Annotated in this window: 50 protein-coding genes and 1 tRNA gene (2 of these 51 only partly in view); 31 read left to right on the forward strand and 20 right to left on the reverse strand. The window is 39.8% G+C overall.

Going from position 1 to position 57671, the window contains the following annotated elements:
* Positions 1-474, reverse strand: the 5' portion of a protein-coding gene (locus tag EHR07_RS04460) for a crotonase/enoyl-CoA hydratase family protein (RefSeq protein WP_135743970.1). It extends 357 nt beyond the left edge of the window; the window shows 474 of its 831 coding nt (coding positions 1-474); its start codon is at positions 472-474; the stop codon falls past the left edge of the window.
* Entirely contained in the window at positions 471-1397 is a 927-nt protein-coding gene (locus EHR07_RS04465) for a prolipoprotein diacylglyceryl transferase (protein WP_135743971.1), read from the reverse strand. Before EHR07_RS04465 ends, EHR07_RS04460 begins: the two co-directional genes overlap by 4 nt.
* A gap of 137 nt (positions 1398-1534) precedes the next feature.
* Between EHR07_RS04465 and EHR07_RS04470 the strand changes: the two genes are divergently transcribed.
* Complete coding sequence (locus EHR07_RS04470; RefSeq protein ID WP_135743972.1) at positions 1535-1981, forward strand: DoxX family protein; 447 nt, start codon at positions 1535-1537, stop codon at positions 1979-1981.
* A gap of 73 nt (positions 1982-2054) precedes the next feature.
* Here the strand turns inward: EHR07_RS04470 and EHR07_RS04475 are convergent, their stop codons facing one another.
* Positions 2055-3056 (reverse strand): M23 family metallopeptidase, encoded by a 1002-nt coding sequence (locus EHR07_RS04475; protein WP_135743973.1) that lies wholly within the window; start codon positions 3054-3056, stop codon positions 2055-2057.
* A gap of 67 nt (positions 3057-3123) precedes the next feature.
* Here EHR07_RS04475 and pcnB point away from each other — a divergent pair, with 67 nt between their 5' ends.
* Complete coding sequence (gene pcnB / locus EHR07_RS04480) at positions 3124-4605, forward strand: polynucleotide adenylyltransferase PcnB (RefSeq protein ID WP_135743974.1); 1482 nt, start codon at positions 3124-3126, stop codon at positions 4603-4605.
* A 63-nt stretch (positions 4606-4668) separates the two neighbouring features.
* On the forward strand, positions 4669-5943 hold the full coding sequence (locus EHR07_RS04485) for a response regulator (RefSeq protein WP_135743975.1): 1275 nt from the start codon (positions 4669-4671) through the stop codon (positions 5941-5943).
* On the opposite strand, the gene thiL is transcribed toward EHR07_RS04485, so the two are convergent.
* Positions 5922-6830 (reverse strand): thiamine-phosphate kinase, encoded by a 909-nt coding sequence (thiL, locus tag EHR07_RS04490; RefSeq protein ID WP_135743976.1) that lies wholly within the window; start codon positions 6828-6830, stop codon positions 5922-5924. The two genes, EHR07_RS04485 and thiL, sit on opposite strands and share 22 nt — an antisense overlap.
* Positions 6831-6907: 77 nt before the next feature.
* On the opposite strand from thiL, the gene rplM reads away from it, so the two are divergent.
* From rplM to EHR07_RS04575, 17 genes are all read left to right on the forward strand, one after another.
* Positions 6908-7360: a 50S ribosomal protein L13 gene (rplM, locus tag EHR07_RS04495; protein WP_002973943.1), complete on the forward strand. Its 453-nt coding sequence runs from the start codon at positions 6908-6910 to the stop codon at positions 7358-7360.
* 1 nt (position 7361) lies between these two features.
* Positions 7362-7757, forward strand: coding sequence for a 30S ribosomal protein S9 (gene rpsI / locus EHR07_RS04500; protein WP_015675896.1), 396 nt, complete (start codon positions 7362-7364; stop codon positions 7755-7757).
* A 70-nt stretch (positions 7758-7827) separates the two neighbouring features.
* Positions 7828-9033, forward strand: coding sequence for an MFS transporter (locus EHR07_RS04505; protein WP_135743977.1), 1206 nt, complete (start codon positions 7828-7830; stop codon positions 9031-9033).
* 49 nt (positions 9034-9082) lie between these two features.
* On the forward strand, positions 9083-11842 hold the full coding sequence (alaS, locus tag EHR07_RS04510) for an alanine--tRNA ligase (RefSeq protein WP_167483350.1): 2760 nt from the start codon (positions 9083-9085) through the stop codon (positions 11840-11842).
* A 29-nt stretch (positions 11843-11871) separates the two neighbouring features.
* The gene (locus EHR07_RS04515) at positions 11872-12369 is read left to right on the forward strand and encodes a YajQ family cyclic di-GMP-binding protein (protein WP_135743978.1); all 498 of its coding nucleotides are present in this window, start codon (positions 11872-11874) and stop codon (positions 12367-12369) included.
* A 76-nt stretch (positions 12370-12445) separates the two neighbouring features.
* The gene (locus tag EHR07_RS04520; protein ID WP_135743979.1) at positions 12446-15370 is read left to right on the forward strand and encodes a DNA translocase FtsK; all 2925 of its coding nucleotides are present in this window, start codon (positions 12446-12448) and stop codon (positions 15368-15370) included.
* Positions 15371-15410: 40 nt separating this feature from the next.
* A complete protein-coding gene (locus EHR07_RS04525) occupies positions 15411-16112 on the forward strand; it encodes a LolA family protein (RefSeq protein ID WP_135743980.1) in 702 nt (233 codons plus the stop codon).
* An 18-nt stretch (positions 16113-16130) separates the two neighbouring features.
* Positions 16131-17231, forward strand: coding sequence for a helix-turn-helix domain-containing protein (locus EHR07_RS04530; protein WP_135743981.1), 1101 nt, complete (start codon positions 16131-16133; stop codon positions 17229-17231).
* Positions 17231-18577, forward strand: a complete 1347-nt coding sequence (locus EHR07_RS04535) for a MiaB/RimO family radical SAM methylthiotransferase (protein WP_135743982.1) — start codon at positions 17231-17233, stop codon at positions 18575-18577. Before EHR07_RS04530 ends, EHR07_RS04535 begins: the two co-directional genes overlap by 1 nt.
* Positions 18543-19325, forward strand: coding sequence for a CDP-diacylglycerol--glycerol-3-phosphate 3-phosphatidyltransferase (pgsA, locus tag EHR07_RS04540; protein ID WP_208739697.1), 783 nt, complete (start codon positions 18543-18545; stop codon positions 19323-19325). The genes EHR07_RS04535 and pgsA overlap by 35 nt, the downstream gene beginning before the upstream one ends.
* A complete protein-coding gene (trpD, locus tag EHR07_RS04545) occupies positions 19306-20334 on the forward strand; it encodes an anthranilate phosphoribosyltransferase (protein ID WP_135743983.1) in 1029 nt (342 codons plus the stop codon). Before pgsA ends, trpD begins: the two co-directional genes overlap by 20 nt.
* A gap of 26 nt (positions 20335-20360) precedes the next feature.
* On the forward strand, positions 20361-20684 hold the full coding sequence (gene yajC, locus EHR07_RS04550; RefSeq protein WP_135743984.1) for a preprotein translocase subunit YajC: 324 nt from the start codon (positions 20361-20363) through the stop codon (positions 20682-20684).
* 1 nt (position 20685) lies between these two features.
* Entirely contained in the window at positions 20686-21318 is a 633-nt protein-coding gene (locus EHR07_RS04555) for an SRP-less Sec system protein (protein WP_135743985.1), read from the forward strand.
* Between the two features lie 21 nt (positions 21319-21339).
* Entirely contained in the window at positions 21340-23274 is a 1935-nt protein-coding gene (gene secD, locus EHR07_RS04560; protein WP_135743986.1) for a protein translocase subunit SecD, read from the forward strand.
* On the forward strand, positions 23267-24205 hold the full coding sequence (gene secF, locus EHR07_RS04565) for a protein translocase subunit SecF (protein ID WP_135743987.1): 939 nt from the start codon (positions 23267-23269) through the stop codon (positions 24203-24205). Before secD ends, secF begins: the two co-directional genes overlap by 8 nt.
* A gap of 10 nt (positions 24206-24215) precedes the next feature.
* Positions 24216-25457: a bifunctional diaminohydroxyphosphoribosylaminopyrimidine deaminase/5-amino-6-(5-phosphoribosylamino)uracil reductase gene (locus EHR07_RS04570; protein WP_135743988.1), complete on the forward strand. Its 1242-nt coding sequence runs from the start codon at positions 24216-24218 to the stop codon at positions 25455-25457.
* A 3-nt stretch (positions 25458-25460) separates the two neighbouring features.
* A complete protein-coding gene (locus tag EHR07_RS04575; RefSeq protein ID WP_135743989.1) occupies positions 25461-26069 on the forward strand; it encodes a riboflavin synthase in 609 nt (202 codons plus the stop codon).
* Here EHR07_RS04575 and EHR07_RS04580 read toward each other — a convergent pair.
* On the reverse strand, positions 26066-26446 hold the full coding sequence (locus EHR07_RS04580; protein ID WP_135743990.1) for an STAS domain-containing protein: 381 nt from the start codon (positions 26444-26446) through the stop codon (positions 26066-26068). The two genes, EHR07_RS04575 and EHR07_RS04580, sit on opposite strands and share 4 nt — an antisense overlap.
* Positions 26447-26564: 118 nt before the next feature.
* Between EHR07_RS04580 and EHR07_RS04585 the strand changes: the two genes are divergently transcribed.
* The gene (locus tag EHR07_RS04585; RefSeq protein ID WP_135743991.1) at positions 26565-27773 is read left to right on the forward strand and encodes a bifunctional 3,4-dihydroxy-2-butanone-4-phosphate synthase/GTP cyclohydrolase II; all 1209 of its coding nucleotides are present in this window, start codon (positions 26565-26567) and stop codon (positions 27771-27773) included.
* A gap of 158 nt (positions 27774-27931) precedes the next feature.
* Here EHR07_RS04585 and pdxH read toward each other — a convergent pair whose 3' ends face one another.
* Genes pdxH through EHR07_RS04600 form a run of 3 tightly spaced genes read right to left on the reverse strand, consistent with a single transcriptional unit; the run spans position 27932 to position 30552 of the window.
* Positions 27932-28570: a pyridoxamine 5'-phosphate oxidase gene (gene pdxH, locus EHR07_RS04590; protein WP_208739720.1), complete on the reverse strand. Its 639-nt coding sequence runs from the start codon at positions 28568-28570 to the stop codon at positions 27932-27934.
* Positions 28563-29411 carry a prepilin peptidase gene (locus EHR07_RS04595; RefSeq protein WP_135743992.1) on the reverse strand — a complete coding sequence of 283 codons (849 nt, stop codon included), beginning with the start codon at positions 29409-29411 and terminating at the stop codon, positions 28563-28565. Before EHR07_RS04595 ends, pdxH begins: the two co-directional genes overlap by 8 nt.
* A 43-nt stretch (positions 29412-29454) precedes the next feature.
* Positions 29455-30552: a pyridoxal phosphate-dependent aminotransferase gene (locus EHR07_RS04600; protein WP_208739699.1), complete on the reverse strand. Its 1098-nt coding sequence runs from the start codon at positions 30550-30552 to the stop codon at positions 29455-29457.
* Positions 30553-30633: 81 nt separating this feature from the next.
* On the opposite strand from EHR07_RS04600, the gene EHR07_RS04605 reads away from it, so the two are divergent.
* The 5 genes from EHR07_RS04605 to EHR07_RS04625 are packed head-to-tail and all read left to right on the forward strand — an operon-like array spanning position 30634 to position 36730.
* Positions 30634-33651 (forward strand): AAA family ATPase, encoded by a 3018-nt coding sequence (locus EHR07_RS04605; RefSeq protein WP_135743993.1) that lies wholly within the window; start codon positions 30634-30636, stop codon positions 33649-33651.
* Between the two features lie 5 nt (positions 33652-33656).
* Entirely contained in the window at positions 33657-34145 is a 489-nt protein-coding gene (gene smpB, locus EHR07_RS04610; protein WP_002974168.1) for an SsrA-binding protein SmpB, read from the forward strand.
* Complete coding sequence (der, locus tag EHR07_RS04615) at positions 34142-35494, forward strand: ribosome biogenesis GTPase Der (protein ID WP_135743994.1); 1353 nt, start codon at positions 34142-34144, stop codon at positions 35492-35494. The genes smpB and der overlap by 4 nt, the downstream gene beginning before the upstream one ends.
* On the forward strand, positions 35491-36111 hold the full coding sequence (gene plsY / locus EHR07_RS04620) for a glycerol-3-phosphate 1-O-acyltransferase PlsY (RefSeq protein ID WP_135743995.1): 621 nt from the start codon (positions 35491-35493) through the stop codon (positions 36109-36111). The genes der and plsY overlap by 4 nt, the downstream gene beginning before the upstream one ends.
* Positions 36101-36730 carry a hypothetical protein gene (locus EHR07_RS04625; RefSeq protein ID WP_135743996.1) on the forward strand — a complete coding sequence of 210 codons (630 nt, stop codon included), beginning with the start codon at positions 36101-36103 and terminating at the stop codon, positions 36728-36730. The genes plsY and EHR07_RS04625 overlap by 11 nt, the downstream gene beginning before the upstream one ends.
* On the opposite strand, the gene EHR07_RS04630 is transcribed toward EHR07_RS04625, so the two are convergent.
* Entirely contained in the window at positions 36694-38634 is a 1941-nt protein-coding gene (locus EHR07_RS04630; RefSeq protein ID WP_135743997.1) for a motility associated factor glycosyltransferase family protein, read from the reverse strand. The two genes, EHR07_RS04625 and EHR07_RS04630, sit on opposite strands and share 37 nt — an antisense overlap.
* A gap of 78 nt (positions 38635-38712) precedes the next feature.
* Between EHR07_RS04630 and EHR07_RS04635 the strand changes: the two genes are divergently transcribed.
* Complete coding sequence (locus EHR07_RS04635) at positions 38713-41496, forward strand: chromosome segregation SMC family protein (protein WP_135743998.1); 2784 nt, start codon at positions 38713-38715, stop codon at positions 41494-41496.
* Between the two features lie 125 nt (positions 41497-41621).
* On the opposite strand, the gene EHR07_RS04640 is transcribed toward EHR07_RS04635, so the two are convergent.
* From EHR07_RS04640 to glnA, 3 genes are all read right to left on the reverse strand, one after another.
* Complete coding sequence (locus EHR07_RS04640) at positions 41622-41912, reverse strand: Cys-rich protein (protein WP_135743999.1); 291 nt, start codon at positions 41910-41912, stop codon at positions 41622-41624.
* 19 nt (positions 41913-41931) lie between these two features.
* Positions 41932-42008, reverse strand: a tRNA-Met gene (locus EHR07_RS04645).
* A gap of 112 nt (positions 42009-42120) precedes the next feature.
* Positions 42121-43581 (reverse strand): type I glutamate--ammonia ligase, encoded by a 1461-nt coding sequence (glnA, locus tag EHR07_RS04650; RefSeq protein WP_135744000.1) that lies wholly within the window; start codon positions 43579-43581, stop codon positions 42121-42123.
* Positions 43582-43942: 361 nt separating this feature from the next.
* Between glnA and EHR07_RS04655 the strand changes: the two genes are divergently transcribed.
* Entirely contained in the window at positions 43943-45682 is a 1740-nt protein-coding gene (locus EHR07_RS04655) for a PP2C family protein-serine/threonine phosphatase (RefSeq protein ID WP_135744001.1), read from the forward strand.
* Here the strand turns inward: EHR07_RS04655 and EHR07_RS04660 are convergent.
* The 3 genes from EHR07_RS04660 to EHR07_RS04670 all read right to left on the reverse strand — a co-directional run bounded on the left by EHR07_RS04660 (position 45679) and on the right by EHR07_RS04670 (position 47998).
* On the reverse strand, positions 45679-46392 hold the full coding sequence (locus tag EHR07_RS04660) for a hypothetical protein (RefSeq protein WP_244288921.1): 714 nt from the start codon (positions 46390-46392) through the stop codon (positions 45679-45681). The genes EHR07_RS04655 and EHR07_RS04660 overlap by 4 nt on opposite strands.
* 62 nt (positions 46393-46454) lie before the next feature.
* Positions 46455-47138, reverse strand: a complete 684-nt coding sequence (locus EHR07_RS04665) for a response regulator transcription factor (RefSeq protein WP_135744003.1) — start codon at positions 47136-47138, stop codon at positions 46455-46457.
* Positions 47135-47998 carry a sensor histidine kinase gene (locus tag EHR07_RS04670; RefSeq protein WP_135744004.1) on the reverse strand — a complete coding sequence of 288 codons (864 nt, stop codon included), beginning with the start codon at positions 47996-47998 and terminating at the stop codon, positions 47135-47137. Before EHR07_RS04670 ends, EHR07_RS04665 begins: the two co-directional genes overlap by 4 nt.
* Positions 47999-48126: 128 nt before the next feature.
* Here EHR07_RS04670 and EHR07_RS04675 point away from each other — a divergent pair, with 128 nt between their 5' ends.
* From EHR07_RS04675 to EHR07_RS04685, 3 genes are all read left to right on the forward strand, one after another.
* Entirely contained in the window at positions 48127-49191 is a 1065-nt protein-coding gene (locus tag EHR07_RS04675; RefSeq protein ID WP_135744005.1) for a class I fructose-bisphosphate aldolase, read from the forward strand.
* 4 nt (positions 49192-49195) lie between these two features.
* Positions 49196-50920 carry a 4-alpha-glucanotransferase gene (locus EHR07_RS04680; protein ID WP_135744006.1) on the forward strand — a complete coding sequence of 575 codons (1725 nt, stop codon included), beginning with the start codon at positions 49196-49198 and terminating at the stop codon, positions 50918-50920.
* 80 nt (positions 50921-51000) lie between these two features.
* Positions 51001-51540, forward strand: coding sequence for an Mpo1 family 2-hydroxy fatty acid dioxygenase (locus EHR07_RS04685; protein ID WP_135744007.1), 540 nt, complete (start codon positions 51001-51003; stop codon positions 51538-51540).
* A gap of 171 nt (positions 51541-51711) precedes the next feature.
* Here EHR07_RS04685 and EHR07_RS04690 read toward each other — a convergent pair whose 3' ends face one another.
* From EHR07_RS04690 to EHR07_RS04710, 5 genes are all read right to left on the reverse strand, one after another.
* Positions 51712-52485, reverse strand: coding sequence for a helix-turn-helix transcriptional regulator (locus EHR07_RS04690; protein WP_135744008.1), 774 nt, complete (start codon positions 52483-52485; stop codon positions 51712-51714).
* Between the two features lie 101 nt (positions 52486-52586).
* Positions 52587-53708 carry an alpha/beta hydrolase gene (locus tag EHR07_RS04695; protein ID WP_238839926.1) on the reverse strand — a complete coding sequence of 374 codons (1122 nt, stop codon included), beginning with the start codon at positions 53706-53708 and terminating at the stop codon, positions 52587-52589.
* Positions 53705-54829 carry a peptidoglycan DD-metalloendopeptidase family protein gene (locus EHR07_RS04700; RefSeq protein WP_167483351.1) on the reverse strand — a complete coding sequence of 375 codons (1125 nt, stop codon included), beginning with the start codon at positions 54827-54829 and terminating at the stop codon, positions 53705-53707. The genes EHR07_RS04695 and EHR07_RS04700 overlap by 4 nt, the downstream gene beginning before the upstream one ends.
* Positions 54830-54846: 17 nt before the next feature.
* Positions 54847-55251, reverse strand: coding sequence for a bactofilin family protein (locus EHR07_RS04705; RefSeq protein WP_015682465.1), 405 nt, complete (start codon positions 55249-55251; stop codon positions 54847-54849).
* Positions 55252-55310: 59 nt separating this feature from the next.
* Positions 55311-57671, reverse strand: partial view of a penicillin-binding protein 1A gene (locus EHR07_RS04710; RefSeq protein WP_135744010.1) — the 3' portion only. 192 nt of this gene lie beyond the right edge of the window; 2361 of the gene's 2553 nt are visible here — the last part of the coding sequence; its start codon lies off the right edge, out of view; its stop codon occupies positions 55311-55313.

The raw sequence follows: 57671 nt of genomic DNA on the forward strand, positions 1-57671 counted from the left end.
TTGCAGTGAACCCATGTCAGCGACAATGGCAACTTTGGATTCACGTAATGAGAAACTTGCATCCTTTGTCGCATAACGAATGTCACAAGCAGATACCAAATCAAGTCCCCCGCCAATACAATGTTTTTGAACCAGGGCAATGGATGGTTTTTTAGAATTGTAAACCGCATTGATTCCTTTTTGCATCGTGAGAATAAGTTGGTAGAGTTTTTCCCTACCATCTGCAAGTTCTCCTTGCACCACAGGTTTGAATTCTTGGAAAAATTCTTCTAAATCAAGACCTGTGGAGAAAGATTTTCCTTTGGCTGCGATCACAAAACAATGAATTTGTGGGTCTGCATTGATTTGATCCACCATATCGGGAAGGTCTCGCCAGAAAGGCCAATTCATAGCATTTCTTTTTTCGGGACGATTTAACCAAAGAATGGCTACGTTTTTTCTTTTTTCTATTTCAAAAAATGGAGAAGGGTTCATGCTTTTTTTTCTTCCTTTAACCAAAGTTTTTTGGAAAACATCAGATACACACCAAAGAGGATAAGAGCAATGGAGATATATTGGGACTGTGAAAATCCATGCCAGTAATAACCTGTGAGGAAAGTAGGGTTTCCATTCGCATCCGGAATGTTCACAAGAGTTGGAGGATCAATAAAAGGAATCACCGCTTTGTTCACACGTAAAAACTCGATGATGAGTCTTGCAAATCCGTGGATGATAAGAAACTGAGCACCAATACTCCATTTACGAAAGTTTTGGTATCTGGCCCAAAATTGGAAATAGGCAAAATATCCAAATGCCATGATTGATTCCATCACAGGAGTGTTCCATACGGGAACACCAGAAGGATGGGCACCGTGGAAATCAAAAACAAAAAAAGGAATCCGAGCATCAGTGGCAAAACCATAACATCCGTCTCCACTGACAAAACAACCTAGTCTACCGATCGCATAACCCATGCTAATTGCAGGGATGACCGCATCGTAATAAGCACCGATGTCTAGTTTGTGGTGTCGGAAGTAGAGAGTGATGAAAAGCCATCCAAAAAGTAATCCTCCAAAGAATACAAGCCCACCGCCGCTAAAAAGAGAGGACCAAAGTCCAGGGTGTCCAGGAAATCCGTTCCAATGAGTGAGTGGGTAAGAATACTTTCCATCATATCCAGGAACATCAATAAACACTTGGTCCCAAATTTCGAAGATAAAGAAAATTTTGGCACCCACTAGGGTACCTAAAATCCCAAGAAAAATCAACCAATCCGAGTGGCTCGGATCCAATTTCTTTCGTTCTAGCTCCTTTGGCAGAAGGTAGGAACCAACAAGAAAGGCTAACATCATAAGGAGGCTGAAAGTTGACAAACCTTCCCAGCCAAAGGGATTCGGAATCGGAATTCGATCTAACATAGGGGAAAGGGTAAAATTTAGGCTTAAAGGGGAAAGGAGAATTTCGAACTCAGGAAACCTGGAAATTTGGTAAAAAATTAACTTGACCCTAGATAGTTCAATATTAAACTACCTAGTATTGATATAAGGAGAACCAAATGTTCGATATCCTATTTTCTACTTCCGGGGACATCATTCCCCTCATCCTACGCATCACAGCTTTTGTTGTGATTTTCCCGCATGGTGCCCAAAAACTACTAGGTTGGTTTGGTGGTTACGGTTTCAAAGGAACTTACGGATTCTTTACAGGACAAATGAAGTTTCCTGGAATCTTGGCAGTTCTTATCATCCTTGGTGAATCCTTTGGCCCTGTTTTACTTCTTGTGGGATTTTTAACTAAGTTTGCTGCCGCATCGATTGCCATCATTATGATTGGTGCTGCTGTACTTGCTCATAGACATAACGGATTTTTTATCAACTGGAATGGAAACCAAAAAGGGGAAGGGTATGAATTTCATATCTTAGCCACTGGACTTCTTATTGCACTTGTTGTGGGTGGAGCTGGTGTGTATTCTATTGATTTTAATTTAATCGGAAAATTTTAAATAAAGAATTTATATTCGAACTGGTTCGGCCTTTGTCCCTGAAATACAATCAAACAAGGGTTCGAACCAATCTTTAATCTAAGTTAATGTATTCTTCCGGATCAAGTGGAGCATCAAGCCCAATCCGCACTTCATAATGAACGTGAGCTCCTGTCGCTTTTCCTGTTTGGCCCACAAGGGCAATTTTATCTCCCCGTTTGACTCGGTCTCCTGGATTCACTAAAATGAGAGAACAGTGGCCATAAAGAGTAAAAAATCCGTTTTCATGGTTGATTCTTACCGATTTTCCGAGGCCTCCCACAGCCGTATCCACAGCGATGATTCCAGGGCCTGTAGCATAAATCGGTGTTCCTTCACCGGCGGCAAAGTCAATTCCCGAATGGTATTCTCCTACAGGTAAAATTCCAAAAGGATCACTGCGGTATCCAAAGGTAGAAGTCACAACACCGATACCGGGTCTAAGTGGTCGTCCCCTTGGCATCGAATAAAAAATACTTTCTCTCATCGAAAGATAATCAATGGCATTTTGAAAATTGGGAACTAGGTTTCCGAGTCTGACACCAAACTGAGTGTAGGTGGTAACCACTTGTTGAAATAACAAAAGATTGGAATCGAGTTCACTTGCATCTTTACGAAACTCTTCTTTTAAGAGATAGTCTTGGGTGATCATTTCTTTTTCTGGGATTTCTTCCCAAGCAAGTAAATTGAGTGATTCGGTAGTGGACTCGAGTTCCTCCACGGAGTCTCGCAAGTCCTGAGAAAGTAGGTCATAAAACAAAAAAGATACTAACTGGGTTTCTGTTTTTTTCTCCAAAGAGAGGTCCCGGTCAAAGAGAAAAGAAAAATAAAAAAGAAGTCCAAAGGAAAGAAGGACCAGAGATAGGGAAAGTCCGAATAAAAACCCAAGCATTCCCACGGAAATTTCAATCTGAGCCAAAGGTTTTTCATCATTGGGGATGAGGACAAAACTTACTTTTTCCCTGCTACGGGAAATCCACTTCTGGAGGCGTTTTCTCCATCGTAAGTTTGCAATTTGAAGCCTTTCATAGGCGGTTGTGACGTAAGTTTCTGCCAATGTTCGTTATTCAGCCAATTTTTTCCTTGCCCATGCCATTTTTCAGGGGAAAGTGGATGAATCCAATATGTTTAAATTTCTCACTTCTCTTTTCAGAAAGAAAGCCGACTCTGTCGATTCCTTTTTGATGTACCCCGAGGGAAAGAGATACTATCGAGAATCCCATTCCATACGCAGGGCCAATATCGATGAAGATGCCATCAAAATCATCAATCGATTGAACAAGTTTCGTTACAAGGCCTATTTAGTCGGTGGTGGGGTCAGAGATCTGCTTATGGGCAAACGTCCAAAAGACTTTGATATAGTCACAAGTGCGACTCCAAATCAAATCAAAAGGATCTTCAATAACTGCCGAATCATCGGTAAACGATTTAAAATTGTACATATCATTTTTAAAGGCAAAATTATTGAAGTCTCGACGTTCCGATCATTACCGGAACATCGTTTGGAAAAACACAAAGCAGACAACGATTATCTCATCAAACGGGACAATTCCTTCGGTACAGCAAAGGAAGACGCGGCAAGACGCGACTTTACCATTAACTCCTTGTTTTACGATCCTAAAAACGATTCCATTTTGGATTACGTTGGTGGTTTCGAAGACATACAAAAGAAAATCGTTAGGGTCATTGGTGATCCAGATATTTCCTTCAAAGAAGATCCTGTTCGTATGTTGCGAGCTGTGAAGTTTTCTGTTTTACTTGGACTTGATATCGAGAAAAAAACCAAACTGGCAATCAAAAAGAACCGTTTGGAACTCGAAAAATCTTCCACAGCAAGACTACTAGAAGAATACAATAAAATGTTTCGCACTTGGAAAACTTCAATTATCTTTGAAGGCCTTGCGGAAAACCATTTGCTCGATGTTCTTTTCAAAGAACCAACTGATAAACTAAAAAAAACAGACCCAGAATGGCGTGAACATTTTATGGAAACGCCGCTTGGAAAAAGATTAGCAGTCACAGACAAACTCCTCTCTGCAAGAGAAGAGATGACTCCTGCTATCTTTTACTCGTTAATTTTTTATGATATCGTAAAAGATCTTTATGAAAATGATCGAGGTCACCTAGCGCATAACATCAAAGAAAGTTTGCAGCCTGTTTTTGAACGGATGGGAATTCCCAAACGAGAACAAGACAATCTGGTTAAGATTTTTATCAGCCAACCTCGTTTCCAAGTCACTGACGATGAAAAAGAAAGACAAAACTCCTTTTTCAAAAAGAAAGATTACTTCTACGATGCGTTTATGGTTTATAAAATCGTAGCCATTTCGGAAGGAAACGAATCTGCAGTGCAAACTGCATTCTTCTGGGAAATTTCTTTACGACAAAGACCGAAACCGGATAGCCACCAGTTCGGACAACAAAACCGTAAAAAAGAGCAAAATAAAAAAAGACCTCCCCGAAAGAAACACAGGGACAGAAGAGGTGGTGGTTCACAGAACCAAAACCAGAACAATGGTACAGAGGAAAATCAGTTTGAGAAAAATGACCAACCTCGATCCAATGTAGATTCTTTGAATTCTGAATCAGAATCAGAAAATACTTAGTAAACAAAAAGGTAAGGACCCCAAATCCTTGCCTTTTTTTCTATTCTTTCGTCAAATGTTAGGATGGGAAAACAGAAACCTTTAACAAAAGTTTTACTCCTCGAAGACGATCCTACTATATCTTTACTCTATAGTGGTATTCTCCAAAAACATGGAATGGAGGTGACAAGTTTTACTGAGATCAAAACGGCCTTAGAATACTTAGCAGAAAACCACCTTCATACCGAAAACATAGTTTTAACTGACCTTCAATTACCAGATGGAAATGGTTTGGAGTTCGTTCGTGAAATCCGAAAAATCAATAAACATATCCCAATCGTTGTGATTACATCAACGGAGGATCCTAAACTCATTATCGAAGTGATGAAGGAACATGTTCAGGAATATATCATTAAACCGGTGATTCCTGATGAACTCATATCTAGAATCAAATACCAACTTTCAAACAAAGAAAACGATTATGAATACTCGGAATATGAACGCGAAAAAATTTTATCTCTCGAGAAACTTTTAGATTGGTATGCTTATAAAAATAGTCGGATCAAAAAGGGAGATTTAAATTCCCAAGAAATGCACAAAAATTTGTTTTATGGATTGCGAACTAGTTTGGCACAAGGTGCAGGCTTTGGAGTCCTCACGCAACTCATTGATGTAATCAAAGCGATGCCAAAAGCGGAAGGAGGAGGTGTCATTTTAGATGCTGATATCCTAAGCATTTTGGAAGAAAATGCCTTGTATTCAAAAAAAGTATTAGATCGTTTTACTGAGATTGAAGACGTAATTTTTGATAGAATTGAACTGCAACTTGTTTCTCCCTTTGTAATATTTAATGAAATGTTGAGTTTGAAAGATGAGTTGAAATCGATTTTAGCATTAAGAGACCAAACATTATTGGTACCAGAATATAAATTCAAAGAACTTGGATCGCAAAAAATATTACTGAACAAAGTTTTTTTTCGCAAAGTTATACACGAACTTTTGTTAAATGCGATGCGTTTTTCGCAAAGCTCTAGTAAAATTTATGCCATGTTGAATTTGGATTCAGACGGAATTTATTTATCGATTGTGAATTCTCTTGGAGATGAACAGTTTGCAAAAAACGGAATTCCGAATGAGTATCTGGATTTGATATTTGAACCATTTTTTAGGTTAAACAAAAATATATATGAAAAACATGGTTCTTTGGATTTTGGAATTGGTTTGAGTTTTGTGATGCAGACCATCATCCGTTTTGGAGGTTCCATCTCTGCATTAAATTTAGTTGATCATACAAGTGATGTGAAGGAAACAAAAGTTGAATTTAAGATTTTCCTTCCTTATTCCTCTTCAGAAAAGTGAAGGAACCCTCTTGTTTTAGGGAGATAATGTTTCCCTTCTTTTTGAAAGGTAACTCCCGGTTTTCCCTTATCTAATTTCCCTATCATTGTCACAGGAACACCAGCAAGTTTGGTTGGTAATATTTCTGGTGATAAAAACAAAAGTTCCAATTCTTCTCCAGATCCCAAACAAAGATCGAGACCCAATTCTTTTAGGGCTAGAGGGTGGGTGGGGATGGATTCAATTTGTATTTTTAATTTTCCTTGGGAAGTTAGGGCCAAACGTTCTGAATCTTGGATAAGTCCATCTGTTACATCCATACAAGCATGGATTTTGAATTGTTTTAAATGGTCAAGGATCGCATAACGAGATTTAGGAGAGAGGTGGCGCTCCACAGCTTCTTTATAAACCTTTTTTTTAGATTTTTTTTTGAGAGTTTGGTATCCCAGTTGGCTTAGACCAATACTTCCTGTGAGATACAGGTAGTCCCCGAATTTACCGCCCGAACGTAACCAAGGTTTGTCCACTGTGCCAACAACAGTCAGTGCCAGTTGGGTTGCGGGTGAGGAAAAGGTGTCGCCTCCCGCTAGTTTCATTTCATATTGGTCTAAGGATTTTCGTAATTCTTTGGAAAACCCCCGAATCCATTCTTTTTTTCTTGAGAGTGGTGAGAGACCGAGGTTTAGAAAACATTCTTTGGGTTTTCCGCCTGAGGCAATGATGTCCGAAACATTGACTTCTACTAGTTTTTTGGCTAAAATTTGTGGGGAAGACCACTGGTGAAGGAAATGAGTACCTTCGGAGAGTGAGTCCGTGGTGACAAGACGGTTCGGGGCCAAGAAGTAACAATCGTCTTCAGGGGGAGGAGTGGTTCCAAATAGAGTTCGTATAATTTCGGATTCTTTCAAAGTTAAATCCCAATAAATTTGTTTGACCCGGTGTGAAAACCGAAAATCCTGACATAAAAGAGGAAAATCTCGTACTTATGGAACTATTGTCTAAAGCCCACAAGACCCCTTCTATTGCAAAAGAAGCCGTACAAAAACAGTGGTTTGTTGTGGACGCAACTGATAAGACTCTCGGAAGATTGGCAAGTCAAGTAGCTTCCCGACTTCGCGGAAAACACAAATCTACCTTCACTCCTAACCAGGACTGTGGTGATAATATCATTATCGTTAATGCATCTAAAGTGGCTGTCACAGGTCGCAAAAGAGAACAAAAAATTTACTACCACCACTCACGTTACCCAGGTGGTATGACTGCCATCGCTTTCCACAAACTCATCCAAGAGAATCCGGAAAGAGTGATTATGGAAGCAGTCAAAGGAATGTTGCCTAAATCGAAGTTAGGTGATCAAATGTTGAGAAATTGCCGCGTATTCGCTGGTAATGACCACAACTTGGGAGCTCAAAAGCCCCTAAAACTGGAGTTGAAATAATATGGCGCAAAAAGCAGTTTGGGCAGTAGGCCGACGCAAAACATCCGTTGCACGTGCGAAAATCGCATCTGGAACTGGAAAAATCACAGTAAACCACAAAGATGTGAAAGATTACATTAAAAACGGTGAACATTTAGTTCGTCGTGCACTTGAGCCTCTTCTGGTTTTAGAAGCTCGTGATAAGTATGATATCGCACTCAATGTTACTGGTGGTGGAGTGATCGGTCAAGTGGGAGCAATTCGTCACGCTGTGGCTCGTGCTCTTGTCGCTTTTAACGAATCATTAAAACCTACTTTGAAAAAAGAAGGATTTCTCACTCGAGATAGCCGTATGGTGGAACGTAAAAAATACGGTCTACACAAAGCTCGTCGAGGAACTCAGTTCTCGAAACGTTAATCGGAAAATCCTCTTTTTTCGATACAGAAGCCTCCTTTTACAAGGGGGCTTTTTTTTTGGTAGGTAACCATTGAACCAACTTATATTTTATTTTGCCTTCGCCATTGGTACCTTTGCCAGTAGTTGTTTTTTATATTCGATTGTTATCTTTTGCCAAACCTTAGATACAGTGAAAGGTTTCTCAGGGATTGTTTTCTTTTTTCTCTTTTTGCCTTTTCCCATTTTCTTTTTATACACAGGATACTTACTCGATCATTTTTCCAAAAAATGGGTAGTAGTTAGTTTTCAATTTTTCTTATTTATCTCTTCATTTTTCTTAGGTGCCTTTACTTTCCTTTTTCAGAATCATCCACTTTTACTTTTGCTCTTGGCTTTTGTAAATGGAATTGGGATGACAACGGTTCTTCCGGGCAGAATGGCTATTTTACGCGAGGTAATGGAGTCGCATCGTTTGGTATTTCATACCATTGCAGGAAACTTACTTTTGATCTTTGCTTTTGGAATGAGTCCACTTGCTGTGGGTTGGTTTCGGGAAGGATACGATTACCCCAATTTATTTTTGATTTTGGCTTCTTTGCATTTTCTTTCCATGATCGCCTTTAGCTTGTTACGATATGAGGTCAGGGTTCAGAAACAGGAACTAAATTCCCAAATTGTAAAACCAGATACGATTCCGTCTTTCTCAGCCAACTTAAAAGTGGTTATCGAATTTCTAAAGGTAGATTCGGTTTCAAGACAGGTGATGTATATGGCGATCCTAAGTATGTTAGCCCTTGGTCCCATTCAGGTCATCCTTCCCAAATATGTGCGAAATGAATTGGGACTCGGAGAACTTGCACGAGGGACCGTTCTTGTGTTTTTGGGACCTGGTTTATTTCTTGGTGGGATTCTTACCATCCTCTTTCATCACTTAGAAAGAAAGGGACTTGTGTTACTGATTGTTTTTAGCCTTTCTTCTATTTTCTTTTTAGGATTTGTTCCTTTTGGGAAACCAGAGGCCACCTCCTTTTTTCTATTTTGTTTTGGGGTTACTGGAGGAATTGTTTCGAGTCTTCTTCCTGCCATTTTGCAAAAACGCGCGCCGGATGGACTCCGGGGTAGAATCCTTTCCCTCTATACAGTTTGTTTCCAATTCACACCGGCAGTTTCTGGTTTTCTTTCGGCCTTCCTTGCTGATACCATTGGTTCGCAGGTGACTTTTGGAATTCTCGGCGGGGTATTTCTCTGTTTTGCCTTTGTTTCTTTTTTCCAATACAAGGAATTAAGGCAGAGTTAACCTCTAATTTCCTTGCCCTAGAAGGCAAATCCGATTTCGCTGTAAGTGTATGATGTCGAAAACCGTCCGCGAAATTGCAGAGTTGTATACAAGTTACTTCAAAGGGAAAGGCCACACCATTGTGCCTTCCTCAAGCCTCATCCCCAAAGGGGATCCTACTCTTTTATTCACAACCGCCGGGATGGTTCAGTTCAAACCTTTGTTTACAGGAGCAGTAGAGTTACCATACACCCGTGCCGCTTCGGTTCAAAAATGTGTGCGCACTACCGATTTAGAGGTAGTTGGAAAAACCGAAAGGCATTGTACCTTCTTTGAAATGCTTGGGAATTTTTCCTTTGGTGATTATTTTAAAAAAGAGGCCATCGAATACGCGTTAGATTTTTCTTTAAACCATCTCCATATTCCCAAAGAAAAAATCTGGGTTACCATTTACTTGGATGATGATGAAGCCAAAAAAATTTGGATGGAAGCTGGAATTCCCGAAGAACGAATTGTAAGGCTTGGAAAAAAAGATAATTTCTGGGGTCCTGCGGGAGACAGTGGAGCTTGTGGCCCATGTTCGGAATTGTATTTAGACCGTGGACCGGAAAAAGGTGGTCCTACTTGTGGTAACAACCCTAATTGCAAACCTGGATGTGACTGTGATCGTTATTTAGAATATTGGAATTTAGTATTTAATCAATTTAACCAAACCGTTTCCGGGGAACTCCTTCCTTTAAAACAAACAGGAATTGATACGGGTTCAGGCCTTGAGCGAGTGGCTATGTTACTCCAAGAAGTGGATTCTGTTTATGATACGGATGAATTAAAATCCATCATTGGTAAAATTGAAACACTTTCAGGGATTACTTATGACGAATCCACAAAACAATCCTTTCGGGTAATCACAGACCATTCCCGCTCTGTCTTTTTTTCGTTAGGGGATGGAATTTATCCTGACCGAACGGGACGTGGCTATGTGATCCGTAGGCTCATTCGTAGGGCTTCCCTTTTTGCAAGAAAACTGGGAATTTACGAACCGTTTTTATACAAACTTGTGGGAACACTTCGAGATTTATATTCGGTTCGTTATCCGGAACTAAAAGACAAAGCAAAGGATATTGAATCTATTTTAAAAAAGGAAGAAGAACTTTTTCTACATACCTTAGAAGTGGGTTTGGAAGAATTGGAATCACTCCTAACTCATTTAAAAGAAAATAACCAAACGGTTGTTACAGGAAAAGAAGGTTTTCGTTTGTATTCCACCTACGGATTCCCACGTGAGATGACAAAGGAACTTGTGGAAGACCGAGGTTTTGGTTTTGATGACAAAGGATTTGAAGCCGAACTGGAAAAAGACCGTGATCTTTCTCGTGCGAGTTGGAAAGGAAAAAAAATCCAATACCTAACAGGTCTTAGTGCCAGTCCCGAACTCAAAACAGAGTTTTTGGGTTATACAGAAACTAAATCTCAGTCAAAGGTTTTATATCTTTTTGTGGATGGAAAGTCCGTATCCGAGGCAAACCAAGGATCGGAAGCAGTTGTGGTTTTAGATAAAACTCCGTTTTATGCAGAAGGTGGCGGTCAGGTAGGAGACTGGGGGTACCTCAAAAAAGAGGGTTTCCAATTCCAAGTCCAAGACACTCAAAAAGAGAACGAAACCTTTTTACATCTGGGAATGATTCTCAAAGGTAAAATTTCTGTAGGGGAAACCATTGAAGCAGAGATTGATACCACTCGCCGCCAAAATTTAGCCAACCATCACTCCGGCACACACTTGTTAAATGGTGCCCTTCGTCGTATCTTAGGAACTCACGTGGCACAAAAAGGGTCAGTTGTTTCTTCTGATTATTTACGGTTTGATTTTTCGCATCCCAAAGCGCTCAGTGAGGAAGAAATTATCTCCATTGAAAAAGATGTGAATGAGGCAGTGAATGCTAAAATTCCAGTGAAAACGGAAGTATTGGATATTGATGCTGCTAAAAAGTCTGGCGCCTTATCTATGTTTGATGAAAAATATGGAAATTTGGTTCGTGTGATTTCTATGGGGGAAAAATCCAAAGAATTTTGTGGGGGAACCCATGTATCGAACACAAAAGAAATTGGATATTTTGCCATCATCAAAGAAGGAAGTCCTGGAGCAGGAAACCGAAGGGTAGAAGCCATCTGTGGGGATTCGGTCATTGAATACTTTTTAGTTCAGTTCCAAAATTTGGCAGCAAAAGTGGAAACTCATAACTTGTCGGCCAAAGAAACCTTTGGTGATTTGAAAGAATTTGGAATCACAACTGTAGTTCCGGCTCCTGAAGATTTACAAAGTCTATTTGTAAAAGAAGGAAATGTGGCCGTAGAACGTTTGCGAAAACTTCGGGAAAGTTTGGAGACCGAACTCGAAGAAAAGTCAGCAGCTCTTTTTAAAGCCAAGAAGAAAAAAGAACAATTAAGTTTCCAAATGAATCCAGAACTTGTGGATGGACTTCTAAAAAAAGCTCATTCTTTTTCCAAAGGAAAAGTGGTTACCGAAGTATTTGAAGCTGTGGATGCAAAATCTTTAAAGGATTTAGCCGATAGCCTCAAAGCCAAAGAACCAGAAATCCTCTGTTTGTTTGGAACAAGCGATGGAGAGGCCAGCACCCTCGTTTTTATGTGTAATAAGGTTTTGAATGAAAGAGGAATCCACTGCGGGGATTTATTAAAAGATACCTTAGTGATGTTAGATGGAAAGGGTGGGGGAAGACCCGATATGGCCCAAGGTGGTGGTAAAAAACCAGAAAGTCTTGGGGCCGCTTTGGAATTTGCTTTGGAACTTTCCAAAAAGAAATTAGGATAAAAGAGAAAAGGTTCAGTAAGGAGTAAAGTATGGCACAAGATCCATCATTTGACATTGTATCCAAAATCGAAAGACCGGAAATACAAAACGCCGTGGCCCAGGCCATGACAGAGATCCAAACTCGGTTTGATTTTAAAGGTTCCAACTCCGAAATCAAACTGACAGAAGACACTTTAGTTTTAACTTCCGAAAACGAAATCAAACTCAAACAAGTGATCGATGTCCTTACTACTAAAATGGCCAAACGAGGAATTAGTTTGAAGGCCTTTGATTTTGACTCCAAAATTGAACCAGCCACGGGCCAAACGGTCCGCCAAAAGGTGAAAATCCAAAACGGTTTGGACAAAGAACAAACCAAACAAATTACCACTCTCATCAAAGACCAAAAGCTAAAGGTGCAGGCGACCATCCAAGGAGATTCGGTTCGGGTTGTAGGCAAAAAGAAGGACGATTTGCAAGAGGTAATGGCTGCCATCCGTAACGCCAATTTCAATTTTGACGCTAATTTCACGAATTTTAAGGGATAGAATTTTGCTTTAAGGAAAGCCTTTCGGCTTCCATTTTTTTTCTATCTATGTCTCAAAACCGGCCGATATTTCCGGTATGGACCCTAAAAAATCCGTATGGGGATGGACTTTGCCTCGCAAAGACTTCCTTCCGTATCTATTAGTATTTTCCGGTGTGTTTTTACTTCTCTCTCTCTTTTCGTTTCAGGAAGGAGAGGACGGATCGTTATTCAATTGGTTTGGAAGGCTTGGGCATTACATTGCCTTCACATTATTATACATTTTAGGAAAGTCCTCTTTTTTACTCGCTGGATTTGTTTTAGTTTTGGGAGTTCTATCACTTCGAAATCCCGACTTTGATAGGCTCGGCAAAGCTCTTTTTTTCCCACTTTTTCTTGTGGCAACCACTGTGAGTTTGAACTTACTCGAAACACCACTGGGCCATGTGGGAGATAGCGGTGGGATCCTTGGTCAATTTTTCTCTTGGGTTTTTTCTTATCTCTTTGGGGAGACAGGGCGTATCCTTGTTGTTTTCTTTTTATATTTATACTTTGCCGTGATTTGGCTCGAAGATGGGGCTTGGTCTTTTACCTTTGCTGCCTTAAACAAATATTCCAATGGAATCTATAAAATGTTAGGTGGTAGAAATGAACTCCCTCATTTAAGACTTCCTTCCTTTTTAGAATCGGTGGTTTCTACACGAAGAGCACCCCTTGAGGAAATTCGAAACAAACAATGGTTTGCTGTCCAAACAGAAGAAGAATCGAAGGAAGACTTAGCCCATCATTTTTGGAATTTGGTGGCAGAGGAAAAAAAGTCCATAGGTAAGGAAGGTTCAGGGAATCGTATTCATAATATTCCTTCCTCGAAAAAAGTACCTTCGGTTCGTTATCGTAACACTTCTCATTTCGAAGGATTTTTTGATGAGTCAGGAAAGGTATTTCGTTTCCAAAAACAAGAATCCAAATTAGATTCTGTTGCTGAATTTGAAAAAAATGAAATTTTGATTTCAAAACTTAAACTAACTGATACCAGGCGACCACTGGCGGAATTAGAAGAAATCGAAAGTGTCAGAGAATCCAAAATCCTTTTCCAATTTCCAGAAGCGAAGTGGAAACCAAAATTAGATGAGAGTCTGGGACTCGAAAGTTTAGAGTTACCGAAACTAAATCCAATACTTCCTTCTTTTTCGGGCGAAAACAAAGATTCCAAACCTACCTCTCTTTCTACCTCCTTTGATTACGAAGAGGACGAGGAATCTACCTCTTGGGAAGAAGAGGAGGAAACATTTGAATCCACTTCACTGAGTGTAACAAAAGAAGAAGGTAAAGATCCATCGGAAGCCGTAGTGATTCCTGAATCGATTCGTTTGTCTCTTGTGGAAGAAACAGGTTGGGAAACTAACGATGAGGAAGAAGAGGATTCTTCGGAAATGGAAGAAGGTGGCGCAGTGTATGAAGAGGAAACTCTGGAAACTTTGGCCGTAGAAACAAACTCACCACTCGTCAAATCCAATCTCAGTTCGGGAAATTTTGGACGGAAAAAACAAGAACCTAAAGCAGAACAACAGGAACTCATGTTTGGTTCAATGGTTCCCAAACCAAAATTGAAAAAAGGGAAGTATTATATTTCTCCAAGGCTTCTTGCGTCTCACCAAGTTCCTGTGGCCAATATCATGAAAAATGATTCTGAACTCGATCTCATTGCTAAAAAAATCGAAGAGTCCACAGGCCACTTTGGAATCGAATCCAAGGTCATCACCAAAGAAAGGGGACCGATTATCACTCGTTATGAGATCACCATCCCGAATGGTATCAAACTGAACCGAATTGTTTCTCTTTCGGATGAAATTCGTGCTTACCTCGAAGTAAAAAACATTCGGATTGTAGCACCTATCCCTGGTAAGGCGTCCATTGGAATTGAAGTTCCAAACCGAATTCGGGAAGATGTATTTTTGTCAGAGATTTTAAAAGATACCATCCTCCAACACAAAGCCAAAGACTTATCTATTTGTATTGGAAAGGATATATCTGGAAAACTTGTGATGATTGATATCGCCAAACTTCCCCACTTACTTGTGGCAGGAACCACTGGTTCTGGTAAGTCGGTGAGTATCAATGCGATGATCACAAGCCTAATCTGTACTCGCTCCCCAGAAGAAGTGCGATTCATCATGATCGATCCGAAGATGGTGGAGATGACCCTTTATGAAGGAATCCCACACCTTCTTATGCCAGTGATCACGGATCCTAAAAAAGCAACGAAGGCACTCTCCTGGGCCATCCAAGAAATGGAGAGTCGTTACCAAATGATTTCCCAGTTGAAAAGTAGGGATTTCAAAAGTTTCAATGAAAAGGTAGATGAATATGCCCACGCCAAAGGATTTCAAAAATTACCGTACATTGTGATCTTTATCGACGAACTTGCCGACCTCATGATGGTTTCCGGAAAGGATTTGGAAGAACAAATCCAACGAATTTCCCAAAAAGCAAGGGCTGTTGGAATCCATCTCGTGATGGCAACCCAAAGGCCGTCAGTGGATGTGATCACTGGGGTCATCAAAGCGAACTGTCCGGCAAGGGTGGCCTTCCAAGTGGCACAAAAAACGGACTCAAGAACCATTCTGGATACAAGTGGGGCCGAGACCCTTCTTGGAAAAGGGGACTTTTTATACAGGTCTCCCACGTCGAGTGACCTCCAAAGGATCCAAGCTCCGTTTATCGAAGAGAAAGAAATTGAGTCCATCGTGGAAGAGGCCAAAAAACAAGGGTCTCCTGCGTACGTGGAAATGAATTGGGACGATGAAACGAGTATCGAAATGGCCTCTGACGAAGACGAAGAACTTTTTGACGAAGCCTGGAATATCGTTGTGACCGAAAAAAAGGCAAGTGCGAGTTACTTACAAAGAAGGATGAGAATCGGTTACAACAAAGCGGCAAGGCTTATGGAACTTATGGAAATGAGGGGTTACGTTTCGGCTCAAGTCGGGGCCAAACCCCGGGAAATCCTGCGTTCAGCGTAAATCATCGACAAGAGAAGTTTGTCTGAAAAACTGGGAATCTATGAAAGTATGGATCGGATCTTTGTTACTTGTCTTGGGTGTTTCTCTTAGTGCCCAAACAAGTCCGGCTCACAATTGGCACTCACCCTCTGAAGTGGTGAAAAAGATAAAGAAGAACTTTAGTGATATCAATTCCTATTCGGCTGATTTTCTCATCAAAACAGAAGACAACAAAAAGGAAAAACAGATGCGTGGGAAATGTTTCTACAAACGTCCCGGAAAAATCAGATATAACTTTGCCGAACCGGAAGGGGACGAAATTGTTTCCGATGGAAAAACGCTTCATATCTTTATCAAGAGGTTAGGTGCTGTCGGGAAACAGGATTTAACCCTCGATCGTAAAAATACATCTGGTCCCATCTTTACGACCAATAGCCCTGATGGACTCAACCGCCTCTTTCGTAAATACCATTATAAATTTGATACCATTGAACAACCGCGTTCGGTAGGTGACACAGCCAAATACTTTGTGTTAGATCTTGACCAAAGAGAAAAAATTGGTGGGTTTGAGAAGATGAAACTCTTTGTCGATTCCGAATCCTACTTAATCAAAAAGGCAGTGGCTACCGATGGTCGTGGGAAAGTAACCACCATTTCATTTTCCAATATTAATTTTTCTGAAGAAATCCAAGATGGAGTTTTCAATTTTCACATGAGCGGAAACGCGAAGATTGTCAACAACCCACTTGTCTCCGAGAACTAAGCTAAAGAGGATATCATTTTGAACACAAAACGAGTCGGTCAAATCATTCGAGAAGCGAGAGAAGATAAAAAACTTTCCGTGAAAGATGTTGCGAAAGAAACAAATATCGCAGCCAAGTACATCATCGCTTTGGAAACAGAAGATTATTCTCAATTTCCTGCAGAGACATTCGCTCTTGGTTTTTTAAAAAACTATGCCAGTTATTTAAAGTTAGACACTGCCATGCTTCTCAATCTCTACCGAGGGGAACAAATTGAAGAATCCCAAGCTCCTTTAGAAGAACTAACTCGTCCCACCACCACAGCTTTTAGTTTAGATCGAAATAAAATCATAAGTCTTGTATCCGTATTTCTTTTTGTCATCTCGGCTTATATTATCTATATTAGTTTTGAAGATTCTAACTCTGGTTCTATGGATGAAGAAACCGCAGAAGTTGGTTCGACTGTAGAAACAGTGGTTAGTTCAGACATTCCTTCTGGAATCAACTTTGTATCTCAAAGTGTTCCGGAAAATGCCAGCGTTCCTTTTATATTAACAGAAGACCGTGGTGTGAGTTTTAGTGTGAACAACCAACAGTGTAAGATGTTTATCAAAGGGGTTTCCAATGGAAAAGCAAACCTTGGGTTTAATATCTTTCCTGAAAAAAATGTATATTTTTTCCAAACAGCAGAAGGAGAGGAAACCATCCTTTCTTATCGCATTGAAGAATTATCTTCCCTTCGTCGTGACATTCGTGTAGTGACCCAAGCGGTTACCGAAAAATCTGCGAAGGTTCTTGTGACACTCAAAGAAGAAAGAGAAGGGGCAGCTGTAAAATCTCCTGTGGGTGATGTTCCGATCCAAGTTACACTATTTTTCTCTAAACCTAGTTACGTAGAATTTGTGTTAGATGGCCAGATGGGAGAAAGGGGACTTGTTTCTGCCGGGGAAGTCAAACACTTAGAAGCTAGAGATCGCCTAGAGATCAAAGTTGGGGATGGCGGTGCTGTGGAAATGGTACAAAATGGTAAAGAACGTTCTGTACTTGGAAAACCAGGAAAACTTGTCAAAAAAATCTTCATTCGTAAACCAAATCCTTATGATTCCACACAGTCCATCATTGGAGAGTTAGGCGAGTAATGCCTAAGTTAAAAGAAAAAACGGAAGAAACACCTAAGTCGTTTTATATTACGACTTTAGGTTGTCCCAAAAACACCGTCGATTCGATGGCCATGCACCAGTCGCTTTTGAAGGAAGGTCTCCTTCCTGCGGCTGGCCCCGAAGCCAGTGACTTCCATTTAGTCAATACTTGTACGTTTATCCAAGATGCCACAAAAGAAACCATCCAAACTATTTTGGACTCCATTGACATCAAAAAAAATAACAAACAAAAGTTAGTTGTTGTAGGATGCTTTGCCGAACGTGCTGGAAAAGAAATTTCTGACGACCTTCCGGAAGTGGACCTACATTTTGGAACGGGAAAATATGACAAAGCCGGTGAGATCCTAAGGAAAAGTTTTCCCCTAGATTTTAAAGACCTTTCCGAATTCAACGAAGACTTACTGGAAAGACTCACCACAAGTAAGGGAATTGAAAACTATTCCAAACCATACTCTTATGTAAAAATTTCTGATGGTTGCAACCGAGGTTGTAACTTCTGTATCATTCCCAACTTACGTGGAAAATACCGTGATACAGATATTACGGATGTATTAACACAAACCAAACTAGCAGTAAAAGCGGGAGCCAAAGAGATCTGTCTTGTTTCCCAAGATACTGTGTTTTATGGAAAGGACACAGAAAAACTTTTGGATTTGGTTCGTTCTGTGGCAGATGTGGATGGAGTGGAACTTCTTAGGCTTCTCTATTTGTATCCGGATAAAAAAACAGAAAAGTTACTCGATCTTTACGGAGAAATTCCTAAAATTGCCCCGTATTTGGAAAGCCCTTTGCAACATGTTTCCAAATCTGTTTTAAAATCCATGAACCGCACGGGTGAATATTCTTATTTCAAATCTCTTTTCCAGAAGGCAAGGGACTTAAGGCCCGATTTGGAAATTCGCACTTCTTTTATTTTGGGTTTCCCTGGGGAAACGATGGAAGACGTGGAAGAAATCATTCGGTTTGTCGAAGATGTGAAACCAGAAAAGGTAAACTTATTTCCTTATTCTCCTCAGGACGGAACAAAGGGCGCAACAATGGAGGGGCAACTCAAAGACAAAGAGATTGCACGCCGTGTGAATCTTGTCCGGGAAGCCTATCTCGGAACTTTAAAATCCATCCACCAAAATCGAATTGGAAAATTATACCCCGCTGTTGTAGATGAAGTTTTGGAAAAAGGAGCTATGGTTCGCCGGTTCCAAGATGCTCCTGAAATTGATGAAGTGGTTTATGTGGAAGAAGAGGGTTTGAAACTCGGCCAATTTGGTCACGTGAGAGTGGACTCTTTTTATGAACTCGATATGTCGGGGACTTGGGTGGCATAAATTGGAAGATTGGAAAACCATTGCCAATATCCCGAACCTGCTAACTGTTCTTCGGGTGCTTGCACTTCCTTTTTTTATTTTTGCCCTGTTCCAAAAGGAATGGGAATACCAAATTTTTGCCTTTGTCCTCTTTGCTCTTGCCTCTCTCACGGATCTTGTCGATGGGTATTTAGCTCGTAAGTGGAACCAACAAACCGAGTTTGGAAAATTTCTCGATCCCCTCGCTGATAAGTTTTTAGTCATTGGATGTTTTGTTACTTTTTTATTCATCCACGAACCCATTGAGGTTTGGATGGTGGTGCTGATCATTGGGCGTGATATGCTCATTACTTTTTTACGTTACATTGCCGTTCGTTCGGGAAAAAGTCTTCGTACCACAATGATGGGCAAAGTCAAAACGGCCTTCCAAATGGGTGCCATTTTAATGATCCTTGTTGTGTTTATGCTTATCTCAGGCAAAAGAAGGGCTATGATCAATGAAACTTATGCCATGGGAAAACTTTCTGGGTATTCTACCTTTGAAGTGGCATCACAACATGCAAATGAGTTTTATACTTTAGCCAAAACAACAGAGAGTTTAAGTTTTACCGACTTCTTTGATTCTATCGCTTCCTTTATTCCATATTTCGCTATGTTATTTACAACCTTCATCACTGTCATTTCTGGACTTCGTTATATTGTGACCAATTATCAGTTGTTAACTTTCGCAAATCTAAAAAGGATTTTTTATGACCGCGCCAACAATTAAGGAAATCCTCGGACAAGTGGTCTCTGGACACCATCTTGTAGACGACCATGCCGAACTTTTTTTAAGTGAGGTGATGGATGGAAAAGTTCCAGAACCGGTCCTTGCTTCTTTTCTTACGGCCATGAAAATGAAAGGGGAAACGACGGACGAATTGTACGGATTTGTTCGAGCCATGCGTAGCCATGCCATCAAACCTACTAAGAAGTTTGATTTTGATTTTTTGGATACATGTGGGACGGGGGGAGATGGAAAAGGAACTTTGAATGTTTCGACTCTTTCGGCTCTCACTCTAGCAAGTCTTGGATTCAAAGTGGCCAAACACGGAAATCGTTCGGTTTCGTCTCTTTCTGGAAGCTCTGATATTTTATCGGGACTGGGTTACAAACTAGACCAGTCCACAAAAGAATCGGAATCCGAATTTTTACGCACAGGATTTGTGTTTTTGTTTGCTCCCGCTTGGCACCCTGCCATGAAATATGCGGGGCCGGTTCGTACAGCCCTTGGATTTCGCACGTTTTTCAATTTGATTGGGCCTCTCTCCAATCCTTTTTCTCCTTCACACCAAATGGTCGGGGTTTATGATAAATCTCTCTGTTTGCCGATGGCGGAGATTTTGGGAAGGCTTGGCTCGAAACGGGCGATTGTCTGCCATTCAAGGGATGGACTTGATGAGTTTTCTATCTTTGAAGAATCAGATTACGCCTATTTCGATGGAAAAGAATCCAAAGAGTTTTGCTTTGATCCCAAGGAACTGGGCCTAAATTCTAAGGAATTGGACAGAAACACCGTTTTTTCCTCTTCCAAAGAAGGGGCAGAAAGCCTATTTCGTGCGGTTCTTGACCCAAAGGAATCTACCGGCGGAACGGCAATGGTGGCACTCAATGCTGGGGTGGCTATGTTTTTACTGGGAGCCACAAACGATATACGAACAGGGTATGAAACTGCTAAGGCCGCTCTCCTTGAGAAAAAAGTTCTCCGATTCGTTCATGAAACATTGAATTTAAGATAAGGCCTATAAACATTGGATAAATAGCTATGCTCAATTTTAACTTTTTAACAACAGATATCCTAATCCTTGCCCAAGAAGAAGGTGCAAAGTCGTCTCTACAGTCACTCATCATCATTCCGATCATGTTAGTTGCTATGTACTTTCTTGTGATTCTTCCTAACAAAAAAGAAGAGAAAAAACGTAAAGAAATGATTAATAATCTCCAAAAAGGGGATAACGTAGTCACAAATAGTGGTCTTCACGGGAAGATTGTAGAGTTCAAAGACAATAACGAAACAGTGGTTCTCAGTGTCGCTGCGAACACAAACGTAACTTTTGAAACTAGCGCTATTCTGAAGAAGAAAGCCTAAGATGAAAAATTTCTTTTTAATCTCATTCACTTTCTGTTTTTCGGTTTCCCTCTTGGCACAAGAGGGTTTGGATTTTTTAGATAAGGTAAATGATAAACCAAAATCTACTACTACCAAACCCAAAGAGGAGACAAGTGTAACCACTACCAAAAAACAAACTAATGTTGTCACGACAACCGGAACAACTACGGGTAAAAAAAAGAGATCTAAAAAGAAATCAAAACAAAACCAACTGACACAGGATACGGTTCCACAAAACACGAATGTGGTTTCTAATCCCAATACAACAGTTCCCGTTACTGATAAATCTCTGCCAAGTGTAGACAAACAACCTATTGTGGTAGAAGAAGAGGAAGTGGTAAGTAACGGAATGTGGATGGATCCTTCCGTTTCTGTGGAACCAACAGGACTTCCTGGTTTTGCTTCTGACTTAAAAATGGGAAAAACAGAAAGTAACGAATCAGTATCGAATCTTTCTTCCAACAAAGAAACGGGAAAATCCTTATTTAATTTTTCTGATTTTTTTGCTAAATATAAAAAAGCGATGATGATCCTCGGGATTATCATTCTCTTTGCTTTTTACAGACTTAGATCTGCTCGCCCGGGATCTAGCAGTCGTTCTTATAGAAGATAATAATTTTAGGAGCAAACTAACTTGCAATCGTATCGACTATTGATTCTTCCTTTTTTGATTCTGGCTGTTTCATTTACAATATTGTATCCGAACTTTGCCGATCGCACTTTAAAGATCGTTGTGAAAGAAGATGTTTATTCTTTGCCAGAAGCTGATCAAAAAGTTTTGGTAACTGCTCTTTTTGAGCGTTGGGCTAAAGATTATGGCAAAACTTCTGGTTGGACCATTGAACCACAAGGAACCCTTCCTCCTAAAGAAAATCCTTTTTATATAGTAAAAGGTAGATTTATCACATCTGCCAAGATCAACCAAATCTCCCAAGAAAACCAATCTTTGGTCAGTGAATCCAAAAACAAATTAGAACCTACTTGGATTGAAGAAACAATTCGGGGTGGAAAATCATTATCGATTAAATTGGGTCTTGATTTACAGGGGGGGATGAGAGTGGTCCTCAAAGGTGACTTTGATGATTATACGTCCAAACTCAAAGACCTTTATGCAAAAGAAATTGCGGAACTGAACCTAATACTGAATAACCCTACGGCAAAACCAGAAGAAAAAGAAAAAGCAAAATCAAGACTAACAGAAATTGAATCTAGTTTTGATCTTTCTCCCATGCGTAAAATTGTGGAGTTAGAAAAGGCAAAGATGATTATCGACAATCGTCTGACGACCCAAAACCTTACAGAGCCACAAGTTCGTATCCAAAAAGAACAAGATGCGATTGAAGTTTCTCTACCTGGTGTTGCTAACTCAGCCGCTATTTTAGAAATTTTACAAAACACAGAAACGGTAGAGTATCGTTTAGAAGAACCAACTCCTTTCCTTTATAAAAGCCAAATTGCAGACAACGAACGTCGTATGATGGATTTAGGAAAAAGAGAAAATACCGATATTTTCTTATTCCAAGAACTTGTAAAAAACAAAGCAGGAAAAAAAGCCCAAGACGAGTTTTTAGAAGGTTTGGAAAGAAAATACAATATTCCAAAAGACTTTAAAGTATATGCGATGTGGGCACGAGGAAATGCGGCAAAGTCTGCACTTTTGCCTCGTAGTTTTGTGGTTTTGGAACGTAAAATTGCCTTATCTGGTAATGATATGACCAATGCCCAACCATCATATAACTCCAATTCCTATGGATGGATGGTAAGTTTTACTCTCACTCCGAATGGGGCAGAAAAGTTTTTTGATCTTACTTCACAAAACCGTGGCCGTAACCTAGCAATTGTTTGGGGAGATAAAGTGATTTCCAATCCAGTCATCAATGATCCAATCGCTGGTGGACGAGCGGAAATTTCAGGAAGTTTCTCTGAACAAGAAGCCATTCGATTGGCAAACGTAATTTCAGAAGGAGCACTTCCAATCCCACTTTCTGTATTGGAGATGCGATTTATTGGACCAACTCTTGGAATTGAATCCATCGAAGTGGGTGTGAAAGCCGTTGCGATTGGGTTTTTCCTAGTAATGATTTATATGATCTTCTATTACAGATTAGGTGGGTTTATTGCTGACGTATCTCTACTCATCAACCTCATCATTCTTGCGGCCCTTCTAACTCTTATGGATTTTACATTAACACTTCCAGGGATTGCAGGGATCATTTTGACAGCGGGTATGGCAGTAGATGCAAACGTTATCATTTATGAAAGGATCAGAGAAGAAATTGAAGAGGGAAGGGCACTTTCCATTGCGGTCACACGTGGTTTTGAAAATGCTTTTTGGACCATTATGGATGCAAACGTCACCACACTCATTGCGGGGATTCTAATGATTCGTCTTGGAAATGGACCTATCAAAGGTTTTGCGATCACTCTTTGTTGGGGGATTGTCACTACTCTTTTTACTTCTCTTTTCCTCTCTAGATTGTTTATGGAACTTACTGTAAACCGTATGGGAGTGCATCATTTAAATTTAAGGCCTTTCTTCTTTGGAAAAAAGGAGACTACAAATGCGTAATATCAATTTTACAAAGTATAAATACTTTACTCTTAGTTTTTCATTTTTGGCGATTGTTCTGGGATTTGCCATCACCTTTGGTAAATACGGTGGGTTTGCTCATTCACTAGACTTTAATGGTGGGCTTCGTACTGTTGTGGAACTTCCGGCTGACAAAACTCGTTCTGACTTAGAAGGTTACTTTCAGTCAAAAAACATCGAAGCTGTTGTGATTCTTTTGGAAAAAGAAAAGAATATTTACCAATTGGACATCGGGCTTGGATCTCTTGAAACCATTGAATCTTTGTATAAAGAAATTCCGGAAGCAAATCGTGAGTCTTCTACTTCTGCCATTGATCGTTTTGTGCAACTTCTAAGATATGAATACAAACTTCCTAAAGAAAAAGTATTATCTGCAGACCAAGTGGGTGCGGTTGTTGGTGGAGAGTTAACAGAAGTGGGAATCACACTCCTTCTTACAACACTTGCCATCATCCTTTTGTATTTGAGTATTCGATCTCAGTTTAAGTTTGCTTTGGCTTCTTCCATTGCTCTGGTTCATGACATCCTTATGACTTTGGCACTCATTGGATTTTTACAAATTAAACCAAGTGTTCCAATCATTGCGGCACTTCTCACTCTCCTTGGTTATTCCATTAATGATAAAATTGTGGTATTTGACCGGATTCGAGAAAATGCGCATGGTAAAGACAACTTAGCACTTTCCAATATCATCAATGTTTCGATCACACAAACCTTGGGTAGAACCATCAATACTTCCTTTACAACTATGATTTCTGTTGTGGCGATCATCGTGGGTGGGGCAGTGGAATTGTATGATTTTGCTTTTGTTCTTCTTTTTGGTGTGATTGTCGGAACCTATTCTTCTATCTATATTGCAGCGCCTATTTCTGAGATCTACGACCAACTCAGGAAAAAACGATTCGCATAATAAATATTTTATGGATGCAGAGAAACGGAAGGAAACTTATTCTCTGCATTCCCTACTTGGGTTTTTGGCAATGGGAAAAACCGGAGCCAATCCTCCTGTCTCTGCCGTCTTAACGGATGAAACAGGTTCCATTCTTGCCATTGCCCATACTCAAAAATTTGGTGGGAACCATGCGGAGCGGGAACTATATGCTCGTTATCCGAATATAAGTGAAAACCAAATTCTTTCCGTTAGTTTAGAACCCTGTACCCATTTTGGAAAAACACCACCTTGCCGTGATTTGGTGATCGAAAGAAAACCGAAAGAAATTAAACTCGGATGGAAGGATCCCAATCCTTTAGTGACTTCTGGAGATTGGGAAAAATATGCAGAGTCAGGCATTTCTGTCGCTTTAGATCCCATGCTTGCAAAAGTATCCCTTCCTTTTTTACAGGGTTTTTTACACAGAATCAAAACAGGGCGCCCTTGGGTATGGATCAAAGCAGCCACATCGATCGAAGGAAATTATGCTTCGAAAGAAAAAAGAAAGGAACGTGTGAGCTCGGAAGAGATGGATCTTTATTTACAAGTTTTCCGTGCCAAAATGGATGCCATTGCTGTAGGTCCTGGAACCGTTTTTGTTGATTCTCCCTCACTTCATTTTCGAATTACAGAAGAAATGGTTCTTACACAAAAACCAGGAATCCGGGTTACAGAATTAGAACCTTTTTTTGAAGCCGGTGCTGGGCTCATCTCTTCCTTATTATCATTCACAAAAGATTCTGAAACATTACATCGTTTGGAAGAAGAAGTATACCAACCATTTCGTATCTTTTGTTTGGATGAGAACAGGCTACCATCTGAGACTTTTTTTGCCAAACAAAGGGAACTGACCGAAAAGTTTGGAGTCAAAAAATGTATTTTTTTTATTCTAACAGAGGACGATTCAAAACCTATTTCAAATGAATTAGAGGAACAAATCAAAATCCTTTCTCCTTATGAAGGAATTTTGATTTATCCCGATGAAGGTGATAAGTTTTTAGAAATACTTGGAGAACTCGGGGTCAATACTTTGTTATGTGAAGCCGGTAGTTTTTTCCCAAACTTCCTTCAAAATGAACTTTCAGAGGAAGATCGGATTTTGGAGATTCGAAATGAAAAAAAATCCATTCCAAATGGAATTCCTTTTGTTTATCATAATGAACCACTGATTTCTGAATACCAAGTCGGATCAAACCGTATATTTATCAGAAAACTACAAAGGAGCATCTAACCTATGTTTACAGGTCTTGTTGAAACCCTCGGAAAAGTAATCAAAATCGAACCAGTTGATTCGGGAATTCAATTCACAATTGAAACTGAATGGGAAAACCCTGATTTAAAAATAGGAGATTCCATCGCCATCAATGGTGCTTGTATGACGGTCACCGAGTTTAGTGACTTCGGCAATTTATTCAAATTTTATGCATCTTTTAAATCCTTGGAACTTACCAACTTGTCTCGGTTAGGGGAGGGCTCGCCTGTCAATTTGGAACGAGCGATGGCACTGGGACAAAGGTTTGGTGGTCATATGGTCCAAGGCCATGTGGATGGAATGGCAAAGGTGGTTAGCAGAAAACAAATAGAAGCAGAAGTGGAAGAGTTTTGGGTAGAGATCCCAAAAGATCTACAACGTTATTTCGTTAAAAAAGGTTCTGTGACTTTAGATGGAATCAGTCTTACTGTGGTAGATGTGAAAGATGGAAATATCCAACTCATCCTGATTCCAGAGACAATGGAAAAAACAAATGCAAACACTTGGAAAAAAGACCAATGGTTGAATGTAGAAGTGGATGTGCTTGCCAAATACATTGAAAATTATTTGGAACAAAGGTCTGGATCTTAGTTTCGTTTCAATAGATCGTCGATTTCGGAATCCGTATCGTCATCAGAAACATATTTGGTCCGAAAATCCATTTCGTTCATAATTTCAAAAAACATATCTAATTTTGCTAATTTGAATACGTTCATGATCATGGGTTTCATTCCGACAAGGATGAGTTTCCCCTTTTTGTTTTTCAGTGAATTGAGACTTTTGATCAGGGAACCAATTCCTGAGGAATCGATATAGTCGAGGCGGCTCATATCGATGGAAACAATACTGGGATTTGGTTCGATGATTTTTGCAAAGATAGATTCAAATTCTTCTGTAGATTCTATATCGAATTTTCCAGCAATTTCAATGGTTTTGATCTTTCCTGTTGCGTTTAGTTTTAGTTCCACAAGGCCTCCGATCCGGATTATTTAGACAAAAGAAAGGGGAAAAATCAATGACTTTCTTTGGGAATCTTCTTTAATTCGGAACGGCTTTCAGAGTTTTAGTATATAGAGGCCTTCCCCAATGATACGTCCGATCGAAGAAGCAATCGAAGAAATCCGCCAAGGCAAAATGATCATTCTCGTCGACTCTGAAGACAGAGAAAACGAAGGAGATTTGGTCTGTGCTTCCCAATTTGCAGACAAAGACAAAATCAACTTTATGGCCACCCACGGCCGAGGACTCATTTGTGTTCCAATGGAAAGGGAAAGGCTCCAAGCCTTAGGTTTAGGTAAGATGGTGGATGACCTCTCTCTCGGTGACAAACATGGAACCGCATTTACGGTTTCTGTAGACGCCAAACATGGAACAACAACGGGAATTTCAGCACCTGACAGAGCCAAAACGGTAGAAGCACTCCTTGATCCCAAAACCAAATCGGAAGATTTGATGCGCCCAGGTCATATGTTTCCCTTGCAAGCGGTGACTGGTGGAGTTTTACGAAGGGCAGGCCATACGGAAGCGGCTGTCGACTTGGCAAAGTTAGCTGGTCTATATCCAAGTGGTGTCATTTGTGAGATTATGAATGATGACGGTTCGATGGCAAGAATTCCAGATTTGGAAAAATTTGCAAAAACTCATGGCCTTAATATTTATACTATCGAAGATCTCATTCGTTACAGAAGGCATAAAGAAAAATTAATCCATTTGGAAGTGGAAGCAAGTTTACCAACGGAGTTTGGTGATTTTAAAATCAAAGCTTATTCCACTCAAATTGACGACAAAATCCACATGGCACTGGTAAAAGGGGAAATCGATTCCAATAAACCTGTACTCGTGCGTGTTCATAGTGAATGTTTGACAGGAGATATTTTTTCTTCCCAACGATGTGATTGTGGACCTCAACTCCATAATGCCCTTCGTATGATTGAAAAAGAAGGAACGGGAGTTCTACTTTATATGCGCCAAGAAGGGCGTGGGATTGGAATCATCAATAAACTCAAAGCCTATTCCTTACAAGAGGGTGGGCTTGATACAGTGGAAGCCAATGAAAAATTGGGATTTGCACCTGACTTACGTGAATACGGAATTGGGGCGCAGATTTTACGAGATATTGGGGTGAAACAAATGAAACTCATTACCAATAACCCTCGTAAGATTGTGGGCCTTGAAGGTTACAATTTGCACGTAACGGAAAGAGTTCCGATTGAGATTGATCCTGTGGAAGAAAATACCCGTTACCTGCAGACCAAAAAAACAAAGTTAGGTCACTTACTCAATCTCCACGGTTGAAATTGAATTAGATCCAAGTGCTTTGAATCGACCATCACTATAAAATTACTAAATGGTGATGGTTGAAAAAGATTTTTTCTCCATGGAATAGGTTTTATTTAAAAGAATAACTTTCCGTTCATTACCAAAGGTTCCGAATCTATTTCCTGAAACCAACGTTAAGGAGATAGTCTCGACCGTTTCCAACCCGAATCTAGTCTTTCAAAAGATATTCTATCATGTAACCTTCCGACCCTTCCTTGCCAAAATTCGATTTTAGTAGGAGAGACCGTATACCCACCCCAATTTTCTGGTTTCGGAATTTCTTTTCCTTCCCATTCTTTTGTAAGGGCAGCAAATTTTTCTTCTAAAAATTCTCTAGATGGAACCACCGAACTTTGATTTGATGTATGGGCTCCGATTTGTGATTCCCTCGGTCTTACGGCAAAATAAGTTTCTGATTCTTCTTTTGCAATGCGGCTTGCTTTTCCCTCAATACGGATTTGTCTTTCCAGTTTGGGCCAAAAGAAATTAAGAGCAACATGGTTGTTTTCAGCAATGTCTCTTCCTTTATCGGAATCATAATTGGTAAAAAACTGGAACTCGTCACGAATCAGGCCTTTGAGTAAAACAATACGCACCGATGGATGGCCTGATTTGTCTACCGTGGCCAGGCTCATAGCATTGGGTTCGGCTTCTCCTTCTTCTTTTGCTTCCGAAAACCAAAGACTAAATAATTTTAAGGGATCAGAACCCGCAGTTTCTTCCGAAAGAACAGAGCGAGTATAGTGTTTTCTCATATGTGGTAATTCATTCAATGGTTCCATAGATCGGAAATCCCTCCCAGTTGTAGTAGTGGACTAGTAACTTTGCAAAATAAGTTAAAAATAATCCGAGGGAAAAATAAAGACCCATAGGAATCTTTTTTCCCTTTAAAGAATCTCCTTTTTTTCGTAAAAGAAAAGTAAAACCTACAGCCAGTAGGTAAGCGGAGTTAAAGTATAAAATCCAAAAGGGATTTCCGGCAATGGCAGCAAAAAAGGGGGAAAAAAGCACATCACCCAGGCCAGTACCCCCGCGAAAGAGAAGATAAATCAAAAGATAAAATACTAAAAATCCCAAAAACACCCATAAAGTTTCTAAGTTGAATGATTCACTAAACAAGAAATAGTTGGAAAGGAAACCAAAACCAATGATGAAGGGAAGGTTTTCATAATCCAAAGAAAATTTGGCGACATCTGTCATCATTGAGATAAGTAAGTGCCCAAACAAAAATAAAAGGAAGATGGTTCCCAAGATATCTTCCGAAACAAAATAAACAAAGATGGCCATGAGACCAAAAAGAAATTCAGACAATGGGTAGAGTTTCGGTAGTTCTGTGTCGCAGGACTTACATTTTCCTTTTGTAAAAAACCATCCTAAAATAGGGATGAGATGAGTTTTAGTCACCAAATGCCCGCAAGACGGACAGTGACTTGGTTTGGAAAAAATGATTTTCCAGCGGTTAAAACCAATGGTTTCTTTTCTTTTTTTGCCGTAACAATAGAGGAGGATACGTTCCCCAAGGGTTGTATAAAAACTAGCTAAGGCCCCGCCAAAAAAAAATAGGATTCCATAGGTCGATAGGGTCCAGAGTGATAACCAAATCGATTCGTCCATAAAATCCAATGTATTTCCTTACCTTTAATCTGAAGGACGGAGTTTAACTTTCCTTAGAAAGTTCTTGTAAGGCCTTCATCCCTCGTTTCAAAGTATCCCATTCGGTGGCAAAGGAAAGCCTTACAAAATTCTTTTGGTCACAAAAGATATATCCTGGAACAAGGATGAGGTCTTTTTTGACCGCCCTTTGGATGAATTCTTCATCAGTGACAGGAACTTGGAAGAAGGAATAAAATGCCCCACCTGATTTTTGGATGGGGTAGTAGTCTTTTAAGGAATCATAAACAAAATCGCGTTTTTCACGATAGTCTTGGATATAAGCACTCATATCTGTTTTTAATGCTTCGATTCCAGCCCATTGGGTGATGGAAGGAGCACAGACTACAGTATACTGCTGTAAGGTGGTGAGAGCTTTGATGACTTTATCTTCAGCAAGGATGGTGGCAAGCCTAAGCCCGGTCATATTGTATGTTTTGGAAAAACCAGTGAGGGTGATTGTTTTTTCATACTCAGAACCAATGGAAAAAAACGCATTGTCATAATCAAAGAGTTCATAAATTTCATCGCTAATGAGATAGGCACCTGTGCTTTCCGCTAAATTGGCAAGGGCTCTTAGTTGTTCTTTGGAAAGAACCTTTCCTGTTGGGTTCGATGGGTTTGAAAAAATGATCAGTTTGAATTTTCTAGATTTTAAAGCTTCTAAGTCTGCTGGTTTAAAACTTTCCTCTAGTGGAACTACTTTCCCACCATAAAATTTTAACATCGCTGGATACATTAAAAAGTAAGGGGAGATGACCAAACATTCGTCACCTTCGTTCACGAGTGCATTGAATAATAAAAATAATGCAGAAGAGATTCCCGAGGTAACAAGGATTCTGTCTTCATGGGCATAAGAAATTTTGTTTTGGGTTCTGTATTTCTCAGCCATTGCCGATTTTAATTCAGGAATCCCGCCGGTTAGGGTATAAGAAGTTTTTCCATCACGTGCCGCTTTTGTTAAGGCCTCAATGATGTTAGGTGGGCAAGGGAAATGTGGTTGGCCGATACTCAAATTGATCGGGTTTTGGATAGTCCGTGCGAGCTCGAAAGCCTTGCGGATGGGGGAGGAATCAATCCCATACATTCTATTTGCGAAATCCATGAAATCATCATGGTTTTTGGGGGAGGTACGGGTCAATAGAATTTGGTTTACACCTAGGAAATGGATAGAAATCTGAAGGATATGGAATTTGTTACCATCGCCGATGTGAAAGTGCCGGTCCTCCCGCACTCAGAAAAGTTTCCCGTTTTCCCTTCTAGCCTTGTCGAAACGGACTCGGTCAAACAAACCTTACAAAAAATTCTATACCCGATGCTCGAAGGGATTCCCGTCCTTCTTGTCGGTGATGCGGGTGTGGGAAAAAACGCACTTATCTATTATATCAACTCTCTTCGTAAACAACCCACCCTTCGATTTAGTTTCAATGAAGACACACTTCCGGAAGACTTAATTGGTTCTTACCGAATCCTTTTGGATGGAAAAGGATTCACCTGGTCGAACGGCCCTCTCACCAATGCTTTGTCAGAAGGACTTAGTTTTGTTGCTGATGAGATGAACCTTTGTGCACCAAACATCATCAAACGTTTTTCTTCTGTTTATGAATCGAACTACTTGGATCTTTTGGAAGGAAGTGGGGAGAGGGTGAATGGAAAAACAGGATTCTGGTTTATCGGAACCCAAAACCCCAGTGAAGGATTTGAAGGAAGAAAACCCCTTCCTTTTGATATCACCAAACACTTTGCCGTGGTGTATGTAGATCCTTATTCTCCGGAGGAAATGTTTTTTATTTTAAAAAAACTCTATCCCATGCTTGGGGAAGATGTTTTAAAACAAATCATTCGGATTAGTTTGGAATCAGAGGCTCGAATCAAATCCGGGGAAATTGGAAAAGGTGATTTAGAAAAATACCATTTCAATCTACGTACTTTGCAAAAATATTGTAACCGTTTGGTATTATTCGGTGCCAAAGACAAAACAGTTGCGGCAAGAGAAGCACTCTACTTATTTGAAGAACCGTTCCGAAAAAAAGAAGACAAGGCAAAACAAAGAGAACTCATTGAATCAGAGTTTGGTGGATCAGTGAAACTTGTTCCGACCAAAGGTTATGTCCAAAGTTCTACCATCTTTTGGAATGACAAAGAAATCAAAACCTGGGACGAAAAAAAGACAATCTCTCTTCTATCGACTTATCCCACACCTGAACCCATATTACAATTTCTCGACCAAGTATTCACTGCCATCCAAGCCAAAGAAAACATCTTAATTGAATATAGAGAAGACCAGGACCCTCAAGAATTTTTACCACTCTTTACGGAACTCACAGGAATCGAACTTGAGTCTGTCATGTTATCTAAGGGAATGCATACCTCTGATGTTGTGGGTGCTTTAAAACCAACCGAAGAGGGAAATATTGAAAGTGTCACTTGGGTGGATGGCCCCCTAACACGCTCTATCCGAAAAGGTCATATCATTCTCATCTCAGGACTTGAATCTGCTGGTGCGGAGCTCGTTGAAAAGATGAATATGTTAACGGATGATGCACGTTCCCTAACTTTGCCACCAGAGTCCGGGGAATACCTTCCCATCCAACTCACAGAAAAATCCATCGTGTTTGGAATGAAGTCATTTCGTGCTTCTAAATCAGTAACCACCATTTCTCGCGCCTTTCGTAACCGCTTCACTCCCATTCTTTTTCCTGAACTCGAAGATGTAAAGGTTCTCGAAGAGATTTTAGAATTCTATCTACCAGAAGGGGTTCTTCCTCGTTCCTTGGCACGTTTTCATCTCAAAGCCAAGGAATTGGCAGAAAAACGCACCATTGGATCGGCAAATCTAATGCCTTACCGATTTGGGATCGCCAATCTTTTAAAATGGAAAAACCATATCTATCGACACAACCAAACAGATGTAAAAGACATTGCGATTCGTGGTGGAAAGATTTATTACACCAATCAAATTGCTGACCCAAAAGAAAGAAAGGAACTCGAACGCCTCCTCGAAGGTTTTCTTTCAGGTGTGGAAGTGGTCTCAACACTCTTCGAGGAAATCGAAGAGAAAAAAAAAACGTTTACCGTTGAGTCCGGACTAAATCGCAAAAATTGGTGGGATCCAGAACTTCACAAACGGGACCCACTAACAGGCGTTGCTAAAAAACTCAACTCTGGAGCCGAAACCAAAAGGGGTATTGAGATCAATACTCCAGAAACTGGTGGCGGCACCAAAGAAGGTCCCGATGCTTGGTATGGGCAAGACACCCAAGGGAACCAAGGCCAAGGAGAACCACAAGGCGGTGGTGGTGCTTGGGGATACCGAACCGACGAACTCTATAAACAATTTTTAAAGAAACGCCGTCTCCTTTGGGATTATTCCATAATGGTAGGTCTTGAAGAGTTTAAATCCGTCTTTGGGAAAGAACTCGAAGAGGTCGAACTCAATTTAGAACAACTCTTTGATCCAGAAATTGACATCCACCGGATGTACAAAAACGAAGGTTCCAGGGTGGATGCAAGGAAATACATTTCGTACAAAAGTGGAAGGGGAGATACAAAAATCTTCGATAAAACCACAATTGAAAAGAATGATGAAAAACTAAAAGGTGTAGAAGTTACCTTCCTTGTTTCCAAATGCCGCAGGATCTTTAACTTTGAATATTCGATTGCGATGCTTTCGGCGCTTCTTGTGAGTTTACACATCCTAAACGAACATGATATCAAAACGAGTGTTCATACTTTTTGTGATATCAAAAACTCCAAAGACACTGTGGACATTTTTAACTTAAAGTCGGCAGAAGAAGACTACACTGCGGACAAAGAGGAAGAGGTTTTCACAGCTCTTTGTAAAAATTGGCACGGGGACAGCATTCCTGAATACCAAGTTCTCTCCAATGCGGAGCGGTTTTTTTCGCCTGATGCCCAAACCAAGATCATTGTGATCCTTTCTGACTTCCGAGGCCAAAGGGCCAAAACTTATATCGAAGACGAACTGGCGTCTTTTGATACGAGAAAGTTGAAAGAAGCTGTACTGAAAAACCAGGAGAAAAATTATGTATTTTTAGGGGTGGGACTTGGGTCTCGCTATATTGCGGAACATGTGTTCCACGACTCCCTGCAGATTACGGCAGACAACTTTTATTCCATGCCGAATTTGATTGGGGCAGAAATTGCACGACTCGTGCAAATTCACCATTCGCTTAGGCAATAATAACTATGGGCAAAACCAAAAAAGACGACAAACCACGCGGAACCGATCCTTTAATCAACAAAAAGGCAAAGTTCAATTTCGAACTATTAGATTCGTTCGAGGCTGGTGTTGTACTCACAGGATCTGAGGTAAAATCCCTTCGAGAAAAAAAGGGAAACCTTACCGATTGTTTTGCCAAAGTGAGAAACGGGGAAGTGTTTTTAGAAAACTTTCAAATCCCACCTTACAAGAACGGGGGTTATGCGAACCATCCTGAAATTAGGCCTCGCAAACTTCTATTAAAAGCAAAAGAAATTGAAAAAATTGATAGGTCCATCAAAGAGAAGGGACTTGTTCTTGTAGCAACTCGTTGTTTCTTTAAGAACAACCGTTTGGTGAAGATAGATGTCGCATTAGCAAAACCAAAAAAACTTTACGACAAACGAGACGACATTCAAAAAAAGGAAGCCAAAATCGATATGGAAAGAGCCATGAAGGAACACCTACGCAAATGAAAGGACTTCCAGTGGTCACCATTGTTGGTAGACAAAATGTGGGTAAATCCACACTATTCAACGCCATCCTCCGCGCACAAAGTGCCATCACAGAAAACACGGCCGGTGTCACTCGGGACGTTTTACAAAAGACTGTCGAAAGATCAGAATTTAAAATTCCGTTCACTTTGTCCGATACACCCGGTCTTGATATTGAAAATATCGATGAAATCTCTAAGGAAATCATTGAGATTGCTTTTGAACATTTACGAAATTCGGATCTTATCCTTCATGTCATTGATCATAAAGACTTACGTAAGTATGATCATAAACTGATCGATTTATTCAAAAAAGACGAAATCCTAAAAGACAAAAATGTTCTCACTCTTATCAACAAAGTGGATACCGAACAAGACGAATATGATTTGGAACCATTTTACAAACTAGGGTTAAACGAACTTCTACCCATTTCGGCATTGGGGAGAAGGAATTTTGATCTCCTGTATCAAAAGATTAATTTTTTCCTTCCAGACAAAATCAAAATGCCGGAAGACCCGTATTGTAAAATTGCCATCATCGGGAAACCTAACTCGGGTAAGTCGTCACTTCTTAACACTTTTCTTGGATACAAACGGGCAGTGGTAAGTGATGTGCCAGGAACCACTAGAGATTCTGTTTCCGATCAGTTTTATTTTCAAAACCATAAATTGGAAATCATTGATACAGCAGGGATTCGAAGAAAATCCAAAACAGGGGAAAGTTTAGAATTTTATTCTTATAAACGGACCCTTCACAGTTTGGGGGAGGCCGATGTGGTGGTCCTTCTTGTGGATGCCATGAAGGGGCTTGGTGAATTTGACAAAAAGATCTTCGGGGAAATCCAAGAACTCGGAAAACCGATGATTGTGGCTGTGAACAAATGGGATCTCGTTCCAGAAAAAGAATCCAATTCTTGGAAACACTACAAAGACCGGATGGAGGCCAAACTTTCCATTTTGAAGGAACGACCTCTCATTTCCCTCTCCGCCAAGGAAAAACTCCGCACCCATAAACTCCTAGAATCGGTGATTGCTCTCTACGAAAAGTCCCAAAAAAAGCTGACCACCCGTGCCCTAAATGACTGGTTAAGCAAATGGGGGGGCAAAAATAAGGTGCAGAAGGCATCGAATCGACCACCGAAGGTGTATTACGCCACCCAGGTCTCCCAGATTCCTTTTAAAATTTTATTCTTTGTTAACGATACGAAACTCTTTCCGTCAAATATCTTAAGCTTTTACCGAAAGAGTATAGTAGCGGAGTTCGGGTTGGATGGCCTAGCCGTCGAGATTGAACTTCGGAATAGAAACGAGGGTAAGGAGGGCAAGGAATGATACTTGCCGCAGTCCTATTGAGCTACCTTTTGGGTGGCATTCCGGTCGGGTTTCTCCTGGCCAAACAAGTGCGGGGGATAGACATCCGCGAACACGGCAGCCGTAATATCGGTGCCACCAACGTCGGCCGGGTCATCGGCTGGAAGTATGGAATCATCGCCCTCTTTTTGGATGCCTTGAAAGGTGCCATTCCTGTCGTTGCCGCATCCTACATTGAATCTCCTTATTCACTCACCACCACTGAAATCCTTCTCGGATCCGTTGCCATCCTAGGTCATACATTCACACCTTTCCTTCATTTCAAAGGAGGAAAGGGGGTCGCCACAGCTCTCGGAGTATATATGACTCTTGTTCCGATTGTCACTGTTTGTGCGGTTGTGATCTTTTTTATAGTCTATAAAATTTCTGGATTTGTTTCTCTAGGGTCCATCTTGGCAACCCTTTCCATGCCCATTTGGTATTTTGGAACCACAAAATTCATTCCGGATTCCGAATACCAACCAGTCATCTTTTTTGTGTTAGTTGCTACTTTTTTCCTCATTTCCTATTCCCATAGAGAAAACATCAAACGTTTGGTGTTAGGCAAAGAACTGCGAGCAACACAGAATGCAAACTGAACGCGAATCGATCCTCACAAATAAAGAAAAACTTTTTCTTTTAACAAAGTTTGTAGAAGACCATCCGGAAGCAGAAATCCAGGACTTCTACAAATGGTTGTATTATGGGGAATTTGGAATGGAAGAGTCTTCCTTGATTATGACAGGAAGACAATCCATTCCTGAGTTACATGTAGTACTTAGTGAAATCAAAAAAGAAGAATCTGAGGACAGAGAGTCTGATCTCATTTGGGAACCGATGGGTCTTGCGGCAAGGTTTGTCAAAGTTTATGTAACTAAATACTATCATATGGATTGTCCAGTAAAACGTTTGGTGAATTTACTCGAAAGATCCCCTGCCTTTCGCGGGGCTAGGATGAGTTTTAAATTGGACTGGAATCTGCTGAAAGAAACCGTTTTAGAGTTACGACCTGAACTGGGCCGTCGTGATTTTATCAACTTTGAAGAAAGAATCAATTTCCACCAATTGCCAGCACTTCCATATACAGAAGGTTATGTGGATAAAAATCCCTTTGCTTACCGCGTGGTATCTCAAAAATTATTTTTTGATTATTTTCCAGAGTTTGAAGACAATTCTGTTTTTCATCCTTTTTCTGGAAATGAATCCATCATTGGATAAAGACTTCGTTTTAAATATCGGATTTCTTTTTTGATAGATTGGATCATGAGTTGGTTCTTTCGTACGAGTTCCAAATCCTGGTGACGCAAAATATAGATTTCTGTTTTCCGCACCATCCTTCTTAAATAAGACTGTTCCCGCATCCAAATCCAAATGTCCGATTCTTGAAAGGTTTGGGTTGAAGAATTCTTTTCGAATTCTTTCAGACCCTTTTCCATAAACTCCAAATCTTTTTGGATATGTTGGAATAGGGTTTCTGCACCTTGGGGGATTAAGTAGGGGGGAGTTGTCACCTCAGAGGATCCTGATGCTATCCCATTGTTTTTAGGATCGCGAGTTTTGGAAGAAACCTTCTTTGGATTTTGATCCCCCATCCTATTTTCCAAACCAAGTTTCCAAATGGGAAGTTCTCTCCAAGGGTAGTTATGGTTTGGAGTTTCAATTAAATTCTCCTTGGCTTTTTCTGGAGAAAGGGTCTGAATTCCCGATATTTCAGCGCCATCTTCATTTACGTTGAAAAGTTGCATTTCACTGACTGAACTTGCTGACTCTTCAAACCAGTGTCTGTACAAATCCAAAACATAATCAGTAAGGACAGATCCTATTCCCCCAGCCCTTGGAACAAAACGAGTTTCCCTTTTCCGAATGATGACTTCATTGATTCGTTCTAAACTATTCTTTCGACTAAGTAGGGTGAGCCATTTTTCATTATGGTGGGTTCCCGTGGAATGGATTTCTCTTCCGGAGTAAGCCAAGTCTTGGCCAAGAAAATACACAGAGGTAAAACCCATATACCTAAGCATATCAAAGGCTGTGGTAGCCACAGAGCCTCCGGATTGGATATCGCCAACTTCACGAAACACCTGTTCGGCGAGTTCTCCTCCCGCGGTGACTTCCCGAACCAGTGACCCTTCCGCATCCACTTGGTATTTTGCTGTGACAGAATGCACCACAGAATGAAACATAGGTTCCCTGAGAAGTGTAGGAGAACTGACAAGGTCTGCAAAGAGTGGAATCCTGGTCAGTGACTCACCCATAAAATGAAAAAAGGAATTGGTTTGGGCATCCAGTGTGACCACTCCATCCGCTTCGATCCCTGCTTTGATAAGAACTTTGAGAGATGTATCACAAGATAAAACAAATACTTTGTCTCTCACCGATTGTAACCAAGGAAGGTTTTTTCGTAGACTAGGACCAGCTGACACGAGTACGGCGGTTAGTCCTTTGAATTTTTCCCTTAAAGAAGAGATGGGATAACGAAGAGGTGTTTCTTTTCCTACATGAACCAAATTCCAAATAGAGTTTTTAATCCATAACCTTTCAAATTCAAACTTAGTGAGTAGGTCACTCATCTTGGCTGAAAAAACGGTTTGGGTTTTTTCTTCTAATTCACGAAAAACTGAGTTTCTATTGGTGTCGGTTGGGTTACGAATTACCTTCAGTCCACTCACTCGTTCGATGGGAAGGGACTCTAGATAGTTAAAAAACAAAGGAAAAAAGGCCTCTCCCGAAAACAAATGCCTACCGGGAACCTGTAAAACAGGGATTAAAATTTTTTCCCAAATAACAGGGATTAGGGTTTCATCATCTCCGATAAGAATGAGGATTTGTCCTGGTGTCAAAGTTTCACTGATCTTTTGGATGAGGTGGGGATTTCCAAGCCCAAACAAAATCACAATATCAGTTGCTCGTAAGGAGTAAGTATCCAATAGTCGAATGGCTTGTGTTAGGGGGGAGAAGGAAGAAGAGAGAGGTTCCTCATTTAATGAGACATAATATTCCCCTGGTTTCTTGGCAGGACCCAATTCCCAATGGTTCTCGGATTGAAAGTTTCTGAAATAATTTTGTAAGTACGGCTTTCTTTCAAAAATTTCACTGGAAATGGGATCGATAATTTGGGACATAATACTATCTAAGGTTTTTTCTTATGTCTCCCAAGCGGTGTCAACTGGGAAACAGGGAAATCGAACGGCGAAACATATATGCATTTAAAGAGCCTAAGTATTGTTGGATTTAAAACATTTGCAGATGAGACGGAGATTACTTTTGATCCCGGGTTTACTGCTGTCGTCGGGCCAAATGGTTCGGGGAAATCAAATATCGTCGATTCAGTCAAATGGGTCTTTGGAGAAAAAAGTGCCAAGGGACTTCGTGGTGAAAAGATGGACGATGTCATCTTCCACGGAACAGAGAGTAGACGGCCTGCTGGATTTTCCGAGGTTTCTATACTCTTTGATAACGATGACCATTTTTTCAACATAGATTATCCATCGGTAAAAATCACTCGTCGTTTGTATCCTGATGGGGAAAACGAATATTACCTCAATGATATCAGAACCACAAGAAAGGATATTGAAAAAACCCTTCTCGATACAGGAATTGGTAAATCTAGTTATAGTATTTTAGAACAAGGTCGAGTGGACCAAATCCTCAATTCCAAACCAGAAGAAAGAAGGGCCATCTTTGAAGAGGCAGCAGGTGTATCCCGGTTCAAACTAGATCGGAAAGAAGCCACAAAGAAGTTGGATGATACCAACCAAAACCTTCTTCGTATCCAAGACATTATGAACTCTATGGTCAAAGACCTAGAAGTCAAAGAGAAACAATCGGAAAAAGCCGAACAGTATTTCAAACTCAAATCCGATTTGGATGAATCTGACAAAAACCTAAGGTTTCTAAAATTACGCGATTTCAAACGTCGATTGAAAAAGTCAGACGAGGAATTAACCGAGATCCGCGAAAAAAATAAGTCGATACTTTCTCTCATCCAAGACGAAACCAATTTGATTTCAGAAAAGGAAACCACCAAAGAAATCAAAGAAAAAGAAATAGCAGAGATCGATAAAAAGTTATTTGATCATTTATCCAAAAGCCAAATCCAAAAAGAAAAAATAGCCAAAAACAAAACCTTTATTTTGGAGTATGAACTTCGTATTGGGGAAATTCTTTCTGCTTTGGAAACTGAAAACCAAGCCACAATCAAACTGGAAGTGGAAAAACGGGGCATTGAACTCGAGAACGAACGCCAAAGAGAAATCCAATCCACCCTCCAAGCGGAAATCCAAACTTTGGAATCAACTCGTGTTTCCTTAGAACTTTCCATCAAAGAAGAAGAAAAGTCTATCGAAGAAAAAGAAGGTAGGATTCAGGAAAATGAAAAACGCCATATCACTCTTAGGGACAAACAAAAAACGGTAATATTCGAACTCATCCAAGAGTTAGAAAATAAAAAACGCGAATCAAAGGAAGGGGAAGAACAACGTAGTGTCGACAAAGCAATCCTTCTTTCTGATTTAGACCTATACACAAATAAACTAAAATCTGCACTTTCTCATTTAGAATCTTCTGAAGTTTCAGGCGGAATTTTGGATCTAAAAGAAATCCAATTAGAACTTTATAAAGAAAAACTCACAAGTTTTTTGAAAAAAGAAGATGATTTCAGAAATCTACTTTTTGATAAAGATGGAATTTTATCTAAAAAGGAATCGATTGACCAAGAAATAGAAGATTTAATTTTAGAAAATGAAAACCTAACACGCGGTATCCGGGACAATCAAAGTAATATTATTTTACACAGAAGTCATTGGGAAGAAACAAGAACCCATATTGTAGAGTTAGAGAAAAAACTTCTCGAATCCAATTCTCGTTTGGAAAACCAACAAAAGGAAATTGCTGTCCTAGAAGAAAGGATCGGTGAAATTGAAAAACGAATTTCGGGTGCCAAAGAACAAGAGTCCGTCATTCGCGAGAAAAAGGAAGGTCTGGAAAGGGAAGTTGAGGTTCTGGAAAAAGAAATTGCAGAATCGTACCAAGAGTTTCTTTCCATGAGTCGTATTTTGGAATCGGAGAAAGAAACCTTACAAACGCTAGTTGAAGAAATTTCTGGAATCAAATCTAATATCACAAAAAACCAAGAAGTATTCCAAAACCTTCTGCCTTTACTTTCAGAAAAAGAAAGAACAAGTTCAGCACTCAAAGTACAAATTGATTCCCTTGTGGAAGAATTGTATAATGATTATTCTCTTACTGATTCTGAATTGGAAACCGAACGTGGGGGATTGGAACTGGACCAAAAAGTGGAAGAAAGAAGATTACGCTCGGCAAAGTCGGAGATCCAACTCCTTGGTTCCATCAACCCATTGGCCATTGAAGAGTATCGAAATATCAAAGAAATCTACGAACACAATCTAAAACAAAAAACTGATATCGAGAGTTCGAAAAAGGACATTGAAGAAGTTTTAAAACGAATCAATGAAGAGTCTGAAAAACTTTTCCAAGAAACGTTTGAAAAGATCAAACAAAACTTCCAAGAAACTTTTTCCACTCTATTCAACGGGGGTAGGGCAACTCTCGAACTTACTGAAAAAGAAGACTCTCTGAATTCTGGAGTGGAAATTATGGCAGAACCTCCAGGAAAACATGTCCAGAACTTGCGATTGTTATCTGGTGGAGAAAAGTCTCTTACAGCCATTGCACTTCTTTTTGCCATCTACATGGTCAAACCAAGTCCGTTCTGTTTCCTAGATGAGATTGATGCGGCCCTCGATGAAGCCAATAAACTTAGGTTCTGTCAGATTTTAGACCGCTTCAAAGATAAAACACAATTCATTGTGGTTTCCCATGCGCAGTCTACCATCTCAAGAGCCAACGCCATTTTTGGAGTTACGAACGAAGAACCAGGAATTTCCAAAATCCTTTCTCTTCGTTTGGATGAAGCCAAATCTCTTTCCAAACAAATCACTCAGAAAACCGGAACCGACAACTAGTCGGTTCTCTTGAGTATTTCATTCAGAAAGAATTTCGAAAGAATTTGAGAAGTACATAAAAAAACAAAGACGGATACGGTTCGTAATCGTCTTTGTTTCTGTTTTTAGTAGAGTTAGTTTTACTATTATTTGTTGCCTTGCATTTCTTTTAGAATGCAAGAAGAGAAAGCTTTGCAGGAATCACCGCTAGTGAGGCAACCCGCAATTTTGTTGTAGTATTTGGGACGGTTGCAGTTGAATTCACAGCCACGTTTCAGTGTGTTTTTTTGCTCTTCAGAAGCGTTGGGATTCACTTGCACTGTACAGCTATAAAACTTATCGCAAGCCTCTTTACATTTAGGAAAGTCAGCTGCTTGGATGGATCCGGTAAATAACACCAGAACCAGAATTGAAAACAAACGGTTTGTTTTTTTCATACCTTGTCCTCTCGATCTTTGGTAGCGAAGACGGGAGTCGAACCCGTGACCTCAGGGTTATGAATCCTGTGCTCTAACCATCTGAGCTACCTCGCCCTATAACCTTAGATCGTTTGGTTGAACTAAATCTTTAGTTCTTTTGTCATTTTTTGAATGGTTGGCGAATGGTAAACAAAAAAAAGCCCCGGGGTTAGCGGGGCTTTTTCTCTTAGCAAGAGTAAGTAGTGAGGAATTCGTATGGGTGAGGGCGACCTTCCCATGGCCAAATTTCTGTTTCAAACTTATAGTGTTGGTATGTTTGCAAAAAGTTTTCTGTAAACACATCACCTTGTTTGAAAATTTCTCTTTGAGAAAGCATCTCTTCCATTGCTTCACGAAGTGTGTGAGGCATTTGGCGGATTCCTTTTTCACGGATCTCATCCAATGAAAGTTCAAAAAGATCTTCTTCACGTGCAGGACCTGGATCGATTTTTTCAGTTACACCAGCCATACCAGCCATAAGAAGAGAAGCAAACGCCAAATATGGGTTAGCTGTTGAATCTGGGAATCGGAATTCCACACGTTTTGCTTTTTCACCGCTTACAAATGGAATACGGCACGAAGCAGAACGGTTCTGAGCAGAGTAAGCCAAGATAGACGGAGCTTCAAATCCAGGAATGAGTCGTTTGTAAGAGTTAGTGGATGCGTTAGTGAAGGCAGCACAAGCTCTTGCGTATTTCAAAACTCCACCAACATAGTTGAATGCGAAGTCAGAAAGACCTTGGTATTTATCCCCAGCAAAAAGGTTTTTTCCACCTTTCCAAAGAGAGATATGAACGTGCATCCCGTTACCGTTATCTCCAAAAAGAGGTTTTGGCATAAAAGTAGCAGTTTTTCCGTGTTTATGAGCCACCATCTTTACGATGTATTTTAGCTTTTGAACGTTATCAGCAGCTTCAATCAAAGTTCCAAACTTAACTCCAATTTCTCCTTGTGCTTGAGCCACTTCGTGGTGAACCACAAAAGTTTCCATTCCGATTGCTTCTAGAGTTTTCACAAATTCAGCACGGAGGTCCACTTGGGAGTCAATAGGAGCCACTGGGAAGTATCCACCTTTTGTTCCAGGTCGGTGACCAGAGTTAAAGTTGATTTTTCCTGTGTTATTGGAACCTGGAATTTCTGAATGAGTGTTCCAGATACCTTCATTAGAATCTAATTCATAGTATTGGCAGTTGATCTCATCACGAACTTTTAAACTATCAAAAACAAAAAATTCATTTTCAGGACCAAAGTAAGCAGTGTCAGCAATTCCTGATTTATTCATGAATTCGAGTGCTTTTTTAGCAATGGAACGTGGGCATTTTTCGTAGTATTGTTTTTTGTAGATGTCCCAAACATCACAAAACATAACGAGTGTTTTGTCTGCAGTGAACGGATCTAAAAATGCCGTAGAAATTTCTGGATGTAATTGCATATCGGAAGCATTGATTGGCTGCCAACGAGCAATCGAAGATCCATCAAAAGGAATTCCTTTGAATGTATCTTCATCTACGGAATTCACATAATAAGAAACGTGGTGCCACATTCCTTTGATATCCGTAAATCGGAAGTCATAGAAAAGGACTCCATTTTTTTTGGCATACTCAACCACTTCCTTTCCGGAAGTAAATTTTGGGGTTGCGAACTGCATTTGATTCTCCTTCGTTCAGAGGTCGGTCTGATTGTTGTAATCTGTTACCATTTTAAATGCAAGATTTATACCAAGGCATTTCGACCGAAATATAATGGTTTCGTGGAGTTTCTAAGCAATATGAGTTTAAATTCATGTTCCGAAACTGCGCGATTTGCATTTAAAAAGGGCTTAACGCTTAAATGTTGGGCAAAATTGCTTCATTTAGACTTTCGCCATTCCGAAGTAATTTCTCTGAAAGGGGAATTTTGGTCAACGGAATCGAATCATTTTCGGAGAGAATTCGGAAAATTTTCGGATTCAGGGCTGGTTATGTTTTTTTTGTGGCAGAGCCAGTTGATTCTTAGAGCTTAGAACCTAGATGAGTTCTCGAAAGCCCGATTATGGTCGCTACCAACATTTAGAGAGCTTCATCCACCTGTCCAAAGACGCCATCTGGTGTTATGAATTGGACATCCCTATGCCCATCTCCCTATCACAGGATGAACAAATGGAATACATTTGGAACCATAGTGTGATCCGGGAATGTAATTTGGCAATGGCCCAGTTTTATGGTTACCAGTCAGTTCAAGATATCCTCGGTAAGTATTTGAAAGACCTTGTCACTCTGAAGAGTGTTTTTTTGCTCCGGAGATTTATCGAAAGTTCCTACCAGTTAGAAAATTACGAATACTATCTAGAATTGTCAGATGGCCATAAACGAGTTTTTTTAATGAACTCGCACGGGCAAGTGGAAGAGGGATTTTTAGTTCGCATTTGGGGACAACAAATTGAAATTTCATCCATCCGGGAATCTGAATTCAAACTTTCTGGTTTATTACAGTTTTCTCAAATTGTCACAGAAGTATCCAAAACCTTTGTTCATACGAAAGCTGAATTGGTATCCGATGCGATTCAATTTGCTTTGGAAGAACTAGGAAAGTATTCTAGAGCAGACAGAGTATTTGCTGCCGAAATTTCTTCGGACAAACAATTTTTATCAGTCACCCATGAATGGGTGTTAGATGATTTGCCTTCTTTGTTCCGCGTTGGTACAAAACTTCCCATTGCGAAAATGAATCCAGAACGTTTGGGAATTCTTGCAGGTGACGGAGTCATTCATATTGCCGATACAACTCAAATGATTGATGAACCTTGGCATTTGGATCTTTTTAAACGAGCAGAAATTCGATCTATCTTAGTGGTTGGTTTAAGAGGTGAAGGAAGTGTGATTGGAATTTTGGGAATCACTACTTATGATAGAGTAGGTTTTTGGTCAGAAGAAACTAAGCGGTTGTTAGGATTGATCGCTGGGTTTGTATCACAAGGTTTGGTTCGTGCTAAAAACGAAATCAAACTAATGAAAAAAGAAAAAATACTACAAAGGTTTTATTCTGATGTCAAAGAAGATTTGGCTTTGGCAAAACTGACTCAAGAGGCATGGGTTGCTAAAGATTTTGGTGAAATTCCAAATGTAAAAATCCAATCTAGGTTTTTGCCTTATGAAGAAATCGGAGGAGACCTCATCCTTTATGAAAAACCGAATGAGGATTGTATTGATATTTTTTTTGGTGATATTTCTGGTCATGGGATTTCATCCGCACTTGTCTCTGGAATTGCTGCGGTTTCATTTAAAAAACATTCTAAGTTAGAATCGACACCTTCCGCGATTCTTTCTGCCATGCATTTAGATTTGAAAACCATCATTTTCAAACATCATATTTCGGCCTGTGTACTTCGGCTTTTCCCAGAGGAAAGAAGGGTGGAGTTTAGTTTTGCCGGCCATCCACCTGTAGTTTTTTGGAAAGAAAAGGAACGAGTGATGAAACTCGTGAAGGATGAAATGTATCCCATTTTACTCCTTGATTTCTGGGAAGGAAAAACGATTTCCAAAACCTTTGAACCTGGGGATCGATTACTTTTGTATTCGGATGGAATTTACGAATTAGAAGAAGAAGGTGGAGGATACATTGGGCTCGATGTTTTTTTACAAGAACTATCAGAAATGATTTCTATTTCGGAAAACACAGACAGTTTAATACAAAAAATGATCGCCAATTGCCTGATTGAAAAGGACCGAATCATCCATGACGATATAGCTGTGTTGTTTATCGAGTTTTAGTTTTCTCTGTCAGCGAGATCAAGGGCTTTGGCATCTGCTTCTGGATACTTAGCCAAATATTCAGAAACAATTTTCTTTTTTCCATCCAAACGATCCAAATGGTTTTCAATGATATATCCAAAATCCAATTTGCCTGTTACAATTTCATACCTTTCCGTTTCAATGGTTCCTAAATCCAAATCAACTGGCACTTCATTAGCTTTGTCTGCATATTCTTTGGCTTTTTCCCAATAGGGAATGGCTTCTTTATAAAAACTTTCCGCAACACCAAAACTTTCTTTGAGTTCATGGGCAAAATCTAAATTATAAAAATACACATGGCGTTTGTCAAATTTGGAAGCAAGTCGCATGTAAGAACGCATGATTTGAATATTGATATGCATAAACATCAAGTTTCGATATTTATAATATTCTTTTTCTGTTTTGGTTTCACACAAAGAATGTTTAGGATGACGGAATCGTTTCCCAAGTGCAATTTTTAACCAATAAATATTTTTTCTGATTTCGTTATCGTTATAGTGTTGTTTGAGGTTATACAACTCATAAAAATCTTCCAAATATTTGGGTTCCCATTTATGGAGTTTGTAAGGCACCCAATCAGAAAATTTGGTGTAAGGCCCGTTTTTTTCGTATTCGTAGTTGTAATCGATATCGGTTTCCCAGGCACCAAGGGAATGGGAAAACAAGGATAGAACGAGTGCGACCGAAATGACAAATCCTTGTTTCACCTTAAAAGTATCGGTAAAATATAGAAATTCCCTAATGGGGATTCTTATTTTAGAGGGAAGACTTCTGCCACCCACTGGTAACCCACACCTCGCACGTTGCGGATGGATTCTTCTCCCAAAGCATCCCGAAGCCTGACAATGGCGTTGTCGATGGTCCTTTCTGTGGGAAAACTTTCTTCTCCGACCAGATAATCCAAAATTTCAGAACGGCTAAACACCTTTTGTACATCAGAAAGTAAGAGGGCAAGTAGGGCACAGTCCCGTTTTGAAAGTAAAAATGATGACCCATCTTCTTTTTTCACAAGAAAGGAATCCAAGTGAATTTCCGTTTGGTCCATTTTCCATTTTTGTCCAAAATGAGGGCGGGTTTGGGCCACCACTCGTTCCAATCGGATGAGAAATTCTTTTAAATGGAAGGGTTTGGGAATGAACTCGGCGGCCCCAAGTTCAAATCCACGAAGTCTTTCCTGGGCACCGGCCTGTGCCGTTAAAAATAGAAAGGGTAAGTCTTTTTCTTTAGATAAAAAATCTTCTGCCAATTGAAATCCATTTCCATCAGGGAGTCGTAAATCCAGGACAACCAAATCAAATTGGTTGGGGGAAAATAAACCTTCAGCTTCCGAAACCGTTTTTGCCCACTTAACTCGGTATCTGTCTTGTTCCAATCGTTCCTTTAAAGTTTCGCCGAGACCTTCATCATCTTCCACAAGTAAAATTCTTGGATTCATGTTACCTCTTTTAAAGTAAGTTTCACTTGGAAACCGGACAAAGTGTTCGGAAATTCGAGGGAGCCTTTCATTTTTTCGATTAATTTTTTTACGATATACAAACCAATTCCACTTCCGCTGGTTTTAGAATGTCGTAAAAAAGGTAAGGTGAGATTTTTTTTATTACCGCTAAATCCGCTGCCATCGTCCTCCAAAAGAAAAGAGATATACTTTTTTTCTTTTGCGATTGTGAGTTTGATCGTTTTTGCTTTTCCGTGTCGTTTGGCATTGTCACTTAAGTTTTTAAGCATGGCAAAAAAAGCTTTTTTATCTATATAAACTTTTGTTTCTTTTGGGATTAGAATATTCCAAGATAAGTCCGGTTCATGATGAGAATAGGATTCGCATAAGGAGGAAATAGTGAGTGGCTCCATGTACAAGGATTCTCCTTGCATAAGACTTGCTAAATAAAAAGCATTACCCATTTGAGACTCAATTCTTTGATTTTCTTTCCAAATCTTCTCTAATTTTTTTTTGAGTTCTGGATCTTTTGTATTTTCTAAAAGAACTTCGACTTGCAACTGTAAGCTGGAAATAGGAGTTTTCATCTCATGTGTGACTGTAGAAAAAAAATCGGAAATCAGTTTAGAACGTTTATGATCTCGATAAGATAAAACAGCTAAAGTCACACCACCTAGGGCCAACATGGAAAGAAAAAAGGATCCTTCTAATTGTAACATCCGATTGACACGGTTTAGTTCTACCTGTCGAGCCGCACTAATAGAAATCTCTGCGATGGTTTTTGCTTGTCGAAACCCCAAAATCCACCACCACACTCCTAAAGAGAATGTGAGGGAAAGCCAAGCTAGGGAAAAAAACATTCGAAATTGCGCTGATCCTCTCAAATTTGCCTCACAATGCAAGTTAGGACCCAGGGGAAGGGCGACGAGCAAAAAAAGGTGTTGTCACATTGGATGAACCCGAGAATTTATTTTTTAGGAGAACAACTTTGAACTTCGACGAAATCTCGAAACATCTTGGAAACGACGCGGAATCCCTACTTGGATTCAAATCGCCAAAAATCGCTAAAGAACTAATCCACGTACCTGGCTCTGACTGGGTTGATAGAATTTTTGCTCCCACAGACAGGTCTGTACCTGTTCTTCGTAGCATCCAAACCCTTCTTGGAAGTGGTCGTCTAGGTGGAACAGGTTATGTTTCCATCCTTCCGGTTGACCAAGGAATCGAACATTCTGCAGGTGCTTCTTTTGCCAAAAACCCTATTTATTTTGATGGTGAAAACATCATTAAATTGGCCATTGAAGGTGGTTGTAATGGTGTGGCAACGACTCTTGGAGTTCTTGGATCGGTTGCAAGAAAGTATGCTCACAAAATTCCTTTCATTTTGAAAATCAATCACAATGAACTTTTAACTTACCCAAACAAAAGTGAACAAATTCTTTTTGCTACGGTAAAACAAGCTTATGACCAAGGTTGTGTTGCGATTGGTGCTACCATTTATTTTGGTTCTGCCGATGCTGGTCGAGAAATTGTAGAAATTTCTAAAGTATTCCAAATGGCTCACGAACTCGGAATGGCGACTATCCTTTGGTGTTATATCAGAAACAATGCCTTCAAAAAAGACAAAGATTACCATGTTTCTGCTGACTTAACAGGACAAGCAAACCATTTAGGTGTGACTATCCAAGCAGATATCATCAAACAAAAGTTACCTGAAAACAATGGTGGGTACAATGTTTTAAACCAAGAATCTTCTTACGGTAAAACAGACAAACGTATCTATTCTGATCTTACTTCTGACCATCCAATTGACCTCGCTCGTTACCAAGTAGCAAATTGTTATATGGGAAGAGCGGGACTCATCAACTCAGGTGGAGCTTCTGGAGAAAACGATTTACAAGACGCACTTAAAACTGCGGTCATCAACAAACGTGCTGGTGGAATGGGACTGATCTCAGGAAGAAAAGCATTCCAAAAACCAATGAAGGAAGGGGTTGCATTACTCAACGCCATCCAAGACGTATATCTATCGAAAGAAATTACAGTCGCTTAAAGACTTGGAATTTTTTCGAAACGTAAAAAAAAGAAGGGCGGGGGTACTTGTATCTCTGCCCTCTATTGTTTCTGAACATTCTTTTGAATGTGGGGACATTTACAGTTTATACCCACTTTGCGATTGGGCAAAGGATGTGGGATTTAGTATCATCCAGTTATTACCTTTAAATGATACAGGTTTCGGATATTCTCCTTACAGTGCTATTTCTGCTTTTGCCATTGATCCTCTTTATATTTCTTTATACAAACTTGGCCAAAATATAAAATCTCGCAAACGTGAGATACGTTTTTTAAAAAATCATCCCATTCGTATTCGAAATCGAAAATTAGAAATCATCCGTTCTATTTATACCAACCACTTAAAAGAAGCAATGTTGGAAGCTACATACTTCTTAGAAAAACATCCTTGGTGTTATTCTTATGCTGCCTTTCGTTTATTATATGAAGAATTCAATGGTAAGGATTGGTGGGAATGGCCTAAAGAATTTTTAGATCCAAACTTTGCGAAAGAACATATATTTACCAAACGCCGGGAAGACGCTTTGTTTTGGGTCTATTTACAAAAGATCGCCTATGATCAGTTATCCGAAGTGAAAACCCATTTTGAAGATGTTGGTGTTTACTTAAAAGGAGATATGCCGATCCTCACTTCCCGAAATTCTTGCGACGTTTGGGAACATCCAGAATTTTTTATTATGAATTTGCAAGCTGGTGCCCCACCTGATGATTTTTCCAAAACCGGACAAACTTGGGGTTTTCCTGTTCTCAATTGGGAGGCTCTGGAAAAAACAAACTATTCTTGGTGGAAGGATCGTTTGTCTTATTTGGAACATTTTTTTCATCTTTATCGAATTGACCATGTCATCGGGATGTATCGGATTTGGGCCATTCCAAGTAAAGACACCACGGCACTACATGGATGGTTTCATCCTCAATTTGGAATTGCAAAAGAAGAATTCATTAAAGAAGGCTTGGATCCAAAACATTTTGAAACTTTGGGATTAATTCATGAATTCATTCCCAATCATTATATTTTTTATTGGGACTTCTGGAAAAATGAAGGTTACCAAAACTTAGAAGAAGAGATAAAAGCAAAACTTTTTCCTTTATCAGAACTTCATATTGAGGAAGAGGAAAAACATTGGAGGGAATCTGGGGAAAAAATTTTAGAAATCTTTGATTCCTTTTCTTCGATGATTCCTTGTGCAGAGGATTTGGGTTCAGTTCCTGCTTTTATTAGAGATTCTTTATTTGAACGCCAGATGATTGGAATTGATGTCGTTCGTTGGACAAGATCCTTTACAACAGGTGAGTTTATCCCGGAAGAACTGTATAGAGAAAATGCCATTTCTGTTTTATCAACACATGACACGAGTTTGGCGATGGAGTGGTGGAAAAAAGAAGGAGATATGGAATCGAAACTCCAATTTTTCTTTGATAGATTAGGAAAACCTAGACCAAAATCGGATGAAGAAACCTTGTTAGGTCTTCTCGAATTTGTATTCCAAACGAGTAGTCTATTCTCGATCCAACTGTTTCAGGATTTGGCCCTTGGTTTACCTGATGTTTTAGAACACCCAGAAGATCACCGCATCAATGTACCTGGCACACCTGACCATTCCAATTGGACCTACCGATTTCCTGTTCTCATTGAGGACTTTGCATCCGATTTTCAGCGTAATTTCGCAATCCGTAAACTCCTTCTCGAATCTGACAGAAATACGTAATTTTTTAGAATCATGACAGATTCGTTCAAGTCGAATGACCCAACCTCTGGTAGAATGGACTCTACACCCGGAGGTCTCCTTTGAGATTTGCAAAAGAAATGGCGTTTTATTCCGCCTACCACCAAGAAAAACGTAATGTATTGATCCATGTGTTAGGGGTTCCAACAATCACCTTCACTTTATTTGTTGTCCTCAGCCGTTTTAGCCTTTTTGAATACAATGGCTTTAACGTTTCGGCTTCTCTCGTATTTACATTAGCGGTACTTGGTTATTATTATACTTTGGATGTATTGTTTGCATTTGTAGCCACTCTTGTATTTGGCGGACTTTATCTGACCTCAGAGTGGATTACTATGCAATTACCAGCATCCACCGCTTGGACTATTTTTGGTCTTGGACAGGTGATTGGTTGGGGTGCTCAGTTCTATGGACATTTTGTTTTTGAAAAGAGTAGGCCAGCACTTTTTGATAACTTGTTCCAAGCTTTAGTTTCCGCACCTTTATTTGTTGTGGCAGATGTATTTTTCGAACTCGGATTTCGATTGGAATTGAAGGCGGCAGTGGAGAATGAACTGAAACAACGTGGAGTTTGGAAAGATTTTTCTCATAAACCCGCTTAAATAAAAAATCATTTGGGTTACAATATAGACTGTTTTGGCTTCATATAGCCAAACTTGTATTTTGTGGTCCAGTTCTTTGGTTTAGATACTCAATTTAGTTTTTCTGATATTAGATTGAGTATCTAAGATATAAAAATTTCCATTGCATTCTGAATTGTTTCATTTCAATTTTTAATCTTCGCAAAAACAAACCTGATGCAAAGTCTGGCTTCCTAAAAAAAGGGAAGGTTTTACTCCAAACATTTTTTTAAAAGTTCGAGAAAGATGGGCTTGGTCACTAAATCCAGCTGCATGCGAGGCCGTTGTGAGGTTTTCGCCACCTTGCAATAGTTTTGCGGCAATATGAAGCCTTTGCCATAATAAATATTGTCTGAGAGGAATTCCCATATTGTCTTTAAATAGATGCATAAAACGGTCCGTGGAGATTCCTGAAATTTCTGAAAGTTCTGTCAATGAAACAGGGTTTGGCATTTTTTCTTTGATTTTTTGAATGGCCATTTCTATACGTTCATCAAACTTTCTTAGAATGCTTCCTGAACCAAGTAGAGAGAGAATCTGGTTGTAAAGAGACCTTGCTGATAAACAATCTAATTTATCACCAAACAATGGATCGGCGATTTTTTGTATTTTTTTTCGAACTTCCACATCAATTGTTTTTGGTGAACCATCCATTTCAATTCGTTTGTATTCTTCTGATTTCGGATCTAATTGAATGATGACCATTTCCGATTGGGATGCGTCTAGTTTGTGATAAAAATTGGGTGGAATGATGATCCCTTGGGATTCAATCATTTCATCAGATTTTGTATGTAGGTAAAAGGGCGCACTAAGGGAAACCAAAATGGAAACTGCATAATGGGAATGGGGTTCTGTGACGAGTCCTGAGCTTCCTATGAGGATTCGTTCTCCAAAGTAAAAAAGACTTCCTTTTCTTTTTAAATCCATATACTAGAAAAATTCTAAGAACCTTTCTGAAAAAGGCAAGAATTATCGAAAAAACAAATGAACTTTCCTTAAGTGAAAAGTTTGAAACTTAAGGGAAAAATCTATTTCCTAAGGACAAAATTTTCTCCATTTTTTGGACCAGATTTGCGGATAAAAAGTCTTCGTTCCACAGATACACCAAGTAACACTTGATAGATGTCAGTGAGAATTGGTCTTGAAGAATAGTATCCATGGCCAAGGCCACCAACACCTAAAACAGGATCATCCACTTCGTTGACATTGATTACATCCACACCGGAATATTTAAAACACATTCCTGCTCGCGGTGCCCCATTTACTTTTTGCGAAGCAATGAGAGCGTTGTCACCAGGAGAACAATAGAGGGTGATTCGTTCTGAAGATTTGGATAAATCACTTAATATCAGTTCAAATTCATTTTTGTCAAAATCAGGTGCATTGAGAATCAGTTCCGATAGAAATTTACTTTTTCCTTGTTTGGCAAGTGCTGCCACAGAAGGTAAAACCACTTGGTGGCCCATACTATGAACGACTAAGTGTATTTTTTTACCAAGGCCAGTGACATCATTTAAAAACTTTGCAAAAGGTTCCCTGTTGATTTTTGCTTCTGTATAGTTTAAATCGTAAGTCGATTTTACCATTACCTGCGATAAGATTCCCGTATCCGCTCCTGCGGGCCAAGAATAAACAACCACTTCCCCAGGGAATTTTAAATCGTATTTAATTTGTCCGGCACGAATGACGGCTTCATCAAAATTGACATTGAATCCATGAACAAAAACTAAAACTTCCTCGGAAGCTGAAGATTTAATTTTGTTTAAAAATTCTTTATCATCTGTGTTGATTCGACCCTTAAATTGGAAGAACTGGTTTTTGTCTTGTGAATTATCTAAAGTGATATCTCCAATAATGTGTTTCGACGGAATATTTACTAAACAGATTCCGTAATGTGGGTTGATGTCAGTGATAAATCCAAAACTTGCACTGTCACAATTGTCTTTGACTGTCATTTCCCTGCGAGTGGTGACAAAATGTACATTAAGGATTTTTGTTTCATCGAAGGGATCTACAATTCGTTTGTTGATTTGTTCTCCAATTTTAGGAGTACAAAATACGATTAAATTTATGATTGGGATAAGGAATATTAGTAAAATTGAATGTTTTTGGTTTTGGGATATTTTTTTCATTTGATTTGTTAGTTTCATTTATATGAAAAACCTTTCATTATTTTTGTAGGATTTACGTTTTTTCCATCTTTGATGACTTCAAAATGGAGGTGGGGGCCAAAACAATAACCAGTACAACCGGAACGAGAGATGATTTTACCTGCACTTACATAATCACCTTCTTTCACATAGAGTTTAGAATTGTGGGCATATAAGGTTTGGTAATTATCATCATGTGTTAGGATGATCGCATTTCCGTAACCACCCATCCAACCAGAATAAGTGACTTTTCCTTTTCTTGCAGCATAAACAGATTCGTAGTTGGCACGTAAGTCAAGTGCCATATGGAATTTGTATTGTGGATAGGAACGTGTTCCCCAACCGGATGTGATTACCTTCGATGCCACAGGGATTCTCCACACTGGTCCAGTTTCTGGGATCACCGCTCCTGGAAGGAAAACCTTTTGTCCCGACTTGAATAAATCATAATCTTCTAGTTGGTTTTCTGAATATATATCATCAATTTTTACTTTATAGTAATCTGCCACTTTTGCAAGGGTATCCCCTTTTTTAAGTTTATACACTAAACCTTGTTTGTTGGGAATGTTCAGAATTTGTCCAGGTTGGATGGAGACTTCTGGGTTAATTCCAGAACTTCCTGCAATGGATTCGGCCGAAACTTTAAACCTACGAGCAATGTCCGAAAGGGTTTCGTTCTTTTTGACTTTGTATTGAGTGACTTTAAGTTTTTTATTTTTGTTATCTGCCAAAGCATCCAAATCGGCAGAACGAAGGATGGCCATTTTTTTATCTTCTGTTTCTTGCAGATATTTAGCATCGGCAAGTTTTGCTTCTTTATCCTTAATGTCGTTTTCTTCTACCTCGGTAGACATACTGAGGAACTCTTTTTCCATTAAACTTTCTTCGTATGTTTGTTTGTCTACGAGTACTGATAAAAAAAAGGCTAAGATAAAGGAAGAGGTGAGGAGTGGAAGAATTCTATACCTTTTCCGATTGAGATCAATGGTGCCATGAAGGACACTGGATTGTGATTGGAGGTTATAAAAATACTTACCTGGAGATACTTGGATTACATTTACGTTTCCCCAGCGTAACACATGCTTGCCGATCGTAGACTTATCAGGAGACCGAAGTAGCATGTGTTAATGGAGACTAGTTAATCCTTGGTATCTAAAGATTTAATACCGCCGAAGGATTCTTCTACAATCTTACGCACGTCTTTTTTCTGACCGCCTGTGATTGTGATATTTCCTTTCGCAACTACACCTTTTTGAAGTTCTAAGTATGGAGCAGTGATATCACCTAACATACGTCCAGTACCTTCCAGTTTTACTTCGTTTTCGGCTTTGATGTTTCCGATGAGGGTACCTGATACAATGACTTCTTTTGCGCTAATGTTAGTTTTTACTTTACCGGTTTCTCCGATAACAAGTGCATCTTCAGTTTTGATATCACCTTCGAATTTTCCATCGATTCTGAGTGAACCTGCGATATAAAACTTACCTTCAAATATCGACCCTGGTCCGATAACGCTATTGATGGAATCCTTACCTATTGCCATTCCTGCTCCTTTTCCCCTTCTGTGAGAATCAAAATTTTCAGTCTTCTTGACAAGCCTTTTTAGTAGTCGATTTCCTCATCCCCGCTAAAGACTGACTTTTTTCGTTTTGGCGGTTTGGAAGAAGGGTTCTGTTTTTCTATTTTTTCGGGTTTTTTCTTTTCCGTGCGCACCGATTGTACAGATGAGGTCATGGGTTTGGTTTCCACTACGTTCCAAGAGGAACCATGGTCATTACAAACCTCTTTCGGCACGGTTTGAGGGATAAAATACTCTTCAAATAGGTCGTGGCATTGGCTTCCGGGGAGTTTTCCTGACATCCGACAGACTGTTTTTTTTGTGACTTTGACATCACCCAGCCAAGGAAAATCAATCATTGGTTCCCGGTCCAGGGCCCTTGCCATAAATCTTCCCCAAACGGGAGCTGCTAGTTTGCCCCCGGTCATCCCTCGGCCAAGAGAAATGGTCCCTACGTCGTAGCCAAACCATACGGAGGTCACAAGTTCTGGGGTATAACCCACAAACCAGGCATCTCGAAAGTTATTGGTAGTTCCCGTTTTTCCGTAAGCCTTGCGGTTTAGGCCATAAGACAAAACCCCGCGACCCGTTCCTTCTTCCACAACGTCTCGCATCATAGAAGTAATGAGAAAGGCTGCTTCCTTCGAGATGATTTGTTTGCGATCCTCATCATCAAAATCTTTACGAAAGTCTTTGATCACTTTGCCTGTATTGTCTTCTACATACAAAACAGAAATAGGGTTTACAGTTTTCCCACCGGAGGCAAGGGCAGCATAAGCTCTTGTGAGTTCATAAGGGGTAAGTTCAAAGGAACCAAGGGAAACACTAAAGTTATAAGGAATGTCTCTCCCGTTTAGTTGTAATAAACCTCGCAAACTATCCATTAGGTGAGAAAGACCAACTTGTTCTAGGACCCGAACCGCTACAGAGTTTTTGGATTGTTCTAATGCTTTTCTGAGTAAAATAAAACCTGAATATTCGCTACTATAGTTTTCAGGCGCCCATTCATCACCGTCTTCCATTAGATATTGAAGAGGGGAATCTGCAAAGAGAGTCGCTGGTGTTACGTTTTTTTCTGGATCCGGGTTTTTTCCTGAGTAATCCATTGCTGCCGCATAAAGTATCGGTTTAAAAGCGGAACCGGGTTGGCGAAATGCTTGAAAGGGACGAATCTGTTGGTTGTCAGAACGAAATCCTGATCCACCAACTAACGCAGTAATATAACCTGTTTCTGGACGAATGGCAATGAGAGATCCTTCCACTGGAAGAAGATGGTCTTTTGTAGTTTGCGAAGTGTAGTTTTTGTCGATCAAATCTCCTAAGAAATCATCACCAGTTAACAAGTTTAAGGCAAAAAATTCATCTCGGAGGTCTTCTTGGTAGGCGGATGAAAAAGTACGTTCTGTCCGGGAAATACGGAATTTAAAATCGGGAAGGTCATATAAATCGGCTATGAGAGAATACCCACTTCCATACAAATCGTCAAAGGCATCAATATTTCGGAAAGCTCTTTGGTTGGATTCAATCGTTTGTCTTTGTAAGGCTGGAAGCAGGGCTTTTTCTGCTTCCTCTTGGTGGCGTATATTAATCGTGGAATAAATTTTGAGCCCACCATTGTAAAGGCGACTAGAACCAATCGAACGAATTAGATTTTTTCTGATATATTCTGTTACATAAGGGAAACGGTTTAATCTATCCGAAAAAGCGGAATCGTTAGGAGAACGGTTTAAATTGGTATAATATTCTTGTAGATTTGCGTATTCTTTTTCCGCATCGGCAACGGTCATTCGGCCATTTTCAACTAACTTACGAAATACGACTCGCACTTTGTTCATACTGGAAACTGGATTCACAATCGGACTAAACTGTGTGGGCCTTGTCGTAAGACTGGCAAGAATGGCGGCTTCTCCCCAAGTTACATCTTGTACTTCTTTACGAAAATAAAACCGCGACGCTGCACCAACCCCAATGGTTCCATGTCCCAATGGAATTTCGTTTAAATACACTTCTAAAATTTTATCTTTGGGATATACAAGTTCCAGTAGAATCGCAAGCCAGGCCTCGCGAGCTTTTCTTGCGATCGATCTTTCAATGGATAAAAATTTGAGACGTGCTACTTGTTGGGTGATGGTGGAGGCACCTTCTTTGACACGGCCTGCCATAATGTTCACAACAAAAGCACGGGCAATCCCTTTTAAATCAATTCCATTATGTGAATAAAAGGAATTGTCTTCTGTTGATAAAAAACATTGAATCACCTTGTGTCTGTTATCTGGAGATAGTGGAGTTTCTTCAGTTTTTAATTGTTCTAAGCGAACAGGAATTCTTGAAAATTTATAATATTCGGCTATGGGTTCGTATTCCCCTTTGTCATTCATTCCATACAAAGTAGAGGGGATGTCATA

Source organism: Leptospira bandrabouensis (assembly GCF_004770905.1).
Lineage (GTDB): Bacteria > Spirochaetota > Leptospiria > Leptospirales > Leptospiraceae > Leptospira_A > Leptospira_A bandrabouensis.

What these genes read in the sequence shown, in the direction of transcription:
- EHR07_RS04465 (WP_135743971.1), bottom strand. Translation starts at nt 1,397, where the DNA reads ATGTTAGATCGAATTCCGATTCCGAATCCCTTTGGCTGGGAAGGTTTG.
- EHR07_RS04470 (WP_135743972.1), top strand. Translation starts at nt 1,535, where the DNA reads ATGTTCGATATCCTATTTTCTACTTCCGGGGACATCATTCCCCTCATC.
- pcnB (WP_135743974.1), top strand. Translation starts at nt 3,124, where the DNA reads ATGTTTAAATTTCTCACTTCTCTTTTCAGAAAGAAAGCCGACTCTGTC.
- EHR07_RS04485 (WP_135743975.1), top strand. Translation starts at nt 4,669, where the DNA reads ATGGGAAAACAGAAACCTTTAACAAAAGTTTTACTCCTCGAAGACGAT.
- rplM (WP_002973943.1), top strand. Translation starts at nt 6,908, where the DNA reads ATGGAACTATTGTCTAAAGCCCACAAGACCCCTTCTATTGCAAAAGAA.
- rpsI (WP_015675896.1), top strand. Translation starts at nt 7,362, where the DNA reads ATGGCGCAAAAAGCAGTTTGGGCAGTAGGCCGACGCAAAACATCCGTT.
- alaS (WP_167483350.1), top strand. Translation starts at nt 9,083, where the DNA reads ATGATGTCGAAAACCGTCCGCGAAATTGCAGAGTTGTATACAAGTTAC.
- EHR07_RS04515 (WP_135743978.1), top strand. Translation starts at nt 11,872, where the DNA reads ATGGCACAAGATCCATCATTTGACATTGTATCCAAAATCGAAAGACCG.
- EHR07_RS04520 (WP_135743979.1), top strand. Translation starts at nt 12,446, where the DNA reads ATGGACCCTAAAAAATCCGTATGGGGATGGACTTTGCCTCGCAAAGAC.
- EHR07_RS04525 (WP_135743980.1), top strand. Translation starts at nt 15,411, where the DNA reads ATGAAAGTATGGATCGGATCTTTGTTACTTGTCTTGGGTGTTTCTCTT.
- EHR07_RS04535 (WP_135743982.1), top strand. Translation starts at nt 17,231, where the DNA reads ATGCCTAAGTTAAAAGAAAAAACGGAAGAAACACCTAAGTCGTTTTAT.
- pgsA (WP_208739697.1), top strand. Translation starts at nt 18,543, where the DNA reads ATGAACTCGATATGTCGGGGACTTGGGTGGCATAAATTGGAAGATTGG.
- trpD (WP_135743983.1), top strand. Translation starts at nt 19,306, where the DNA reads ATGACCGCGCCAACAATTAAGGAAATCCTCGGACAAGTGGTCTCTGGA.
- yajC (WP_135743984.1), top strand. Translation starts at nt 20,361, where the DNA reads ATGCTCAATTTTAACTTTTTAACAACAGATATCCTAATCCTTGCCCAA.
- EHR07_RS04555 (WP_135743985.1), top strand. Translation starts at nt 20,686, where the DNA reads ATGAAAAATTTCTTTTTAATCTCATTCACTTTCTGTTTTTCGGTTTCC.
- secF (WP_135743987.1), top strand. Translation starts at nt 23,267, where the DNA reads ATGCGTAATATCAATTTTACAAAGTATAAATACTTTACTCTTAGTTTT.
- EHR07_RS04570 (WP_135743988.1), top strand. Translation starts at nt 24,216, where the DNA reads ATGGATGCAGAGAAACGGAAGGAAACTTATTCTCTGCATTCCCTACTT.
- EHR07_RS04575 (WP_135743989.1), top strand. Translation starts at nt 25,461, where the DNA reads ATGTTTACAGGTCTTGTTGAAACCCTCGGAAAAGTAATCAAAATCGAA.
- EHR07_RS04585 (WP_135743991.1), top strand. Translation starts at nt 26,565, where the DNA reads ATGATACGTCCGATCGAAGAAGCAATCGAAGAAATCCGCCAAGGCAAA.
- EHR07_RS04595 (WP_135743992.1), bottom strand. Translation starts at nt 29,411, where the DNA reads ATGGACGAATCGATTTGGTTATCACTCTGGACCCTATCGACCTATGGA.
- EHR07_RS04600 (WP_208739699.1), bottom strand. Translation starts at nt 30,552, where the DNA reads ATGGATTTCGCAAATAGAATGTATGGGATTGATTCCTCCCCCATCCGC.
- EHR07_RS04605 (WP_135743993.1), top strand. Translation starts at nt 30,634, where the DNA reads ATGGAATTTGTTACCATCGCCGATGTGAAAGTGCCGGTCCTCCCGCAC.
- smpB (WP_002974168.1), top strand. Translation starts at nt 33,657, where the DNA reads ATGGGCAAAACCAAAAAAGACGACAAACCACGCGGAACCGATCCTTTA.
- der (WP_135743994.1), top strand. Translation starts at nt 34,142, where the DNA reads ATGAAAGGACTTCCAGTGGTCACCATTGTTGGTAGACAAAATGTGGGT.
- plsY (WP_135743995.1), top strand. Translation starts at nt 35,491, where the DNA reads ATGATACTTGCCGCAGTCCTATTGAGCTACCTTTTGGGTGGCATTCCG.
- EHR07_RS04625 (WP_135743996.1), top strand. Translation starts at nt 36,101, where the DNA reads ATGCAAACTGAACGCGAATCGATCCTCACAAATAAAGAAAAACTTTTT.
- EHR07_RS04630 (WP_135743997.1), bottom strand. Translation starts at nt 38,634, where the DNA reads ATGTCCCAAATTATCGATCCCATTTCCAGTGAAATTTTTGAAAGAAAG.
- EHR07_RS04635 (WP_135743998.1), top strand. Translation starts at nt 38,713, where the DNA reads ATGCATTTAAAGAGCCTAAGTATTGTTGGATTTAAAACATTTGCAGAT.
- EHR07_RS04640 (WP_135743999.1), bottom strand. Translation starts at nt 41,912, where the DNA reads ATGAAAAAAACAAACCGTTTGTTTTCAATTCTGGTTCTGGTGTTATTT.
- glnA (WP_135744000.1), bottom strand. Translation starts at nt 43,581, where the DNA reads ATGCAGTTCGCAACCCCAAAATTTACTTCCGGAAAGGAAGTGGTTGAG.
- EHR07_RS04655 (WP_135744001.1), top strand. Translation starts at nt 43,943, where the DNA reads ATGAGTTCTCGAAAGCCCGATTATGGTCGCTACCAACATTTAGAGAGC.
- EHR07_RS04665 (WP_135744003.1), bottom strand. Translation starts at nt 47,138, where the DNA reads ATGAATCCAAGAATTTTACTTGTGGAAGATGATGAAGGTCTCGGCGAA.
- EHR07_RS04670 (WP_135744004.1), bottom strand. Translation starts at nt 47,998, where the DNA reads ATGTTTTTTTCCCTAGCTTGGCTTTCCCTCACATTCTCTTTAGGAGTG.
- EHR07_RS04690 (WP_135744008.1), bottom strand. Translation starts at nt 52,485, where the DNA reads ATGGATTTAAAAAGAAAAGGAAGTCTTTTTTACTTTGGAGAACGAATC.
- EHR07_RS04695 (WP_238839926.1), bottom strand. Translation starts at nt 53,708, where the DNA reads ATGAAACTAACAAATCAAATGAAAAAAATATCCCAAAACCAAAAACAT.
- EHR07_RS04700 (WP_167483351.1), bottom strand. Translation starts at nt 54,829, where the DNA reads ATGCTACTTCGGTCTCCTGATAAGTCTACGATCGGCAAGCATGTGTTA.
- EHR07_RS04705 (WP_015682465.1), bottom strand. Translation starts at nt 55,251, where the DNA reads ATGGCAATAGGTAAGGATTCCATCAATAGCGTTATCGGACCAGGGTCG.